The sequence below is a fragment of the Mesobacillus sp. ABV4_180 genome (assembly GCF_056158485.1).
In genome coordinates this window covers 1-57,500 of record NZ_JBSWTJ010000001.1, presented here as the reverse complement: position 1 = coordinate 57,500, position 57,500 = coordinate 1, and the positions used below count along the sequence as shown (strand labels likewise).

42 protein-coding genes, 6 rRNA genes, 1 pseudogene and 2 riboswitches (1 of these 51 running past the window's edge) are annotated in these 57,500 nt (G+C 44.5%); of the genes and pseudogenes, 39 read left to right on the top strand and 10 right to left on the bottom strand.

The annotated features are described in order from the left end of the window. The 4 genes in view from tsaE to tsaD are tightly spaced (at most 13 nt apart) and all read left to right on the top strand, a layout consistent with a single transcriptional unit that may run on beyond the window. Positions 1 to 432: the 3' portion of a tRNA (adenosine(37)-N6)-threonylcarbamoyltransferase complex ATPase subunit type 1 TsaE gene (gene tsaE, locus ACXAEA_RS00245; RefSeq protein WP_475094023.1), read on the top strand. It extends 21 nt beyond the left edge of the window; 432 of the gene's 453 nt are visible here — the last part of the coding sequence; its start codon lies off the left edge, out of view; its stop codon occupies positions 430 to 432. Next, a complete protein-coding gene (gene tsaB, locus ACXAEA_RS00240) occupies positions 433 to 1,134 on the top strand; it encodes a tRNA (adenosine(37)-N6)-threonylcarbamoyltransferase complex dimerization subunit type 1 TsaB (RefSeq protein WP_475094022.1) in 702 nt (233 codons plus the stop codon). It begins immediately after the preceding gene. 13 nt (positions 1,135 to 1,147) lie between these two features. Continuing rightward, entirely contained in the window at positions 1,148 to 1,597 is a 450-nt protein-coding gene (rimI, locus tag ACXAEA_RS00235; RefSeq protein ID WP_475094021.1) for a ribosomal protein S18-alanine N-acetyltransferase, read from the top strand. Then, positions 1,597 to 2,631, top strand: coding sequence for a tRNA (adenosine(37)-N6)-threonylcarbamoyltransferase complex transferase subunit TsaD (gene tsaD / locus ACXAEA_RS00230; protein WP_475094020.1), 1,035 nt, complete (start codon positions 1,597 to 1,599; stop codon positions 2,629 to 2,631). The genes rimI and tsaD overlap by 1 nt, the downstream gene beginning before the upstream one ends. A 1,213-nt stretch (positions 2,632 to 3,844) precedes the next feature. Here the strand turns inward: tsaD and ACXAEA_RS00225 are convergent. Continuing rightward, the gene (locus ACXAEA_RS00225; RefSeq protein ID WP_475094019.1) at positions 3,845 to 5,773 is read right to left on the bottom strand and encodes an ABC-F family ATP-binding cassette domain-containing protein; all 1,929 of its coding nucleotides are present in this window, start codon (positions 5,771 to 5,773) and stop codon (positions 3,845 to 3,847) included. Between the two features lie 154 nt (positions 5,774 to 5,927). On the opposite strand from ACXAEA_RS00225, the gene moaC reads away from it, so the two are divergent. Then, positions 5,928 to 6,422 carry a cyclic pyranopterin monophosphate synthase MoaC gene (moaC, locus tag ACXAEA_RS00220; protein WP_475094018.1) on the top strand — a complete coding sequence of 165 codons (495 nt, stop codon included), beginning with the start codon at positions 5,928 to 5,930 and terminating at the stop codon, positions 6,420 to 6,422. Positions 6,423 to 6,449: 27 nt separating this feature from the next. Beyond that, complete coding sequence (locus ACXAEA_RS00215) at positions 6,450 to 7,106, top strand: redox-sensing transcriptional repressor Rex (RefSeq protein WP_475094017.1); 657 nt, start codon at positions 6,450 to 6,452, stop codon at positions 7,104 to 7,106. A 26-nt stretch (positions 7,107 to 7,132) separates the two neighbouring features. On the opposite strand, the pseudogene ACXAEA_RS00210 reads toward ACXAEA_RS00215, so the two are convergent. Together ACXAEA_RS00210 and ACXAEA_RS00205 are read right to left on the bottom strand one after the other, a co-directional pair. Further along, positions 7,133 to 7,332 (bottom strand): annotated as a pseudogene (locus tag ACXAEA_RS00210) (YdiK family protein). A 3-nt stretch (positions 7,333 to 7,335) separates the two neighbouring features. Further along, positions 7,336 to 8,067 carry a lysostaphin resistance A-like protein gene (locus ACXAEA_RS00205; protein ID WP_475094016.1) on the bottom strand — a complete coding sequence of 244 codons (732 nt, stop codon included), beginning with the start codon at positions 8,065 to 8,067 and terminating at the stop codon, positions 7,336 to 7,338. A gap of 383 nt (positions 8,068 to 8,450) precedes the next feature. Here ACXAEA_RS00205 and groES point away from each other — a divergent pair, with 383 nt between their 5' ends. The 17 genes from groES to ACXAEA_RS00120 all read left to right on the top strand — a co-directional run bounded on the left by groES (position 8,451) and on the right by ACXAEA_RS00120 (position 25,725). Further along, positions 8,451 to 8,735, top strand: a complete 285-nt coding sequence (gene groES, locus ACXAEA_RS00200; protein ID WP_125482311.1) for a co-chaperone GroES — start codon at positions 8,451 to 8,453, stop codon at positions 8,733 to 8,735. 167 nt (positions 8,736 to 8,902) lie between these two features. Continuing rightward, positions 8,903 to 10,531: a chaperonin GroEL gene (groL, locus tag ACXAEA_RS00195; protein ID WP_475094015.1), complete on the top strand. Its 1,629-nt coding sequence runs from the start codon at positions 8,903 to 8,905 to the stop codon at positions 10,529 to 10,531. 470 nt (positions 10,532 to 11,001) lie between these two features. Further along, on the top strand, positions 11,002 to 12,564 hold the full coding sequence (locus ACXAEA_RS00190) for a spore germination protein (RefSeq protein ID WP_475094014.1): 1,563 nt from the start codon (positions 11,002 to 11,004) through the stop codon (positions 12,562 to 12,564). Between the two features lie 24 nt (positions 12,565 to 12,588). Beyond that, positions 12,589 to 13,689, top strand: coding sequence for a GerAB/ArcD/ProY family transporter (locus ACXAEA_RS00185; protein WP_475094013.1), 1,101 nt, complete (start codon positions 12,589 to 12,591; stop codon positions 13,687 to 13,689). Then, positions 13,676 to 14,830 carry a Ger(x)C family spore germination protein gene (locus ACXAEA_RS00180; RefSeq protein WP_475094012.1) on the top strand — a complete coding sequence of 385 codons (1,155 nt, stop codon included), beginning with the start codon at positions 13,676 to 13,678 and terminating at the stop codon, positions 14,828 to 14,830. The genes ACXAEA_RS00185 and ACXAEA_RS00180 overlap by 14 nt, the downstream gene beginning before the upstream one ends. A gap of 333 nt (positions 14,831 to 15,163) precedes the next feature. Continuing rightward, positions 15,164 to 15,625, top strand: a complete 462-nt coding sequence (locus ACXAEA_RS00175) for a DUF5661 family protein (RefSeq protein WP_475094011.1) — start codon at positions 15,164 to 15,166, stop codon at positions 15,623 to 15,625. 185 nt (positions 15,626 to 15,810) lie between these two features. Continuing rightward, positions 15,811 to 16,191 (top strand): hydrogenase maturation nickel metallochaperone HypA/HybF, encoded by a 381-nt coding sequence (locus tag ACXAEA_RS00170; RefSeq protein WP_475094010.1) that lies wholly within the window; start codon positions 15,811 to 15,813, stop codon positions 16,189 to 16,191. Further along, positions 16,181 to 16,840, top strand: a complete 660-nt coding sequence (gene hypB / locus ACXAEA_RS00165; RefSeq protein WP_475094009.1) for a hydrogenase nickel incorporation protein HypB — start codon at positions 16,181 to 16,183, stop codon at positions 16,838 to 16,840. The genes ACXAEA_RS00170 and hypB overlap by 11 nt, the downstream gene beginning before the upstream one ends. After that, positions 16,825 to 19,113, top strand: a complete 2,289-nt coding sequence (hypF, locus tag ACXAEA_RS00160) for a carbamoyltransferase HypF (protein WP_475094008.1) — start codon at positions 16,825 to 16,827, stop codon at positions 19,111 to 19,113. The genes hypB and hypF overlap by 16 nt, the downstream gene beginning before the upstream one ends. A 14-nt stretch (positions 19,114 to 19,127) precedes the next feature. Beyond that, complete coding sequence (locus tag ACXAEA_RS00155) at positions 19,128 to 19,361, top strand: HypC/HybG/HupF family hydrogenase formation chaperone (protein WP_475094007.1); 234 nt, start codon at positions 19,128 to 19,130, stop codon at positions 19,359 to 19,361. Next, positions 19,336 to 20,439: a hydrogenase formation protein HypD gene (gene hypD, locus ACXAEA_RS00150; protein ID WP_475094006.1), complete on the top strand. Its 1,104-nt coding sequence runs from the start codon at positions 19,336 to 19,338 to the stop codon at positions 20,437 to 20,439. Before ACXAEA_RS00155 ends, hypD begins: the two co-directional genes overlap by 26 nt. A 6-nt stretch (positions 20,440 to 20,445) precedes the next feature. Next, positions 20,446 to 21,447, top strand: a complete 1,002-nt coding sequence (hypE, locus tag ACXAEA_RS00145) for a hydrogenase expression/formation protein HypE (protein ID WP_475098027.1) — start codon at positions 20,446 to 20,448, stop codon at positions 21,445 to 21,447. A gap of 56 nt (positions 21,448 to 21,503) precedes the next feature. After that, positions 21,504 to 22,028 (top strand): cytochrome b5 domain-containing protein, encoded by a 525-nt coding sequence (locus ACXAEA_RS00140; RefSeq protein ID WP_475094005.1) that lies wholly within the window; start codon positions 21,504 to 21,506, stop codon positions 22,026 to 22,028. Then, the gene (locus ACXAEA_RS00135; RefSeq protein WP_475094004.1) at positions 22,025 to 22,930 is read left to right on the top strand and encodes a hydrogenase small subunit; all 906 of its coding nucleotides are present in this window, start codon (positions 22,025 to 22,027) and stop codon (positions 22,928 to 22,930) included. Before ACXAEA_RS00140 ends, ACXAEA_RS00135 begins: the two co-directional genes overlap by 4 nt. Then, positions 22,923 to 24,329, top strand: coding sequence for a nickel-dependent hydrogenase large subunit (locus tag ACXAEA_RS00130; RefSeq protein WP_475094003.1), 1,407 nt, complete (start codon positions 22,923 to 22,925; stop codon positions 24,327 to 24,329). The genes ACXAEA_RS00135 and ACXAEA_RS00130 overlap by 8 nt, the downstream gene beginning before the upstream one ends. Further along, on the top strand, positions 24,329 to 24,784 hold the full coding sequence (locus ACXAEA_RS00125) for a hydrogenase maturation protease (RefSeq protein WP_475094002.1): 456 nt from the start codon (positions 24,329 to 24,331) through the stop codon (positions 24,782 to 24,784). The genes ACXAEA_RS00130 and ACXAEA_RS00125 overlap by 1 nt, the downstream gene beginning before the upstream one ends. A gap of 233 nt (positions 24,785 to 25,017) precedes the next feature. After that, positions 25,018 to 25,725, top strand: coding sequence for a MerR family transcriptional regulator (locus ACXAEA_RS00120; RefSeq protein ID WP_475094001.1), 708 nt, complete (start codon positions 25,018 to 25,020; stop codon positions 25,723 to 25,725). Between the two features lie 301 nt (positions 25,726 to 26,026). Here ACXAEA_RS00120 and ACXAEA_RS00115 read toward each other — a convergent pair whose 3' ends face one another. From ACXAEA_RS00115 to ACXAEA_RS00100, 4 genes are all read right to left on the bottom strand, one after another. Then, positions 26,027 to 26,557: an ECF transporter S component gene (locus ACXAEA_RS00115; RefSeq protein WP_475094000.1), complete on the bottom strand. Its 531-nt coding sequence runs from the start codon at positions 26,555 to 26,557 to the stop codon at positions 26,027 to 26,029. 230 nt (positions 26,558 to 26,787) lie between these two features. After that, positions 26,788 to 27,357, bottom strand: coding sequence for a hypothetical protein (locus ACXAEA_RS00110; protein WP_475093999.1), 570 nt, complete (start codon positions 27,355 to 27,357; stop codon positions 26,788 to 26,790). A 102-nt stretch (positions 27,358 to 27,459) separates the two neighbouring features. Beyond that, entirely contained in the window at positions 27,460 to 27,825 is a 366-nt protein-coding gene (locus ACXAEA_RS00105) for a hypothetical protein (protein WP_475093998.1), read from the bottom strand. A gap of 40 nt (positions 27,826 to 27,865) precedes the next feature. Continuing rightward, positions 27,866 to 28,348: a hypothetical protein gene (locus ACXAEA_RS00100; RefSeq protein ID WP_475093997.1), complete on the bottom strand. Its 483-nt coding sequence runs from the start codon at positions 28,346 to 28,348 to the stop codon at positions 27,866 to 27,868. Between the two features lie 299 nt (positions 28,349 to 28,647). Here ACXAEA_RS00100 and ACXAEA_RS00095 point away from each other — a divergent pair, with 299 nt between their 5' ends. After that, a complete protein-coding gene (locus tag ACXAEA_RS00095) occupies positions 28,648 to 29,643 on the top strand; it encodes an ABC transporter substrate-binding protein (protein WP_475093996.1) in 996 nt (331 codons plus the stop codon). A gap of 101 nt (positions 29,644 to 29,744) precedes the next feature. On the opposite strand, the gene ACXAEA_RS00090 is transcribed toward ACXAEA_RS00095, so the two are convergent. From ACXAEA_RS00090 to ACXAEA_RS00080, 3 genes are read right to left on the bottom strand one after another with little or no spacing between them, the layout of a single operon-like run. Further along, positions 29,745 to 30,905, bottom strand: a complete 1,161-nt coding sequence (locus ACXAEA_RS00090; RefSeq protein WP_475093995.1) for a Ger(x)C family spore germination protein — start codon at positions 30,903 to 30,905, stop codon at positions 29,745 to 29,747. After that, positions 30,905 to 32,365 (bottom strand): spore germination protein, encoded by a 1,461-nt coding sequence (locus ACXAEA_RS00085; protein WP_475093994.1) that lies wholly within the window; start codon positions 32,363 to 32,365, stop codon positions 30,905 to 30,907. Before ACXAEA_RS00085 ends, ACXAEA_RS00090 begins: the two co-directional genes overlap by 1 nt. Continuing rightward, positions 32,331 to 33,458 (bottom strand): GerAB/ArcD/ProY family transporter, encoded by a 1,128-nt coding sequence (locus ACXAEA_RS00080; protein ID WP_475093993.1) that lies wholly within the window; start codon positions 33,456 to 33,458, stop codon positions 32,331 to 32,333. The genes ACXAEA_RS00085 and ACXAEA_RS00080 overlap by 35 nt, the downstream gene beginning before the upstream one ends. Before the next feature lie 194 nt (positions 33,459 to 33,652). Here ACXAEA_RS00080 and ACXAEA_RS00075 point away from each other — a divergent pair, with 194 nt between their 5' ends. The 15 genes from ACXAEA_RS00075 to rrf (ACXAEA_RS00005) all read left to right on the top strand — a co-directional run bounded on the left by ACXAEA_RS00075 (position 33,653) and on the right by rrf (ACXAEA_RS00005) (position 57,500). Next, the gene (locus ACXAEA_RS00075) at positions 33,653 to 35,083 is read left to right on the top strand and encodes an esterase/lipase family protein (protein WP_475093992.1); all 1,431 of its coding nucleotides are present in this window, start codon (positions 33,653 to 33,655) and stop codon (positions 35,081 to 35,083) included. Between the two features lie 202 nt (positions 35,084 to 35,285). Continuing rightward, positions 35,286 to 35,660, top strand: a complete 375-nt coding sequence (locus ACXAEA_RS00070; RefSeq protein ID WP_475093991.1) for a hypothetical protein — start codon at positions 35,286 to 35,288, stop codon at positions 35,658 to 35,660. Between the two features lie 206 nt (positions 35,661 to 35,866). Further along, complete coding sequence (locus ACXAEA_RS00065; protein ID WP_475093990.1) at positions 35,867 to 36,826, top strand: AAA family ATPase; 960 nt, start codon at positions 35,867 to 35,869, stop codon at positions 36,824 to 36,826. Position 36,827: 1 nt separating this feature from the next. Then, positions 36,828 to 38,045 (top strand): DUF58 domain-containing protein, encoded by a 1,218-nt coding sequence (locus tag ACXAEA_RS00060; protein WP_475093989.1) that lies wholly within the window; start codon positions 36,828 to 36,830, stop codon positions 38,043 to 38,045. A gap of 2 nt (positions 38,046 to 38,047) precedes the next feature. Next, positions 38,048 to 40,264 carry a DUF4129 domain-containing transglutaminase family protein gene (locus ACXAEA_RS00055; RefSeq protein WP_475093988.1) on the top strand — a complete coding sequence of 739 codons (2,217 nt, stop codon included), beginning with the start codon at positions 38,048 to 38,050 and terminating at the stop codon, positions 40,262 to 40,264. Between the two features lie 31 nt (positions 40,265 to 40,295). Continuing rightward, positions 40,296 to 40,397, top strand: a riboswitch (purine riboswitch). A gap of 162 nt (positions 40,398 to 40,559) precedes the next feature. Next, entirely contained in the window at positions 40,560 to 42,107 is a 1,548-nt protein-coding gene (gene guaA, locus ACXAEA_RS00050; protein WP_475093987.1) for a glutamine-hydrolyzing GMP synthase, read from the top strand. Between the two features lie 86 nt (positions 42,108 to 42,193). After that, positions 42,194 to 42,295, top strand: a riboswitch (purine riboswitch). 128 nt (positions 42,296 to 42,423) lie between these two features. Further along, on the top strand, positions 42,424 to 43,755 hold the full coding sequence (locus ACXAEA_RS00045) for an NCS2 family permease (RefSeq protein ID WP_475093986.1): 1,332 nt from the start codon (positions 42,424 to 42,426) through the stop codon (positions 43,753 to 43,755). Between the two features lie 138 nt (positions 43,756 to 43,893). Further along, positions 43,894 to 44,736 (top strand): glucose PTS transporter transcription antiterminator GlcT, encoded by an 843-nt coding sequence (gene glcT, locus ACXAEA_RS00040; RefSeq protein WP_475093985.1) that lies wholly within the window; start codon positions 43,894 to 43,896, stop codon positions 44,734 to 44,736. Positions 44,737 to 44,916: 180 nt separating this feature from the next. After that, positions 44,917 to 46,992: a glucose-specific PTS transporter subunit IIBC gene (gene ptsG / locus ACXAEA_RS00035; RefSeq protein WP_475093984.1), complete on the top strand. Its 2,076-nt coding sequence runs from the start codon at positions 44,917 to 44,919 to the stop codon at positions 46,990 to 46,992. A 380-nt stretch (positions 46,993 to 47,372) separates the two neighbouring features. Beyond that, a 16S ribosomal RNA gene (locus ACXAEA_RS00030) occupies positions 47,373 to 48,922 on the top strand. Between the two features lie 205 nt (positions 48,923 to 49,127). Continuing rightward, positions 49,128 to 52,062, top strand: a 23S ribosomal RNA gene (locus tag ACXAEA_RS00025). Positions 52,063 to 52,163: 101 nt separating this feature from the next. Next, positions 52,164 to 52,279, top strand: a 5S ribosomal RNA gene (gene rrf / locus ACXAEA_RS00020). A gap of 314 nt (positions 52,280 to 52,593) precedes the next feature. Next, positions 52,594 to 54,143 (top strand): 16S ribosomal RNA (locus ACXAEA_RS00015). A 205-nt stretch (positions 54,144 to 54,348) separates the two neighbouring features. Further along, positions 54,349 to 57,283 (top strand): 23S ribosomal RNA (locus tag ACXAEA_RS00010). Positions 57,284 to 57,384: 101 nt separating this feature from the next. After that, a 5S ribosomal RNA gene (gene rrf / locus ACXAEA_RS00005) occupies positions 57,385 to 57,500 on the top strand. The 16S, 23S and 5S rRNA genes sit together here, the layout of an rRNA operon.

Below are 57,500 nucleotides of genomic sequence, written 5' to 3'. Positions count from 1 at the left end.
TCTGAGCAGCCGGAGCAGACGAAGGATTTTGCCAAGAGGCTTGCTGGTCTCCTTAAAGGGGGAGACGTCATTGCGCTTGAGGGTGATTTAGGGGCAGGCAAGACTACTTTTACAAAAGGGCTTGCGGAAGGTTTAGGCATCACACGGAATGTGAACAGCCCGACATTCACAATCATCAAAGAATACCAGGGAAGGCTTCCTTTATATCATATGGATGTTTATCGTGTGGAGGATGCGTTTGAAGACCTTGGTTTTGAAGAATACTTTGAAGGTAATGGTGTAACTGTCGTTGAGTGGGCTCATTTGATCGAAGCCCAGCTGCCTGAGGAACTGTTATTGCTCCAGCTTTTCCTGGATGAGCATGGTTCAAGGAGAATCGTGGCTGAGCCGAGGGGCGAGCGGTATGAACAATTGTGTAAGGAGATTTTTTAAATGAAGGTTTTATCGATTGATACATCCAATTATGTGCTGGGAATTGGCCTTCTTGATGGTGAGACGGTCCTGGGTGAATATATTTCAAATATTAAAAAGAATCATTCTGTCCGGGTCATGCCGGCAATCCAGACATTGATGGATGAATGTGGCATCAAACCTGCAGATTTATCGAAAATTGTTGTCGCTGAAGGTCCGGGATCCTATACTGGCGTCCGCATTGGTGTGACGATTGCGAAGACATTGGCTTGGACATTGAAGATTCCATTATCAGGTGTATCCAGCCTAGAGGCAGCTGCAGCATCTGCCGGCCGTTATTTTAATGGATATGTCTCTCCTTTCTTTGATGCAAGGAGAGGGCAGATTTATACTGGCTTATATAGGTTTGAGGACCGAATTTTACAGACAGTAAAAGATGATCAGCTTGTTATGTCCGTTGACTGGATGCAAAAATTGAACGAAATGGACAGCAAGGTTTTATTCATGAGCAATGATTTGCATTTGCACGAAAAAGTGATTAAGGAAGGTCTTGGTGAGAAAGCAATTTTTGCTGCAATTACTGAGCACAACCCAAGGCCGGCTGAACTGGCATTATTGGGACGGGACAAGGAGAGTGTCGATCTCCACACATTCGTCCCTAACTATATCCGTCTGGCTGAAGCTGAGGCTAATTGGTTAAAGGCACAGGAGAATAATAAATAAGTGGGAAGAGAAGATGAATAAGACGATAACTTTCCGGAATATGACGGTTGATGACCTGGATGATGTGATGGAGGTAGAGGTTAATTCCTTTGCTACTCCTTGGAGCAGGGAAGCTTTTTTCAATGAATTGACGAAGAACCAGTTTGCCCACTATCTTGTTGTGGAAGTGGACCATAAGGTGGTTGGTTATTGTGGTGTATGGATCATCGTGGATGAAGCCCATATCACGAATATCGCGATTTTGCCGAATTTCCGGGGGCTGAAGCTTGGAGATGCCCTTATGGATAAGATTATGGAGCTTGCCCGGAGTTTAGGTGCATTGAGGGTGACACTGGAAGTAAGAGTGAGCAACGAACGGGCACAGAATCTATACCGCAAGTTTGGATTCGAAGCTGGCGCGTTAAGGAAGCAGTATTATACAGACAATATGGAAGACGCTTTAGTAATGTGGGTGAATTTATAATGACAACAAAAGACCAAATAATAATGGGAATCGAGACAAGCTGTGATGAAACGGCTGTTGCGATTGTTAAAAATGGACGGGAAATCCTTGCGAATGTTGTGGCCTCCCAGATTGAAAGCCACAAACGTTTTGGCGGGGTCGTTCCGGAGATTGCCTCAAGGCACCATGTGGAACAGATCACAGTCGTTTTGGAAGAAGCTCTTGCACAGGCAGGTATTGAAATTAAAGATTTGGACGCGATTGCAGTTACAGAAGGTCCAGGACTGGTAGGGGCATTATTGATCGGTGTAAATTCAGCAAAAGCATTGGCATTTGCCAATAACATACCTCTTGTTGGTGTCCATCATATTGCCGGCCATATTTATGCGAACCGTCTTGTAACCGAAATGAATTTCCCGCTGATTTCACTTGTCGTGTCAGGAGGCCATACTGAACTTGTTTATATGAAGGAGCATGGCCATTTCGAAGTCATTGGTGAGACACGTGATGATGCAGCAGGGGAAGCATATGACAAAGTTGCAAGGACACTGCATCTTCCATATCCGGGCGGCCCGCATATCGACAGGCTGGCTCATGAAGGGAAGGCAACGATTGATCTGCCCCGCGCATGGCTAGAGGAAGGCTCCTATGATTTCAGCTTCAGCGGTTTGAAATCGGCTGTGATCAATGTTGTGCATAATGCACAGCAGCGTGGCGAAGAAATCGTACCTGAAGAGCTAGCAGCAAGCTTCCAGGCAAGCGTTATCGATGTACTTGTAACTAAAACGCTTAAGGCAGTGAAGGAATATGGTGTAAAACAAGTTCTTCTTGCAGGCGGAGTTGCGGCAAACAAAGGTTTGAGAGAGACGTTATCAACAGTATTTGCTGATTTAGATGTGGAAATAGTCATTCCTCCGCTGTCATTATGCACAGACAACGCCGCAATGATTGCTGCTGCTGGCAGTGTGTTATATGAAAAAGGTCACCGAGCTGATTTAACGTTGAATGGAAACCCTGGTCTGGAGATAACTATCCACAACGAAAGTAGGAAGTAAAAAAATATTTGTCAGACTCTTCTGTGGATATGTTCACGGAATTGGGGCTAATCTGTGTATAATGTGGATAAAAAAAGCTTTTTTTGTGGATAATGTGGAAAACCCTATGGATAAGCTATAAATCAATATTTAATATGTGAATAAGTATGTGAACAAAAAGTCCCGATTTTGAATCGGGACTTTTTTGCTGTGCATAAGCTGGTTTACTTGTACTAGTGAATCAAGTTTTTTACATGACGGTTACATAAGGACGAAGCTTGTGCCCGTCAACCAGAAAAGATACGCATGACGGTCACATAAGAACGAAACTTGTGCCCCTCAAGCAGAAAAGATACGCATGACGGTCACATGAAGAGGAAACTTGTACCCGTCAACCAGAAAAGTATCGCATGAAGGTCACATAAGGGCGAAACTTGTGCCCGTCAACCAGAAAGGATAGGCATGACGGTCACATGAAAACAAAACTCGTGCCCGTCAACCAGAAAAGATACGCATGACGGTTACATAAGGACGAAGCTTGTGCCCGTCAACCAGAAAAGATACGCATGACGGTCACATAAGAACGAAACTTGTGCCCCTCAAGCAGAAAAGATACGCATGACGGTCACATGAAGAGGAAACTTGTACCCGTCAACCAGAAAAGTATCGCATGAAGGTCACATAAGGGCGAAACTTGTGCCCGTCAACCAGAAAGGATAGGCATGACGGTCACATGAAAACAAAACTCGTGCCCGTCAACCAGAAAAGATACGCATGACGGTTACATAAGGACGAAGCTTGTGCCCGTCAACCAGAAAAGATACGCATGACGGTTACATAAGGACGAAGCTTGTGCCCGTCAACCAGAAAAGATACGCATGACGGTCACATAAGGGCGAAACTTGTGCCCCTCAAGCAGAAAAGATACGCATGACGGTCACATGAAGAGGAAACTTGTGCCCGTCAACCAGAAAAGATACGCATGACGGTCACATAAGGGCGAAACTTGTGCCCGTCAACCAGAAAAGTATCGCATAACGGTCACATGAAAACGAAACTTGTGCCCGTCAACCAGATAAGATTCGCATGACGGTCACATAAATAGGAAACTTGTGCCCGTCAACCAGAAAAGTATCGCATAACGGTCACATGAAGACAAAACTTGTGCCCTTAATCAAAGCGAGATAATTAAAAAAACCAGGCACTTCATTCTTGCGCCCGGCTTCTTCAATTTCTATGCCAGCTCTGTCCACTCTTCCATCAGTTCATCGAGTTTCTCTTTCATGGCTTCGATTTTATTATTGATTTCAGTTGTTTTTTCGTGATTATGGAAGATATCAGGATCACAAAGCAATTCTTCGTATTCTGCAACTTCCAATTCGAGCGTTTCAATGGTTGCTTCGACTTCTTCCATCCGGCGTTTGCGCTGGCGCTCTAATTTCTTTGCTTCTTTATCCTGCTGGTAGGAGGATTTATCCTGTTTGGCTGACTCTGCTATGCTGCCAGTTGCTTTGGCTGCCTGTTCGGCGAGTGCCTTCAGTTCTTCCTGCTCCAACTTCTTCTCAAGGTAATAATCGTAATCCCCAAGATATTCGGTAGCACCTGCACGGTCGAGTTCGATGACTTTTGTGGAAATCCTGTTGATAAAATAACGGTCATGCGAAACGAAAAGGATCGTGCCCGGATAATCGATCAGGGCATTTTCAAGGACTTCCTTACTGTCGAGGTCCAGATGGTTCGTTGGTTCGTCCAGGATCAAGAAGTTGGATTTTTGCAGCATCAGCTTTGCAAGTGCCAAACGAGCCTTTTCGCCGCCGCTCAGGGTTGAGACGATTTTAAGGACATCATCACCTGAGAAGAGGAAATTCCCAAGGACAGTCCGGATTTCTTTTTCCTGTTTCAAAGGGTACTCATCCCAAAGTTCATTCAAAACCTTTTTATTGGAGCTGAGTTCGGCCTGTTCTTGATCGTAGTAGCCAATCGAGACGTTGGAACCGTACTGGATACTCCCTGCAATCCTAGGCAATTTTTCAACGATCGTCTTCAGTAATGTAGACTTTCCCACACCATTCGGACCGACAAGTGCAGTGCTATCGCCGCGTGAAAGGTTAAATGTGATATTTTCGGAAACGGCTTCGTTTCTGTAGCCTACAGCAAGTGAATCAGCCTTAAGGACGTCATTGCCGCTCTGCCGTTCGATTTGAAAGCTGAAGGAAGCGGATTTTTCATCGCCTAATGGCCTGTCCATCCTGTCGATCTTCTCAAGCTGCTTGCGGCGGCTCTGGGCACGTTTGGTCGTGGAGGCACGCGCGAGATTCCGCTGGATAAAATCCTGCAGCTTGGCAATCTCATCCTGTTGTTTCTCATACAATTTAAGGTCACGCTCATAATTTTCCGCTTTCTGATCCAAATAAGAGCTATAATTGCCCGGAAACTTCATCAGCTGATGGCGCGAAATTTCATATACCTGGTTGACGACTTTATCAAGAAAGTAGCGGTCATGGGAAACGATCAGGATCGCCCCGTCATACCCCTGCAAATATTGCTCAAGCCAGGAGAGCGTATCAATGTCCAAATGGTTTGTCGGCTCGTCCAGGATCAGGATATCCGGACGGGTCAACAGCAGCTTTGCCAGGGCGAGCCTGGTTTTCTGTCCGCCGCTTAGAGTTGAGATTTTTGTGGAATAATCAAAAGAATGGAAGTTCAGGCCGTGCAGCACGGAACGAATATCCGCTTCATATTGATAGCCGCCCTTTTCCTTGAATTGCACCTGCAGAAGATCATATTCTTTCAGGACTCGCTCGTATTCGGTATTGTTCGACAGGATGTCAGGATCCGACATTTTTTCTTCCAAGTTGCGCAGATTCTTTTCCATCCTGTGCAGGTGCTCAAAAACGGACAGCATTTCATCCCAAATGCTTTTCTCTGACTCCAGTCCGGTATTCTGGGCTAAATAGCCAATAGACGTACCTTTAGGGCGGATGATTTCTCCTCCGTCATGTGATTCGTAGCCGGCGATGATTTTCAGCAGGGTGGATTTGCCTGCGCCGTTACGGCCGACTAGTGCAACTCTGTCACGGGTCTGTATTTCAAACTTTATATTCGATAAAATAAGATCAGCAGCAAAATATTTTGATAGCTGATTAACCTGTAATAATATCATTATTTTTTCACCTCTATTGCCTTAGAAATAGTGTAACCCATTACTATAGGCACGGCAATATATGCGATTGATCATTGTATTTGTGAACATAGAAACAAAGTTCACACACAAGTTTGTGAAAATAGTGTATCATTTGGATGAGAGGAGCTTGAACATGGCAGAATTTACGCATTTTAATGATGAAGGCAGAGCGAAAATGGTCGATGTCAGCGACAAACCTGAGACGGTCCGCACGGCATTAGCCCATTCAAGCATAACCGTGAATGAGGATATATATGTAAGGATAACTGAAAATAAAATGAAAAAAGGGGATGTACTGGCAGTTGCACAGGTAGCTGGCATTATGGCGGCGAAAAAGACGTCTGAAATCATCCCGATGTGCCACCCGCTTCCATTAACAGGCATTGACCTTTCGTTCGATTGGGAGCAAAATGGAAGTGACTATATTTTAAACATCTCAGCATCTGTAAAAACGAAAGGGAATACAGGTGTAGAAATGGAAGCGTTAACAGCAGCTTCAGCATGTGCGCTGACTGTTTATGATATGTGTAAGGCCGTCGACAAAGGCATGGTGATCGGCAAGACGTATTTAGTCGAAAAAACCGGCGGGAAAAACGGCGATTTTAAGAGAGAAGAGAAGCTGAAGTAGAAATTCGGACAGGGTGGAGGATGGAGAATGACGAACGATGCTATGAAGATTCCGCAGGCAACCGCAAAACGTTTGCCGCTGTATTACCGATTCTTATTGAACTTGCATTCTTCAGGAAAGCAAAGGGTATCATCTGCAGAGTTAAGTGAAGCGGTAAAAGTAGATTCAGCGACAATCAGAAGGGATTTTTCCTACTTTGGGGCATTGGGTAAAAAGGGATACGGCTACAATGTGAATTACCTGCTGACCTTTTTCAGGAAGACATTGGATCAGGATGAACTTACGAAAGTAGCCTTGATCGGTGTCGGTAATCTGGGAACGGCGTTCTTGAATTATAATTTTTCGAAGAACAACAATACGAAAATCGAAATTGCTTTCGATGTCGATCCTGGTAAGGTAGGTACACAAATCGGCGACGTACGGGTCTTCCATATGGATGACCTGGATAAAGTAGTTGTCGAGGAAGGCATTCAGGTTGCGATCCTGACTGTTCCATCAGCTGTAGCGCAGCCGATTACGGACCGATTGGTGCAAGCGAATATTAAGGGGATCCTGAACTTCACGCCTGCCAGGCTGAATGTGCCATCTTCAATCAGAATTCACCATATAGACCTGGCTGTTGAACTGCAATCATTGATTTATTTCCTGAAACATTATCCGACAGACAGTGAAATCGCAGAATAAAAAAAAGCTCCTTCGTGATGAAGGGGCTATTTTTTCTGGATTTGCTTCAATTTGAAATGGAACAGGATCATCCGGATGCCCGAACCAAAGTCGAAAGGGCAAGCGCGACGAGGAGATAGGAGAAAAATCCCCAGCCTGACTCGTTCACATTCTGGATCGCGAAATAGGTGAATAAGGTGCCTAACAAGATGTAGACAATGCCTGAAAATAAAGGCGATTGCTTCATAACTTAAAATCCCCCAATAAAGCTTTGAATTTTCTCTGCTTCTTTTATCATTCTCTCAATGTCTTCCCGGAATACGGATTGAAGCAGGACAACCATTGTATTCATTGTAACGTGGGCGATGATCGGAACGATGATCCGCTTTGTTTTTACATAAAGAAATGCAAAGGTGAAGCCCATCGCTGAGTATAAGATCACGTGCTCCGGCTCAAAATGCGCCAGGGCGAAGATCACGGAGCTGATCAGCGCGGCAAAAAAGAAGTTCATTTTCTTATGAAGGCTGCCGAAGATGATTTTCCGGAAGACGATCTCTTCTAAAATCGGACCGATGATCGAACTGACCAGGATAACTATAGGGAAGTTCTCAATCAGTTTAATGATCTCCTGTGTATTTTCGGAACCCATTTCGATGCCGATCATATTTTCAATACTGCCGGCAATCGATTGGGCGAATAGAGCGAGAAACACACCGGCAATTGCCCAGGCAGCAGAGCTTGCCGGCGTAGCCGCGTCCCGCAAATCAGCCTGAACGGTCTTTTCTTTCCTTAAAATCAACAGCACAATTAGAAGTGTCAGCGAAAAGCTGATCACGAGCCAGTACGGAATCGAGAGGGTTTCCATTTCCTCCAGGCTCTTTCCCATTGCCGCTCCAATGAAGGCGACGATCGGAATCCCGATCAGGCTTGAAAGCTGCATGACGATATAGGCGATAATGACGTACCAATATTCCTTTTTCAATATGATAATCTCCTTCAAAAGCCTTTTCATGTTATACGGTCTAAAGCAATAAAAGTTCCACGATGCTATCTATCCATTTTACTAGTAACCATCTGCAAAGTTCAAATATCAGGGTGTCTGCTCAACTTTTTGGTTAAAAATTTCTTGATCCGGCATACTCTTTAAGGTGGCCATTTTTAGCCAGGCTGTTATTGAAAATAACGAAAAAAGTCGATTGTTGTCACAGGAATCCGAGAAAGGAAATAAGGGCAAATTTTCTAAAAAAAATTGGACTTCATGCTTGCAAAAAAAATAGAGATTCATTATTATATAAATTGTGTTAGCACTCTAATGAGGAGAGTGCTAATAAATAATCTACATATAATTTGAGGAGGTTGTTTCACTTGATCAAGCCACTAGGAGATCGCATTATTATCGAGCTTGTTGAGTCTGAAGAAAAAACTGCAAGCGGTATCGTTTTACCCGACACAGCGAAAGAAAAACCTCAAGAAGGTAAAGTAGTAGCTGTAGGCACTGGCCGCGTACTTGACAACGGAGAGCGTGTTGCTCTTGAAGTTGCAGTTGGCGACCGCATTATCTTCTCAAAATACGCAGGTACAGAAGTGAAGTACCAGGGAACTGAATACCTGATCTTGCGTGAAAACGACATTCTTGCAGTTGTAGAATAGAAAAGCGGAAGCGCCTTGGTCAGGCCCGAAAAGCGCTGGAAGGCTGGCCAGTGAAGTCGCTCTTTGACTTCATTGGACAGACCGAAGCGACTCGAGGGACTAGGCGCTGGAGCTGGACACTAATTTAAGGAATATAAAATTCAAAAATTCGAGGAGGTTTTTTTACGATGGCAAAAGAAATTAAGTTCAGTGAAGAAGCACGCCGTGCGATGCTTCGCGGGGTAGATTCTCTTGCGAATGCAGTAAAAGTAACTCTTGGACCAAAGGGACGCAACGTGGTTCTTGAGAAGAAATTCGGTTCTCCACTAATCACGAACGATGGTGTGACAATCGCAAAAGAAATCGAACTTGAAGATGCATTCGAAAACATGGGTGCTAAGCTTGTTGCTGAAGTAGCAAGCAAGACGAACGATGTTGCTGGTGACGGTACTACGACTGCAACAGTTCTTGCTCAAGCGATGATCCGCGAAGGTCTTAAGAACGTAACTGCCGGTGCTAACCCAATGGGCATCCGCAAAGGAATGGAAAAGGCTGTTGCTACAGCTGTTGAAGAATTAAAGGCTATCTCTAAGCCAATCGAAGGCAAAGCTTCTATTGCACAAGTTGCAGCTATCTCTGCTGCTGACGAAGAAGTTGGCCAATTGATTGCTGAAGCGATGGAGCGCGTTGGAAACGACGGCGTTATCACGATTGAAGAATCTAAAGGCTTCACTACAGAATTGGACGTTGTTGAAGGTATGCAGTTCGACCGCGGATATGCATCTCCATACATGGTAACTGATTCTGACAAGATGGAAGCAGTTCTTGAAAACCCATATATCCTGATCACTGACAAGAAAATCGCAAGCATCCAGGAAATCCTTCCTGTACTTGAGCAAGTTGTACAGCAAGGCAAGCCATTATTGATGATTGCTGAAGATGTTGAAGGTGAAGCACTTGCTACATTAGTAGTTAACAAGCTTCGCGGAACATTCAACGCAGTTGCTGTCAAGGCTCCTGGCTTTGGTGACCGCCGTAAAGCTATGCTTGAGGACATCGCAGCACTAACTGGCGGTGAAGTAATCACTGAAGAGTTAGGCCGTGACCTTAAGTCTGCAACAATCACTTCTTTAGGACGCGCTTCTAAAGTTGTTGTTTCAAAAGAAAACACGACTATCGTTGAAGGTGCTGGAGACAGCGCACAAATCGCTGGCCGTGTGAACCAGATCCGCGTTCAAATGGAAGAAACAACTTCTGAATTTGACCGAGAAAAATTACAAGAGCGCCTTGCTAAGCTAGCTGGCGGTGTTGCAGTCATCAAAGTTGGTGCTGCTACTGAAACGGAATTGAAAGAACGCAAGCTTCGTATTGAAGATGCTCTTAACTCAACTCGCGCTGCAGTTGAAGAAGGTATCGTATCCGGTGGTGGCGTTGCGCTTCTAAACGTATACACGAAAGTATCTGAAATCCAGGCAGAAGGCGACGAAGCTACTGGTGTGAACATCGTCCTTCGTGCTATGGAAGAACCAGTTCGCCAAATCGCTCACAACGCTGGCCTTGAAGGCTCTGTTATCGTTGAGCGCTTGAAGCGCGAAGAAGTCGGAACAGGCTTCAACGCTGCAACTGGCGCATGGGTGAACATGATCGAAGCTGGTATCGTTGACCCAACTAAAGTTACACGTTCTGCACTTCAAAATGCAGCATCCGTATCTGCTATGTTCTTGACTACAGAAGCAGTAGTTGCTGACATTCCAGAACCAGCTGGTTCAGGTATGCCTGACATGAGCGGTATGGGCGGCATGGGCGGCATGATGTAAGGCCATAGCCATACATTTGTGCTATTTTCCTCCCATTTGAGAAGAAGTCATCTTAATAATTTGTATCAATAGCAAAAACCACTTCCTATAAAAATTAGGGAGTGGTTTTTTGTGTTGTTAAAATTTGCGTACCAAGACTTTATTAACTCTATGCTCAGTTTTCATCCCACTTCTGCTCATTTCATTATTCTGTTTAGCAAGAAAAAATATACGAAAACAGAAGGATAATTACTATTCTAATAGTCGGGTAATTTTAACATAAAAAGTAAATACTACAATCAATGTATTCTAAAACGTTCTAACGATAATACTTCTGAGCATTTATAGGAGAGGCTTTTATGTTCAAGAAAATTCTTTCACTAATACCGGACTATATCATTTTCGTACAAGCATTTATTACATTTATAGTTCCTCTTGGATTTTATAAATTTTTCAAATGGGTTCACTCATTAGAGAAAGAGTGATGATAAGTGAAATGGCGGAAGCTAAACAAAAAACGGATGAAGATTGAGGGAATTGAAAAAAAAGCAGAACAAGATAAACAGCCATTTCAATCTATAAATGAAATTACCGGCAATCTTACGGAAGATTTGAATCTAATTCGCAAAGAGATCGGGCACAATTCAGATGTGAAATTTCGTGAGTTTCAAATGGGAACAACAGGTATTCGATGTGCCATTATTTTTATAGATGGGTTTGCAGATGCGGATGTAATTAATAATCATATTTTGGTTGATTTCATGTCGGCTTCACCAAAAGAAACCGGCCATCCATTAAAAAAATCCTCCTTAAAAGAATATATTAAAAACCAAGCTCTTTCTGTATGCGGCTTAAATGAAGTTCGTACTCTTAAAGATATAACCTCCGGAGTAATGTTTGGGTCAATTGCGATTTTAGTCGATGGTCTTGAAGACGTTTTCCTGGTTGGCGGTGCTAAAGCTAAAACAAGAAATGTTGATGAGCCGCTTACTGAGGCATTGGTACGTGGACCCAGGGTAGGTTTTATTGAAAATTTAAAGGATAATACTGCTCTTCTACGGCGGCATGGCAAAGATCAAAACTTATCCATAATCAGCTCTCATGTAGGAGAGCGGTCCAAAAAAGAACTAGTCATTATCTATATGAAGGATATTGTGGACCCTCATTTATTAGAAGAGGTGAAGCAACGGATTAATAAAATAAAAATTGATGATGTACATGACTCTAGTTATATTGAACAATTAATCGAAGATAATTTTTTAAGTCCATTCCCGCAAGTGCAAAGTACAGAACGACCTGATCGTGTTATGGGTGCTTTGATGGAAGGAAGGATAGCTATCCTGTTGGACGGCTCACCTTTTGCCTTAATTGTTCCTGTTACCTTCCATATGCTTTTGCAGTCACCTGAGGACTATTACGAAAGATGGATGGCTGCGACATTAATTCGTATATTACGTTATTTTTCAGCCTTTATTGCTTTATTTGTTCCTTCTTTATATATTGCTTTTATTTCCTTTCACCCTGGATTAATTCCAACCAAGCTTATTTTCTCCATTGCAGCCAGCAGAGAGGGAGTTCCTTTTCCCCCTCTAATTGAGGCACTCATAATGGAAGTAGCTATAGAAGTATTAAGAGAAGCCGGGCTTCGTTTACCAAAACCAATTGGACAATCGATAGGGATCGTAGGCGGGTTAGTGATTGGAGAAGCAGCAGTGCAAGCAGGAATAGTTAGTCCAATCATGGTTATCGTAGTTGCTGTCACGGCCATATCTTCATTCACGCTCCCGCAATATAGTGTTGGGGTTGCATTAAGAATTCTTCGCTTTGCCTCAATGCTATTTGCTAGTGTCTTTGGATTATATGGAGTTGTTCTTTTCTTCCTGTTGCTATGCAGCCATTTGGTCAGGCTTAAAAGTTTTGGCATTCCATATGTGAGCCCTGCTGTATCATTTCGACTGAATGATTGGAAGGACTTCATGATACGGGTTCCTTTATTCCTGATGAAACGCCGTCCAAGGCTGTTGGATCCAAAAGATTCAGTAAGAAAAAGTTAATGGTTTGAAAGGAGTTGACTAATTATGCCTTCCAGTCCTATAGATCGAATAACTACACATCAAGCAGTAATGTTTGTCATTAATTTTATTTTCGGTGCAGGAATTTTAACGCTGCCCAGAACCATGACAGAGAAAATCAATACTCCCGATTCTTGGATCGCAATAACTATTACTGGATTAATTATTACACTTGTAGCAGTAATGATATTAAAACTATGCCAAAGATACCCGAACGAAACTTTCTTTCAATTTAATCAAAAACTCCTTGGGAAATGGATAGGATTGCTGCTAAGTTTCACAGTTATCTGCTATTATATTGTGTTGTCCGCATATGAGGTTCGAACTATGGCTGAAACTACACGATTATTCTTACTTCAGGGAACTCCAACATGGGCTATTATGATGCCATTTTTGTGGATTGGCCTATACTTAGTGCAGGGCGGGGTAAATGCCATTGCTCGGCTATTAGAAATTATTTTTCCAATTACGGTTCTTTTTTTCCTTTTGGTCATGTCTTTAGGCATCGGGTTATTCGAGGTTGATAATTTACGTCCAGTGTTAGGGTCAGGGGTTAAGCCCGTCTTAAAGGGGCTAACAACCTCCTCTCTTTCCTTTGCAGGCTTCGAAATACTTCTCTTTATTTATATGTTTATGAAAGAAAAAAACAAGGCAACAAAAGTTCCATTACTTGGAGTTGGAATACCCTTTATCTTTTATACCATTACAGTGGTAATCGTAATAGGTTCCATATCAGTAGACGGAGTGGTGTCACAAACATGGCCGACACTCACGTTTATTCGAAGCTTTGAACTCACAGGACTTTTATTTGAACGGTTCGATTCCCTCATTCTTGTCATTTGGATTATGCAAATATTCGCTTCGTATGTCATTGCTTTATTTATTGCTACTTTAGGTTTAAATCAGATTTTTTCGACAAGTAATCACGTTATTATTTATAGTATAATACCTCTCATTTATTTCATTTCTATGATTCCTAAAAATATAAATAATGTATTTAAAATCTCAGATATTATTGGTAATTTCTCCCTTAGTTTTTTTGTTGTTATGCCGCTAGTCCTTTTGATTATCTCTAAGGTGAAGGAAAGAAATTATGAAAAAATGTAAACCTGTACTAAGAAATTCTTTTGTCTCGATGCTTTTACTTTTTCTTCTGTCAGGTTGCTGGAGCAGCCAGTCCATTGAAGATTTAAATATCGCCGTTGGCTCAGCTGTAGATAAATCAGATGATGGAAAAATACGATCAACTCTTCAATATGTAATACCACAAGCAATCGGTAATTCAAGTAGCAAATCACCACAACAAAAATCTTATATTAATGTCTCTGCGACAGGAATTTCACTAGAACCAATCGGTTGGGAAACGACCTTACGAAGAGAGGGTCCTATTTCAGGGGCACATCAAAAAGCAGTGATTATTGGGCAGGATCTTGCCCGTGAAGAGCCACTTAGAGAAATAACAGATTTGTTTTTTCGGGATATAGATATTAGAGGAAGTACTTTAATCTTTATTTCTAAAGGAGAAGCTGCACGAACTCTCGAATCAAAGGAAGCCGGCGTCATTCCTGCAATACGCTTGGTAGAAATTGCAGAACAGGAACTTTCAACAAGAGCATTGAGGCAGCTAGCTTTAATGAAGATATGGGGAAAATCGAACTCGCAGACCAGCTTTCTTTTACAGCTGATTGATTTAAAAAAGGGAGAAATTGAATTTGATGGAGCGGCCGTAATAAAAGGAAGAACAAACAAGATGATTGGGATTCTTAATAAAGAAGAGATTGAAGGCATAAATTGGATAACAGGAGAAGGTAAAAGCGGAGCGGTAAAAGCCTTCCAAAAAAAATCGGATAAACCAACATATTATCAGATTGAGTCAATGAAGAGCAAAATTAAGCCGCATGTTACCGGTGATAGAATTTCGTTTAATGTAAAAATTGAGTCAGAGGGAAGAATCGGTGAATATTGGAATCCTCACTTTAAACCTGCTTTTAAGAATAAAACAATTAAACACATAGAAAATGCGGCTGAGAAAGAAGTTATGCGTTTAGTAGGAAATACCACAAAAAAAATGCAAAAGGAATTCGGAGTAGATGTTGGAGGATTTGGCAATCAATTGCGAATTAAATATCCTAATGTTTGGGAAAAAGTGAAGGACAATTGGGATGAAAAATTTAGTGAGATTCCCATCACCTATGATGTATCGATTACGATTAAGGATTACGGAATGATTGGGTCAAAGAAAAAATAGATAACTTTTGTTCGTACAACATAAGAGCTAAAATATAAGGCAGAACGATGTAATCTGCTGCTCAAATCCTGAATAATTAGGGTTTTTAGTAGGCTGTTAAATGCAAACAATTGGATCATCTTCGATTTTTTTTTATGGAGGCTTCTCATAAGTATCTAAACTTATGGAAAGCTTCTTTTTTCATTTCTTACATAAATCCTGCTCAATTTTCCATCATTCAATTACCAGTAAAATAAGCAATCAGGTTGACTTAAGAATAATCCAAGTACAATTCCTAAAAGGATGCATAGGATGAAAATGATCATCTGAAAATATTGGAGGGGATTGAAATAAATGTTTAATGATTCCTATTTGTATCCATTTCCGCATCCTAATTATGTGAATGTACCAAGGCATAACTGTAGCCGACAGTTAACTAATTGGATCCATCCATTTGCTCCAGTTCATGTAACGAAAGCTAATGCGGAAGAAGGTGAAGGTCGCCGCAATGGAAATGCAGGCAGAAATAGAGCGACAAATTCAACCAATGCAAAAACAGCCTTCACTAAAGAGGAAGCAGCAGCAATCGCTTTGCTATTAGGTATTGATTTTAACAAAACGAAATTTGATTTAGATGAGTTTTTGATGGGTGTCAATACTGAATTAGAGCACGGAAGGAAATATTACCCGACAAATGTAACTGAGGATGATCCCATTACTACTGGGAAAATTGCATTAGCTCATCTCAACGAGTTTCCTGATTATTATTTTAGATTGAAGAAACTAGAGGAAGAAGCAAAAGTATATTGGAACTAATGATTGTCGAGTATTAATTTTTCTCACATACATCGATGATATGAAAATAGACGAAACTCCCCAACTGCAAAAGTGTGGGGATTTTTTTGTTTAAGATAGACTAAGCTTTTCAATCCACCATTCAAGCTTGGCTCACAGGTCTTTTCCATAAAGACAGGCATAAAATATGAAGAAGGATTTCGCGGATGGTGATGGGAATGCATGAGTTGTCTCTTATGTCTGAAATCATTGAATTAGTTTCTGAGGACGCTGCTGCAAGAGGCTTTAAAAAGGTGAATAGGATTGATGTAATCGTTGGTGATTTATCAAATGTATTGCCTGATGCCCTGGAGCTGGCCCTCATGTTTTTTCAAAGGCAAGAGGACTGTTTGATTGACCAAGATAGTAAGCTGCATATTATACGGGAAAAAGCAAAAGCGCGATGCCAAACATGCCAATGTGATTTTTGTCCGGACTATAGGATTGCGCTTTGTCCGGAGTGCGGAATTCCCGGCAGCTTGCTTGTAAGTGGTGAAACTTTCAGGGTTGAATCCTATGAAGGAAGTGGTGGAGACGATGAAAATTAAGCTCGAGGCAGATGTGTTAAAGGATAACAACATAGCTGCTGCCTATAACCGAGAAACATTTAAAACGAATAAAACACTTGTCATCAACATCATGAGTTCACCTGGCGCTGGAAAAACAACGCTCCTGGAAGAAACCATCAAAGCATTAAGTCATGATTTTACAGTGGCAGTGATTGAAGGAGATTTGGCTACAGACCGTGATGCAGAACGATTGCGCTCTTTAGGGATAAAAACCATCCAGATTAATACGGTGGGAGGCTGCCATCTTGACGCAAGGATGATTGCCGGAACATTGCCGGAATTTAAGCTGGAAGATATCGATATTCTCTTTATTGAGAACATAGGGAACCTGGTATGTCCGTCAGGTTATGATTTAGGACAAGATTTTAAAGTCGTTGTTTTAAGTGTCCCGGAAGGCAATGATAAAATCCCGAAGTATCCAGTGATGTTCAGGCGCACGGATTTGACGATTATCAATAAGATCGACCTCCTGCCATATGTGTCATTTAGTGTCGAGGAAGCCAAAAAAGACTTGGAATCTATTAATCCTGCCGCAAAGCTCAAAGTTTTGTCTGCAAAGAGTGGCGAAGGTCTTGAAGACTGGATCAACTGGATAAAGGAAGCGTACTTTCAATGTATAAAGCGTTAAGCATCAAGGTGACGGGAAGGGTTCAGGGAGTTGGATTCCGGCCATTTGTCTATTCGCTTGCGCAAAAATTCCGTTTAACTGGAACTGTCCAGAATAATTTCGACCATGTCATTTTAATTTTGGAAGGAAAGAATGAGTATCTAGTAAAAGCCATGGAAGAACTGAAGGGTTCTCCGCCAACTCTATCGAAGATCGATAAAATCACCGTAACCGAAATTCCCCCTGTCCATTTTGAAGAATTTGCAATCGTTCCAAGTAAGCAAATAGAGTCATCTTCCTTACCCTGGATACCAGCTGATGCGGCCATTTGCGAAGATTGCCTGGCTGAAATGAATGAACCATCCAACCGGCGATATCATTATCCATTCATAAACTGTACACAATGCGGGCCGCGCTACACGATCATAAAGGCTTTGCCCTATGATCGCCCTCATACAACGATGAGTGAATTTACAATGTGTAAGCAGTGCCAAGAAGAATATGATAACCCGTTGAACCGGCGGCACCATGCACAGCCTATATGCTGTACCGTTTGTGGTCCTGCTGTTCAACTTTATCATCACAGCAGGGAACTGGTCACACAGGACGAGGAAGCACTCCTAAAGTCAGGTGCTCTCATCAGGAGCGGCCATATTGTCGGCATCAAAGGAGTCGGAGGATATCATTTGGCATGTGATGCTCTTCAAGAGAGGGCCATCGAAGAAGTAAGGTCCAGAAAGAATCGGCCTGGCCGGCCACTGGCCATTATGGCAAGGGATCTTGATGTTGTAAAAAAGCATTGTTATCTATCCGAAGCTGAAGAGGAAATGCTGGCCAGTCCTGTCATGCCCATTGTAGTGTTACGGAAAAGAGAGGAATGCACCCTTCCAGAAGTGCTGTCATCTGGACTATCCACAGTCGGAGTCATGCTGCCCTACACCCCATTGCATCATCGATTATTTGAGGCAAGCGGGCTGGAATGCATGGTCATGACCAGCGCCAACTCTTCGGGAATGCCGATTTCATATAAAGTAGAATCCATCAAGGATGGTTTATATGATTACCTGTTAACTCATAATCGTGATATTCATCTTCCGATTGATGATTCTGTTGTGCAGTTTAGCGATGATTATATGTTTTATCATCGGCGGGCAAGAGGGTTTGTACCGGATCCTTTTCACACAGAGTCAGATGTGGAAGGCATCATTGCCTTTGGCGGGAATCAAAAAAATACGTTTTCTGTTGGGAAGCAAAAGGACATTGTAATCAGTACCTATATTGGCGATCTTGATAACGAAGAGATGACTGGTTTTTTCAAGGACCAGCTCCATCATTATCAAACATGGCTGGATGTAAAGATAAAACATATAGCGGTTGATAAACATCCTATGTACGCATCAGCAGAACTTGTAAAAGATTATGATTGTAACGTCATACCCATCCAGCATCATCACGCTCACCTTGTATCCTGTATGGAGGATAACGGAATAATGGAACCCTGTTTCGGTATCATCCTGGATGGAACTGGGTATGGAGATGACGGGAATATCTGGGGATTCGAGTTTTTATACGGTGACGCCCATTCCTTTGAACGTCTTGGCCATTTAGAATATACCCCGCTCCCAGGCGGAGAAAAAGCTGTAAAAGAAACATGGAGAAATGCCGTTGGGATGCTGCATCATTTTTGGCAAGAAGATGGAATCGAACTGGCTATGAAACTATTCCCTGACAAAGTGAATGAAATCGACATCATAAAAAGGATGATCGTTAATCAAGTTAATACACCAATGGCGGGTACATGCGGAAGAATCTTTGATGCGGTCAGTGCCATTTTAGGTATTTGCTTATCTTCTTCCTATGAAGGAGAAGCGGCAATCAAATTATCAGACCGAATGATGAACGAAAGGGAACATTCAGACGGGATTTATCCATTCCATATAAAAACTAACCTTGAGAATCGACTTCTACTTGACCTTTCCCCGATGATCTACCAGATATCCCGGGATAGACTAAACAATCGTTGTAACACCGCAATTATTCATACTTTTCATCGAACCATTGTTTCATGCTGTGTTGAGATGATCTCCAGACTAGTAAAATTAAATCCACATATGAACAGGACGGTCATGTTGTCAGGAGGCACGTTCCAAAATATTTATTTACAGAAAGAGATAAAAGCAAAGCTTCAGGAAGAAGGTTTTACCGTTAAGACACATAAAAAAGTGCCTTGTCATGATGGCGGCTTATCATTAGGTCAAATCATCATTGCTTCTCATTCTATTAAAAGTAAGTAAGGGGGTGGATGAATATGTGCCTGGGAGTACCTGCAAAGGTTATGAAGATTGAGGAGCAGACAGCTCTAGTGGATGTTATGGGATCCAGGATGTATGTCGGGATCATATTCGTTCCAGAAGTTAAGGAAGGCGATTATGTATTGCTTCATGCTGGACAGGCGATGACGGTAGTAGACGAGAAATATGCTCACGAAAGCATTGAGGAATGGAGGAATGTCTTAAATGGAAAGTATGGAAACCTTCTCTGATCCGGTATTGGCACGCCATTCACTGGCAGCAGTTATCGAATTAGCCGGCCAATTTAAAAAGGAATATGGAAGAATGCCAGTGTTAATGGAAGTGTGCGGATCACATACGATGGCATTTGCCAAATCAGGAATAAAAACCAGATTAAAAGATCATGTCAGGCTTATTGCTGGTCCCGGGTGTCCAGTGTGTGTGACAGACCAAAAATCCATTGATGCGATGATCCAATTAGCAGAAGGTTCCAACCGGATACTATGTACATTTGGCGATATGTTGCGTGTACCAGGTTCCCGGATAAGTCTAATGAAAGCAAAAACGGACGGCAAAGACATTCGAGTTGTCTATTCTCCACTCGATAGCGTGAAAATTGCAGAGGAAAATCCGGATAGAGAAGTAATATTTTTAGGAATCGGGTTTGAAACTACAATACCAATTTTAACTCTTGCCATAAGCGAAGCAGAAAGAAAAGGATTGAAGAATTATAGTGTTTGGATGACAACTAAATTGGTAGAACCAGTAATGAGAGCCCTTCTTGATTCAGGAGAGGTAAGACTGGATGGCTTTATTTTACCAGGCCATGTTTCGGTCGTATTAGGTAAGAGGAGCTTTGATTTTTTAGCTGAATATCAAATATCCGGTGTGATCACTGGGTTTGAACCTGTTCAATTACTAAGCGGCATCTATAAAATACTGCAACTTTTACTTGAGAATAAGCATGATGTATTGAATGACTATAAATATGTTGTAAAAGACGAAGGTAACCTTCATGCACAAAAATTAATCAAGCAATATCTGCAGGTCCATGATGAAGACTGGAGAGGAATGAGTACGATTCCTCAAAGCGGGCTTGTCCTGAAGGATGAATACGCACAATTTGACGCGAAGAAGAAGTATAGAGTATCTGTGGGAGAGCCAAGAAAAACAAAATGTCGCTGCGGGGAAATCATTAGAGGATTAGTCATTCCTGAAGAGTGTGTTTTGTTTAATAAAGGGTGTACGCCAGCCCACCCGATTGGGCCTTGTATGGTTTCAACGGAAGGAACTTGCGCGGCTCATTATCAATACATGAGAGGAGAATAGACATTGATACAGAAAATCGGTTTAGCTCATGGAGAGGGCGGTGAACTTACTCACCAGCTTATTCAGGATGTGTTCATTAAGTCGTTTGGCCATGGCGTGCAAACTAAATTAGATTCTGCGATTCTGCCAGGGCTTCAAAATAATATAGTCGTGACAACGGATAGTTTTGTCGTAAAGCCCATCTTCTTTCCAGGAGGCGATATAGGGAAGCTGGCCATAACGGGGACGGTAAATGATTTAGCTGTTAGTGGAGCGATCCCGCGGTTTATTACAGCAGGATTCATTCTTGAAGAAGGGTTTCCAATCCAAGATTTGAAAAAGGTTGTCCAAAGTATGGCAGAAGAGGCAGATCGAGCGGGCGTCCAGATTATTGCAGGAGATACAAAAGTAGTCGAAAAGGGAAGTGCAGATCGTATATTTATTAATACGACAGGCATTGGGGAGATGCATGAGAAGCACTATCCAAAACCGGAGGAAATGAAAAAAGGTGACTCCGTGATCATAAGTGGGACAATAGGAGATCATGGCACCGCCATTCTTGGCGCGCGCAATGAGCTGGGGTTGATGACAGATGTTACGAGTGATTGTGCGTCATTAAATCACCTTGTTAAAAAGCTAATAAATGAAGTTGGCGGCATTCGCATCATGCGAGACCCTACAAGAGGAGGGCTCGCGACCACGTTAGTTGAGATATGTGAAGACTTCCAAGTGACGATTGAGCTTGATGAAGCCTCTATTCCTGTAAGGAAAGATGTCCATGGAGCATGTGATATTTTAGGATTCGACCCTCTATATTTAGCCAATGAGGGAAAAGTAGTGATCATTGTAGAATCGAGTTTAGCAGAGAGAGCCATGAAAATCATAAAACAAAATAAATTCGGAAGAAATGCCAGTGTAATCGGGCAGGTTTCATCGGTGGAGTCAGGAAAACTGCTGGTGAGGACCCCTTTTGGTACAACGCGCAGGCTGCAGCGTCTCTCGGGGATGCTTTTGCCAAGAATATGTTAATTATTCGTGGGCTGATGCATAGGATAGGAGGAAAGCCGCCTTAAGGAGAGGAAGTCATGAACAACACGGAGTTAATCAGATTACAGCTGAATCACCTTGTCACTCAGGCACGGCAGGATTTATATACAATTTCTAGAACTAGTGATTACTACATGAAACAACAAATTTTACAACGTTTATGGGATGCGCTTTCTTCCATTCATTTTCTAAGTGAACTGCTGGCTAATCAGGCCACAAAACATTTTGCACCAGCTCAGCCTGGTTCCATGCTGCCAATGGTTAATACAAATCAACCACAAATCCCGCCGATCACTCCCCTGCCTAATCAAAACACTCAATCAATCAATCAACGGAATTTTACTATTGAAGAACTATCAACATACGATGGGAAAAATGGAAGACCTGCTTATGTTGCGGTTAATGGCATCGTCTATGATGTAACGAACAATCGGGCGTGGGCAGCAGCCACCCATTTTGGTCTGGTTGCCGGGAGAGACTATACTCAGGAGTTTGCCTCCTGCCATGCTGGACAACAATCGCTGCTGGCTATGCTGCCAGTGGTTGGGAGGTTAGTGCAATGAACCAGCCAATCCTGCCACCTGAATCATTAACAAATGAGGCAATTGCTGAAAGGCTTACAAAAACAGTCATTAAGAAGATTGATAGGGGACTAACCAAGAAAAGGAACTTAGTGTACTTAGAATTGAATGGATGCTCGGGAAATATAATTTCTTTGCTGAATGGTCAAAATCCTGATTTTGAATATACCTTAAATTCGATGGTGAATCTTCGTTACAGTAATAGTCTAATGGCAGCCGAAGGAGAACAGGCCATCGAAAAGCTGATGGAAGCATTAAATGAAGATTTTATCCTGGCTGTTGAGGGGGCAGTCGCATTAAAAAATAACGGTCTTTACAATATCATCGGCAGCTGGAATGGAAAGCCGCTTACAGGTCTGCAGGCAGCCAAAATGTTTGGAGAAAAAGCAACCAGTATTTTGGCTGTTGGAGCATGTGCTACACATGGCGGTGTTTCCGCTGCCAAGCCCAATCCATCTGAGTCAGTGGGCTTACAAACGGTTCTTCCAGAGAAGAAGATGATAAAACTGCCAGGATGCCCTGTCCATCCTGACTGGTTTTTAGGAACACTGGCTCACCTCATCCTTTATGGAGAACCAGAAACAGATAATCTGGGCCGACCGCTTATGTTTTACAGTACCCTGATTCACGATCGATGTCCGAGAAGACCTTTTTTTGACCGTGGGATTTTTGCTGAAAAATTAGGAGATAAAACATGTTTATTCAAGCTTGGATGCCGCGGTCCGGTGACAAGGGTCGATTGTCCAACAAGACAATGGAACGGCCATGTCAATTGGCCAATAGGAGATAATACTCCATGCATCGGCTGTGCGCAATTTGGTTTTCCGGATGCAATGGCTCCATTTATTAGTTATGACACGACAAGGGTGGTGAAGGATGAGTAAGCGAATTGTCATTAACCCCTTAACGCGAATCAGCGGTTTTATGGAAATTGATGTAATGGTAGAAAATAATCAAGTTGTGGACGCAAAAACGAAAGGCAATTTATTTAGAGGTTTTGAACAAATGTTAATTGGCAGAAGTCCATTTGATTCCGTTTATTTTACTCAGCGGATCTGCGGGATTTGCTCGGCAGCACATTCAATGGCATCTTCTTTAGCATTGGAGGATGCCTTGAATATTGAGCCCATGGAACAAGGGAGGTATTTAAGGGATATTATTCATTGTTGTGAGTTCCTGCAGAATCATATTCGTCATTTTTATCAATATACGGTTCCTGATTTCGTGAAAATTGATCAAAATCCTTTATTTCAAACGGATCATGATGATTATCGATTGCCAAAGGACATAAATGACCGTATTGCCAAGCATTACTTTGAGTCGCTCAGCATTAGCCGGCTTGCTCATCAGATGCTGGCGGTCCTTGGAGGAAAAGCCCCTCATAACCATGGAGTATTCATCGGAGGGATTACTACTCAGGCGACAGCAGAAAAGGTTGTTCATCTGGATTCTATTTTACAGAAGATAACAGTGTTCATTGACGAAAAAATGATTCCGGATGTATATGATATTGCTCGATATTATCAAGAATACTTTCAATTAGGTGGTGGATACGGGAACTTACTCTCGTATGGATCTTTTAACCATTATAAAGATCTTGGGACATTGTATGTTGATCCGCTTGTCTTGACGAAGAATAGAATCGAGGTGTTTGACGAAGGCAAAATCCAAGAGAAAATCGATTACTCTTACTATACATCAATGGAAAATACCTATTCACCGGGAGAAGTCGTCCCACAGCCGGATATGGATAAAAAAGATGCCTATTCCTGGGTAAAAGCGCCAAGATACAATGGGCTCCCTTTTGAAGTTGGACCGCTGGCAAGATTGATATTGAGTGGATCGTATGATATAAGAATCTCAGCAATGGATCGAACAATCGCCAGGGCCCTGGAGGCGAAAAAAATAGCGGAAATAATGAAAGTATTGCTCCAACAGATCATCCCAGGAGTAGATGTGCAGAAAAAATACGAACTTCCGGGATCGGCATCTGGAAGGGGATTGGTCGATACGACAAGAGGAGCCCTGGGACACTGGCTGAAAATAGAAGATAAGAAAATCTCATTCTATCAAATCATTACTCCGTCCACATGGGATTTTTCGACAAGGGATGAAAACGGTTATAGAGGAACTGCCGAAGAAGCGTTGATCGGCATGCCAATCCAAAATCCGGAGAAGCCTGCCGAGATAGGAAGAATCCTTCGTTCATTTGATCCTTGTATGTCGTGTGCGACTCATGTCTACACTCCAGGAAAGCAAGTAAAGACAATAAAGGTGTTTTGATGGAAAAGATAATTGTTTTAGGTATTGGCAATCGACTGATGATGGATGATGGAATTGGTATTTATTTAATTGAGCATTTATCAAATCTGAATCGTGCTCCTGATGTTTCGTTTTTGGTTGGTGAGTCAGATATTGATTATTGCATGACTCAAATCATGGACGCTGCATTTGTCATAATTGTCGATGCAGTAGTTTCAGGAGATGCTCCGGGAGAGGTGACGATTTATCCAATTTCCGAGTTGCATGAACACCGTGAATTGGATATCTCCCCGCATAACTTTCATCTGTTTAATCTTTTGTATCTGCAAAAAGAATCGATCAAAGGATTTCTTATTGGAGTGGAACCATATGAGATAAAGTTTCATATTGGGTTGAGTAATACCTTAAATGAGAAATGGAACAAGATCTTGCAGGACGTAGCACACACTATTGAGAGATTGATAGGGGAGAATTGAGTGTATTGGGAAGTCGTTGGTTGTATATCGCTTGAGTAAAGCCCAGCTTCAACCTCCGTTGAAGCTGGGCTTTATACTTTTTGAATTGCTCTCTTTTTATCTATGGCAGAGAAGAAAATTCTCTCTAAACGATATGGTTATACCGATATACCTCCTGTAAAATATGAATTTGTGCGATATGGCTCTTGCGATTTTTTTAAAAACCCTTCATATTAAAGGACAGGAGGTGCGATATGCGAAACGATATTCAACCTAATGAACGGGCTTTCTCTACCAAGGAAGTGGCTGAAGAAGTGGGGATTGCAACCCCAACAGTTAGAAAGTACGGACAAATATTAGAGCGCAATGGATACGAGTTTATGAAGGATGGCGATCGGCGAATCTTTGTTGAATCCGATATTAAAGCTCTTATAGCGCTGCGCGATACGGACAAGCCACTGGACGATACAGCCAAGGACCTGGTGGATCAGCAAAAAGAAAGATTAAAAGGAACCATTGAAACAGATGTAGCGACCACCGATACAAATGAAAATTTGCCGCAAGACCCTAATCAGTTAAAAGAGGTATTAATGTTTTTAGCAAATGAACTTGCAGCGACACGGGAAATGAATCTACAGCTGACAAACGATATGTCACAGCTTAAAACAAAAGTATCCCAGCTCCAGCAGGACCACCATATCATAAGTTCAAGTATTGGGAATTCTGCTCAAAGAACGAATGCTAAAATAGAAAAATTGACTGAACAGCAAAGCGTCCATTATGAATCGTTATTGGAACAAGAGAAACATAGAAGTGAACTCTTGCAAAAAGAATTACAGAAAATGCGGGACGAACAGAAAGATGAGTGGAGTTCACAAAATGATTTTAATAAACGTTTAGAAGAAGAGTTGCAGAAAAGGAACGCAGGATGGGGATGGCTTCTCTCTTTATTCAAGAAATAATGTCCGTAGCGCGGGGCGATATGGGGTAATCCCAATATAGCGTTCCGCAATACATATTGGCCTTGGGGCAATACGGCAAGATGCAGCATCCTTGTTTTAAACTTCCAGACATTATTTTTTGAAATTCAACATTTCCCGAGAAATATCATCAAGATATGATTCTATCGACAAAATTCTTCTAATCATAGATAGCCACTTATTGTAACAAAAAATAATATTTTGCGGATTTACATAACATGAAAAAAGCCCCAATGAAGCAGAATTTGCTTCATTGAAGCTTTTTGAATTTTAGCTGCAAAACTTAAAATAAGATTCTTCTCTTTATGCGTGCTACAAGTGGTACAACAATGATTCCAGCTATGACAACCTGCATGACGTTTCCAGGGATGGAACCAAAGGGCTGGATCCAGTTTCCGTAAAGGATGACTTCTGCAAAATAATAGCCTACGATCTTTATAATAAGGGCTGCGACAACGGCTAGTGAGTATACAACCACTCTTTTGCCAGGTGCTTTTTCCGCTATGAGCCCTGCTACATAACCCATTGCACCGACGATGACGAAGGTAAATGGCGCCCAGACGGCCCAGCCAGAGATGAGATCAAACAAGCCCATTCCAAATGCACCGGCAATCGCTCCTGTTTTTCTGCCGAAAACGAAAGCAGCTATGAATAGAGGAACGTTTCCCAGATGGATCAGGCCTCCGTTGCCCATTATTGGAAGCTTCAAATTGATGAACATGGTAGCTACTACGGTCAATGCGATGAAAAGGGCATTGATGACTAAAATTCTTGTTTTAGTCGTTTCGCTTGATGATGAGAATGTTGCATTCATATGGTGACCTCTTTCTTTTTTGATACTATCATACTCCTTATTGGTAACTTAATAAATACATAATAATATACACAGGTTCAGATTTCTGGAAATAACCCTGGTGTAGTATCGAAAAATAAAAAAGCACCCAGAGGATGCTCTTGTATGTTAATGGAGTTGGGAATGCAAAACAGAACGATGAGGAATGGTTGAAGAATGGCCTATTATGTTCATTAATTGGATCATCAGGATTAATCGATAGATTTACTGTCATCCTGGGAAACCGCACTATCAACAGGATTATCGGATGCGCTGCTTTTATTCTGTGAAAGCGCGCTGTCAGTCGCCTGGCCGATGGCACTGCTGTAATTTTGGGCAAGTGCAGTATCAGTAGGGGCATTCGAAGAGCTGCTGCTGCCCTGGGCAATGCTGCTGTTTGTAGGATCATCTGCCGCGTTACTGTGATCCTGGGCGACGGCACTATTGACTGGATCATCGACTGCGTTACTATGTTTAACCGCCACAGCGGAATGGTCTACATGGCCGATGGAGATTTGTTCAGGGTTTTGGTGCTGGCTTAAATTAAGGTGGAGGTTTAACTGGAGCGGATAGTTCTGTAATATGTTCTGAAGCTTGCTGTTAAAATCAGGGCCGGAATGTACTTCAATCAGCTCGGAAAGTTTTCTGTTGATTTCCTTTTTCAGCTTAGGCTCCAGATATTCAGCAATCATTTTTTTGAATTCTTTCCTGATCTTCTTGGTCAAGTCTTCAGATAACTCATCCATGATTTCTTGCTTCATTTGTTTAGCCCATTTATCCATATAACTCACCTCTTTTTCTATAATGTTTCAGGGAGTAAAAGTGACACAATCAATCCCCACTGCACACGGCTGTGGGGGATTGATTGTCTAAATAAAAGAGTATTAGATTTCTCTTGCTTTGCTATCATCAAGAGCAACAGCACTGTTGTTAGGATTATCAGATGCATTGCTGTCATCTTGTGCAAGGGCACTAGTATCAGTATCATCAGCTGCATTACTCTTAGCTTGAGCTACAGAGCTGTTATTAGGATTATCGGAAGCGTTGCTGCGACCCTGCGCAACTGCGCTCGCATCTGGATTATCGGAAGCGTTGCTCCATCCCTGTGCAACAGCACTGGTATCAGGATTATCAGATGCATTGCTTCCTTTCAGGGCAATCGCACCATTGTCGATGTAGCCAATCGCGAATTGTTTTGGGTATTGAATTTGATCCGGGCAATCATGGTCTTTTTTATCCTTTTTGTACACTTAATCTCACTCCTTTTCGAAAATGGTATTAACAGGGTAATTAGAGAATTTGACGTGCTTTGCTGTCATCGAGTGCAACAGCGCTGTTGTTTGGATTGTCAGAAGCATTGCTGTCATCCTGGGCCAAAGCACTGTCTGTTGTGTCATTTGCAGAACTGCTGCTTCCTTGAGATACAGAGCTGTTATCAGGATTATCAGAAGCATTGCTGCCGCCCTGAGCTACTGCGCTGTCTGTAGGATTGTCAGAAGCATTACTGTAATGTTGTGCAACGGCACTAGTATCAGGATTGTCGGATGCATTACTGTTATCGATGGCAATCGCGCCATTGTTGATGTAGCCAATCGCAATCTGCTCTGGTTCCTGCGCCTGCATAAAACACTTGTCATCCTTTTTCTTCATATCGTACTTGTCATCTTCTTTCTTCTTATCGCATTTGTCTTCCTTTTTGCGCTTTTTGTGGTCTTTTTCGCAGTAGTGCGGATCCCACGGCTTCATTGGGTACTTCTTGTACTCTTTATACATTTGTTTCACTCCTTTATTAATAGATTCCTTAGCATTATATTTCCATATTTTTTTTTCGTATGGACAAACTACCTAATTTATTTTCTAAAAAGGAAAATGTACGTTTGTAGCAAGGAATTCACCTATAAGACTAGTAATGTACTTAAAAAAAGTTTACTATTGTCCTCATTTGTTGGACGTGTTAATATCAGAATATTAAAAATAATATAAAAAACGCTTACAAAAGGAGGGCTTTATAAAGTTTTTTCATTCATCAATGGCTGGCATAATCAGTTTTTTAATTTTGGGGAGGATGAAGGATGAAAAAGAGTTTGGCGGTTTTATTGAGCGGTGCGATGCTGATGCTTGCGGCATGCGGCGGCGGAAGTGATCAGGCGAGCGGAGACAAGAAAGAGAAGATGGTCAAGATCGGAATTACTCAGATTGTAGAGCATCCGTCTCTGGACGCTGCGAGGGAGGGTTTTATTGCTGCGCTGAAGGATGCAGGTTATGAGGAAGGGAAAAATCTTAAGCTTGATTACCAGAATGCCCAGGGAGACATGAACAACAACGCGTCGATTGCGCAGAAGCTGGTTTCGGACAAGAATGATCTCATATTAGCGATTGCGACACCGAGTGCACAGGCAGCTGTCCAGGCGACAAAAGATATTCCAATCCTGTTCACCGCGATTACCGATCCTGTCGGCGCGGAGCTTGTACAAAGCATGGAAAAGCCAGGCGGAAATGCGACTGGAACATCTGATACCCATCCAGATGCCATCAAGAATACGATCGCGGCAATCAAAAAATTCATTCCTGATGCGAAAAAGGTCGGCATTATCTATAACAATGGGGAGCCGAACTCTGTCGTGAATGTGAAAAATGCAAGGGAAGCGCTGGAGGAAGCAGGACTTGAAGCAGTGGAGACAACCATTTCAACGAGCTCTGAAGTAAAACAGGCGGCTGAATCGATGGTCGGCCGTGTCGATGTCCTGTATATTCCAAAGGATAATACAGTTGTTGCTGCGCTTGAATCTGTCATCACGGTAGCGAATGACAAGGATATCCCAACCTTCGTGGGTGAAGGGGATTCAGTAAAACGCGGAACCTTTGCTTCCTATGGATTTGATTATCATGATCTTGGCTACACAACTGGAAAAATGGCTGTGGAAATTCTAAAGGGCAAAAAGCCAAGCGAAATTCCTGTCGGCTTCCCTGAAAACCTGGAGCTAATCATTAACAAGAAAGCAGCTGAAGAGGAAGGTATTAAGTTGACGGAAGATATGCTGAAAGACGCCAACATTGTTGGTGAATAGTCTTAAGCAGAGTCAAGGGTGAGTTTTTGAGAGAAGTCAAAAAGGCCATTCAGCTGTTTTAACAGTTGGATGGCCTGTGCTATATGTTTCTGATGCTTATTTCATTTGAATCCATTGCTTTTCGGATTATATTTATAACTATTAAAGTGTAAAATCTGTACATTAACCTTTACGTCTTTGAGTGAATCTTGATCCAAATAAAACTCCTTTTTCGCTGCTAAATCCCTGTATTCATAAGGATGTTCCCTGAACCACGTTTCTCCGACATTGAGAAGATCAGTTCTATTTGTTATTCCGTCCATGACTAGTGCCTTTACTTTTGTTTTTATGTCCTCTTCGATTTTTTTCTTTAATTCATGTTCTGGGATATCCTTTATTCTTTCCACCAAATTAGCACTTACTGCGAGTTCAATCGAAACTTTTGGTGTCTTGGATTTTTCGTCATATTTTATCTTCATTTTTGGAGAGGCTAATTTGACTACTGCCGCTGTCTCTCCTTCATAAACAACCTTTTGGTTTAAAAGGACTTTCTTTTCTAACAGCCAGTTAACATAGACGGAATCCCTGAAAGGAAGTGTTTTAACAAATTTCTTTTGCTGAAAAAGTGCAAATCCATCAAAGTATAAAACCGGATAGCTCTTATCAGCCTTCCAGCTCTCAGGGTCTATTTTTACGGAAGGAAGCCTGGCAACGCCCATTGGTTCATAATATCCTCTTAAAAAAGACATCAATGTAACAGGTTTTAGTTCATCCTGAAATAATTCAGTGTCTCCTTTTTTAAAAAGGACAGTGTACACTGCGGGATAGTTAAAAAGCGCTTTGACATTAAAAACCTTCTCAATATCTTCTGCTGTCGTCATGACCCTTAAGGTTGGGCGAAGGGATCGATTTCTTGCTATTTCCGTGATCACTTCGTCGAAACGGTTCTCAACCAGATTTTGACTTAGGACAAGTGTGATGACATGGCCGAAAAATAAGGGAGGCTCTGCTTTACTGTAGAGTTTGCTAACAGCTAAATTTAGAGTTTCACCAGTCTCGGATGCAATGAAAATAGGGACCGGTTCTGCAGGTCTGCCACCTTCTTGTTTAGCCACATTGGCAAAATTCAAGCCCTGGACATAAGCGGTATACTCATGTGTCTCCTTGTTATAATCCATGCCAATCGCAACGATATAGGTCAGGTCCTGGATATTTTTTATATTGTTGCAGCCAGTAAGCAGCAGGCAAGAAATTAATAAAAAAGAAAAGAACTTTTTATTCATTAAGATTGTTCACCCCTTGTCCGATCCTCTGGACTGGTAGTGTCCGTTCTTGTTTTGTAGTACTGGACTGGTCCCTTTAAAAAGGACTTTATTAGCTCCCGCAAGCTGACAGGAGCAAGAGATCCAAGGTATGGAGCACCAAAAGAAGAAATAGTCGAAAAGTAAAGTACTGATAAAATAAATCCTATAATAACACCAAAGAGTCCTAAAAAGGTGCTCAAGATGATAATAGTGAATCTTAAAATCGTAATAGCAGAGCTCAAAGATTGATTAACCAAAGTAAAAGATGCGATATAAGTGATTGCTGCAACAACCAGCATGGTTGGTGATGTCAGGCCTGCCCGTATGGCAGCATCACCTACAATAAGGCCGCCTAATACGGCTACTGTTTGCCCAATTGCCCTGGGCAGCCGTACGCCAGCTTCATTGAACAGCTCGAACAAAAACAGGATGATAAACATTTCGATCGGTGCCGATAAGGGCAGCCCGAAACGGGATACAGAAATGGTTGCTACCAGTAAGTATGGAATCTGCTCAATATTGAATGAAGAAAATGCAATCCAAATCCCTGGAAGGAAGGTGGAAATCAATAACCCTACCATCCTGATCAATCTTTCCATTGAAACATATGCGTAGCTTATGTAGGAGTCCTCAGGTGATTTTGTCTGCAATAACAGGCTCATGGGCGCTAGACTCACAGTTGGATTGCCTTCAACAAGCAGAGCAAAACGTCCCTGGTTCATTGCCTGAACAATAAAATCAGGTCTTCCTGTGAAGTCCATAGTTGGAAAAAATGAATAGGGTCGGTCCCTGATACAGGATTCAAGTTCATAGATACTGGTCAAAACATCCAGTTCAACTTTATTCAGTCTTTTGTGAACTTCCTCAAGTACGTTCTTGTCAATTACGTCGTCAAGATACATGAGTGCCACTTTCGTTTTGCTTCTTTCGCCAAAAGTATATTTCTCCAGGCATAATGACGGTGTGTTGAGCCTTCTTCTGATCAAAGAAATATTTGTATTCAAATCTTCGACGAATCCATCCTTCGGGCCCCTAATGGATGTTTCAAGTGCTGATTCTTCTGGCTGACGTTTAGGAAAGCTGCCAGCACTAATGCTTAAAAGGGCATTATTGAAAAGAAAAATGGCAAATCCTTCGAAAAGTAAATGTGCTAATTCTTCAATAGGTCTGGATGTTACATCTTCTGCCTGAAATAAAGAATGGAGCTTGTCCTTCGCTGAAGAAGTTTCAGAATGGACTGCCAGTTTAGGCAGGATATACTGATCTAAATAATGCGTATCGATTAAGCTTTCAAAATAAAAAAATTCAAATGTTTCATTTCCGGTGATGTGCTTTTTGGCTATGAAATCCGCGCTTTTTTTTAAGTAATCTTTCAGCTTTTCACTGGTTTCCCTTAATTTTTCGTTAGGTAGCGGATTCGATCTTTTTGTTCTTTCCATGTTGTTCATCTCTCTTCTTCAAAACGAATAAAAACAGGGCAGACAGCAGGATTTGAATCATGAAAAATATCATGCTTGCCGGTAAAAAAAACAAATAAAGATACTTATAGAAATCATAGGTTTCAACATTGAAGAGCATGCTGCCAAATAGCAAAATGTATAAGACTGCGACAAGCTTTGGCCTCAATCTGTAATGTTTAACTTTTTGAGTTAGCAGGATGCCGATTAGATACATAAACAAACCGATCCGGATCAATGCCCCGCTAAGCCATTGATATAAGGCGAAAAAATCTAAATGGGAAATATATTCACCGATACTCAATACCCGCCACTGTTCATAGGCGGGATATTGGAAGTTAGTTGCTTCCGTTGGTCCGAATTCCATGATTGCTGCTGTAAGCGGGCCCAATATTAAGCCAGTCAGTATAGTCAATAAAATGAACAATTGCCTGAATTTTATCCGTTCCTGTGTAAATGGCTGCAGCAAAATGACAATGTAAACTTCGAGCAGCCCGGAGAGACTGTAGAAAATGCCTTTAATGAGTGGATCGTAGCCATCGGCTAACAATGGAAGCAACAAACTGGGATCTTTTAAGTCTGTGTTTGTAATCGAGATGAAAATTCCAAATATCATTACCAGGGGCAGCAGGAACCCGCTTGAGATTGCCATATATTTGACCCCGGCCAGCGTGACGATAAAACATGAGGCGATTAAAATGCAATTGATCATGAAGACGGAGGAATCTGCCAGATAATAGGCATTTAACCAAAGCACCAAGTCCCTGAAGGTAATATAGGAACTGGCAAATAAAAAAATAATGGTTGGGAGAGAAACAATGATAGAAAAAGCCCTTCCAAACCTCTGCTTAATCATCGTGAAAAAACCTTCTTCATGACTGTTTTTCACAATATAATAGATCAGCCAAAGAAAGAAAAGCGAGAGTGGATAAGCCAAAATGACGCTTAACCAGCTGTCTCTTCCGGCTGCAGTAAGCAGGTTTGGAATCAGGATGACATGATTAAGCAGTCCGGTTGATAGAATCAGCAGCATGAATAACTGCCTTGGTATTAATACTTTTATTAAACTTCTCATCGAATCACCAAATCTATTTTAGATTGAAGTTAGTATCACCATAAAATGAGAAAATATTTTCTTAGCAGATAAATGCACAGGATTTTCCCAATCTGAAAAAAACACTTCACCCTTCTATTCATACAAGCAGCCTAATACTGTTTAATGATGTGCAAAAAAGGAGGGGTAAGGGTTTGAAGAGGAGTAAGAGGATTATGTCATTATTATTGGTTTTACTGCTGATGGTTCCGGTGGCGGCAAGAGCGGGTGATTTAGGTGGAGGTTCCAACGGGGTACCGGGAACCTGGTATGTTGGGAATAATCCATCATGGGTGGACCCGGCAAAGTCGCCAATCGTTTTCGTCCATGGCTATAACAGTTCGGCTTCAGTATGGTGGGACGGCAATGATATGTATGAAACCGCACTTGCAAATGGCTACCAGACAGCTTTCATTGATTTGTATCCGGAGAAGGATATGTGGGCCAACGGAGCAATGCTGGCTGGGAAGCTGCAGCAAATCTATGAGTATTTCGGCAATAAGAAGCTTGTCGTAGTCGGGCACAGCAAGGGCGGTGTTGATACACAAACTGCGCTCGTACACTATGGTGCGCACCAGTATGTCTCAAATGTAATCAGTCTCTCATCACCTCATCACGGAACACAGCTTTCCGACCTTGCCCACAGCAGCTCGGCGTGGTGGCTGGCCGTGCTCCTTGGCAGCAATAACGACGCTACCCGCTCCCTTCAGACTGGGAATATGAGCTATTTCCGAAGTATCACGGATTCACATTCGAACGTAGTGAAGAATCGTTACTATACACTTGGCGGGACGAAATGGGGTTCATTCGGCAGCGCCTTGTATTGGGGCGGCCTTTATTTGAGCAGTTATGGCTCGAATGATGGTGTCGTCACGGTTGCCAGTTCCAGGGTGCCAGGAGGAACAATCGTCCGGGAAGGAGCATGGAATCATACAATGATCCGCGAGGGCTCCTACACATTTTCAGTATTCAAGCCATATACGATGGCAGCGGAGCCAAGTGCAGCTGTTGCTGCCTCAAGTATTGAAAACGTGACAGAACCTGATACGAACCAGATTGTCAGAGGCGGAAAAGCGGAAAAAGCGGTTAAGGACAGTTTCGTGGTTGAAGAGGGAGCGGAAGGCTTCAAGCTTGCCTTCCTGAGCGAAAAACCGTTGCCTTCCCTTAAGCTTAAGGGACCGGACGGCAAAGAGTACGAGGCGGTAAAAAGCGAACAGGATACAGGTGAATTTTTCAAAGGAGCCTGGGTCTACCAGTTTGAAGTAGACCAGCCAAAGGCCGGCAAGTGGAAGGTCACTGGACCAGCGGCATCCTATCTGTTTGTGGTCAATGTAGAAAGTCCGCTTAGTGTCGAATTGAAAAAGAACAAGAGCTTGCAGGCTGCGTATAAAACAAAATGGATTAAATTTGACCTAGATGCGAATAAGAAGCTGAAAGAAGCAGGAAAAGGCACGAAAGCAGGCAAGGTCATCGACGGAGATTTGACACAACCCGGAGTATATAATCTGACAACAGAAGTCACAGGCTTCGATGCCAAAGGCAATCCATTCGAACGGACGATCATCGAATCAATCTATGTGGATGCAAACGGGAAGATTCATAGGTAAGGAAGGTGGCGGCTGGTTGATTACAACCGTCTTCTTAAATAATGGCTATATTAAAGGACAGACAGCTGCTCTAGACAGTTCTGCCTACTATTCAATTGTGATCATAAGTCTTATTTACTAACTTTTACATAATCAGTTGAGGTGCTGGATTACTGTCCGATATAGAAGGTAAGCAGAGTATGAACATCAGGAGGAGAAGGCAATGCATGTCCTGGATTTGATTGCTAGAATCAACAACAGCGTCGAGAAGCTCGACTTTGCAGCTGCGAGGATGTATATGGAGGAAAACATTGAGATCCTGAATGAGCACCGGAATTATTTGAAGAGGAATGCCAGGGAATTGCTTGAGTTTTTGACGAAACGGATGGAGGCAGGTCAGCAGCCGCTGACGAGACAGGAAATGGCTGTCATCAATACGGTGAACAGCTATGCTTCAAACTTCGATTTAAGAGGCTTGAAGGTTGTGATCAAAGACCATTCGCGATTATTTTTGCGAAATGATATAGAGGCATACTTGAATACAGATGCAAGAATCATCCTCGAAGGCATGGGTGCCATTCCGAAAGAGGCAAGCTGATTATATAAAAGTGTTGAGACGGTTCCTGAATAGGGCCGTTTTTTTATTGAAATGTAACCTCTTAAACACTCCTTCCGTCTACTCCAGTGCGGAAATAATTTCATACAGAATATTACAGGATTTTTACAGAAAATAGCGAATATAAACATAATGGTATGGAAATTTCAATTGGTTTTCGTAGATAAATAGAAACATTTAAGGGGGAAATGGCTGTGCGGGATCAAATGAATCCAACGGTTGAAAGAATACTTGAAAATATTGATAAGGTAATGACGGGAAAAAGGAATGTGGCAGAGCTGAGCTTGATTGCGCTGCTTGCCGGAGGACATGTGCTTCTTGAGGACGTGCCGGGTGTGGGGAAGACGATGATGGTCCGTGCACTTGCGAAGTCTGTCAGCGCAAAGTTCAGGAGAATTCAGTTCACTCCGGACTTATTGCCTTCAGACGTGACAGGTGTATCGATTTACAATCCAAAGGAAATGGAGTTTGAGTTCAGGCCAGGGCCGATCATGGGCAATATCATTCTTGCCGATGAAATTAACCGGACATCGCCAAAGACTCAATCTGCCCTTCTGGAAGGGATGGAAGAGCAGAGCGTTACGGTTGATGGGGTCACGCATGTCCTTGAAAAGCCATTTTTCGTTATGGCGACGCAAAACCCGATTGATTATGAAGGAACTTATCCACTGCCTGAAGCCCAGCTCGACCGCTTCTTGTTAAAAATGAAAATGGGATACCCTGCCCTTGATGAAGAAATGGAAGTTTTGAATCGTGCTCAGCGCAACCTGCCGATTGAAGACTTGAGGCCTGTTGTTTCGCTTGAGGAACTTCGCGACTTGCAGCAAAGCATTAAAGATGTGTTTGTGGATGAGACGATTAAGCGTTACATAGTAGAGCTGTCAAGCCGTTCGCGCGGCCATGCGAGTGTTTACCTTGGAGTTAGCCCTCGTGGATCGATCGCCTTGATGAAGGCTGCTCAGGCGTATGCGTTCATTTACGGCAGGGATTACGTCATTCCGGATGATGTCCAGTACCTTGCTCCAGCGGTATTCGCACACAGGATTATTTTGAAATCAGAGGCCAGGTTTGAAGGGATCACAGCCGAGGATGTCGTGAACAGGGTGTTGGCGAGAGTGCCTGTGCCGGTGCAAAGGCTAGTGAAGTAATATGAAAAAATTTTTCCAAAAGTTCAAGGAAGTTTGGAAGCTCATCGTTTTACTATTTTTAATCCTGGTCACGTTTTCGTATGCGATGTTCCAGGGAGGCTTTGTCAGCTGGTTCCTGTTTTACAGCTTCGTGCCTTTTGCGCTCTATGCGCTAGGTCTGGCCCTTTATTCCATAAAGGAAATCAAGGCGGAGAGGGTGTATACGAAACAGGAGTACAACGCTGGCGAGAAGTTCAAAGCGAGCGTAGTACTCGAAAGGGATTTTCCATTCCCTTTATTTTACGCGATCGCTGAAGAGCAGGCAGGGCCAACTATTGCCGGGAACAGTGATTTGCAAAAAGCGAAAACGATGCTGTTTCCTGGCTTCAGCCGTGTATTCAGCTTCGATTATTCAATTGAAAACCTGCCCCGCGGAGAGCATATCCTATCCGGCATCAAGCTGAAAACAGGAGATCCGCTCGGGTTGATTGAAAAAGAGAAGATTTTGCCGGCAGAAAATAGGGTTCTTGTTTATCCGGCCTATCAGGAGATGGTCTACCGTCCGGTTGCCCATCATTTTGACCAGGGGATGACGGCTTCGAAGGAGCGTGTCCAACGTGATACTTCGATGGCAATCGGTGTCCGGGAGTACCAGCCGGGGGACCGCTTTTCGTGGATCAACTGGAAGGCGACCGCGAGACGCAATGATATTATGACGAAGGAATTCGAACAAAGGCAATCGCATGATGTGACGATCCTGATGGATTGTGCATCTGAGTCAAGATTCGAAGTGATCGTATCTTTTACAGCTTCGGTCATCCGGGCAATCCTGCGAAAAGGAGCACAGGTCGGTCTGCTGACATCAAGCTCCGACCGGACAGCTTTCCCTGCCCGCGGCGGTGAAATCCAGCAGCAGCAGCTTCTATACCACCTTGCTAAAATCCAGGATGACAGTCCCGTCACCTTCGACAAGGTGCTCGAGGCGGAAACCTTTTTGGCACAGCAGAACAATTCAATCATGCTAATCACTTCCCAATTGACGAAAGCGCTCATTGAAAAAGCAGCTTTCTACAATCAAAAGAATGGGGCAATCAGCATCTTCCTGATTAAAAATGGGCAGGAATCTCCTACAAAAGCGGAAATCAATTTAAGATCCTCGGCTTTTGCCAGGGGAATCAGGCTCGTCATGGTTCATGATGGCCAGTTCCCGGAAGCCTTCTCGGAGGTGAATAGAGGATGACGATGGATAAACCAAAAAAGGATGTCAGTTTCTTTTTATTGTATCTGTTCAGCTTTTTACTGCTCTGGGAGTGGCTGCGGCCGCTGAAGGAACTGACTGATACGGGGCATTTGAGTGTTTTCCTAGCATTCGTATTTGTTTCGCTGATGATGTCATTTTTCAGCATGCCAATCATACCTGCCGCTTTGATTAAAATAACCATGATCCTGTATTCTGTCCACTTCATGTATTACGAAGGAACCTTTTTCAGTTCTTCATGGTTCGGCGAATTAGTCAATGAAATCATGGCGAATGCTGGATTCCTGATAAATGCTGAATGGGCAGAGCTTTCGAATGTGTTCAGGACATTGCTGTTCTTTACGCTGCTTTGGCTGATGGCGTACCTGATCCAATATTGGCTGATCAGCCGCAAGCAAATTTTTGTATTCTTTTTCATGACACTTGTCTATATTACGGTTCTGGATACATTCACCCCGTATGAAGCGGATGTAGCAATCGTCCGGACGGTCATTGCCGGGTTTGCGGTAATGGGAATGCTCGCTTACTACCGGATTGCCGACAAGGAAGTGATGAAGAAGAATCTCGACAGTGCGAAAAAATGGATGGTACCGCTTATGGCAATGATCATCTTAAGTGTGGGTGTAGGCTATGCAGCACCTAAGGCTGATCCGATTTGGCCAGATCCTGTTCCGTTCCTGACTTCTTATAATGAAGAGTCAGGCGGAGGCGGGGGAGTAAAAAAGGTAGGCTACGGTACGGATGATTCAACTCTGGGAGGACCATTTATCGGAGACGATCGGGTTGTTTTTGCCGCTGAAGCAGATGGACGGCATTATTGGCGGATTGAAACAAAGGATGTTTATACAGGGAAGGGCTGGGTGTTAAACCCTGGTGCTGACTTGCCAGTTGAATTTTTGCCGAAGCAGACCATTCCTTTACAGCCGTTCGAAGCAGGTGTGAAAACAGAACAGCGTACCAGCAGGGTGATCCCGCAAATAGGATATCCTCACATTGTTTATCCATTAGGGGTGAAACAGGTAGAAGCATCTGATGCCAATGCCACTATTCAATTCAGCCTTAACCCAACATCAGAAAAAATCATGTCGTTGAGGGATGGTCAGGCGGGATCGTTTGGGCCGTATTCACTTACCTTTGATTATCCGGTATACAATGTAGATAAGCTGAAAGCGGTCAGTCCGGAAGATGTAGCGGGGATGAATCAAGATTCCAGGTTCGCTTCAACTTACACCCAAATCCCTGAATCACTGCCGGACAGAGTAGTGAAACTCGCTGAGGATATTACCAAGGACAAGAAAACCTGGCTTGAAAAAGCACAGGCGATTGAAAAATACTTCCGTTCAAATGAATTTGTCTATGATCAATCAAATGTGGCAGTTCCGGAAGAAGGCCAGGATTATGTCGACCAATTCCTGTTTGAAACACAGCGTGGCTATTGCGATAATTTTTCCACGTCAATGGTTGTCATGATGAGATCGATCGGTATTCCCGCCCGCTGGGTAAAAGGCTATACAGAAGGTGAGTACATCGATACACTTGAAAATGGCCGCAGGCTTTATGAGGTGACAAATAACAATGCCCACTCCTGGGTAGAAGGCTATTTCCCTGGTGTCGGCTGGGTACCATTTGAACCAACACAGGGTTTTTCAAATAATGTCCAGTTTGAAATTGATCCTAAAGACGATAGTCAAAGCCAAACGGAACAAGATGCAAAAGAGGATACAACCCCAGAAGCTCCTAAGAAGCCGGAAACACCTGAAGAACAGTCGGATGTGGAAAAACCAAAGGTTTCTTTTTCAGACGGCTTGAAGAAAGCGGGGGCATTCCTGCAAGAAAATCTAAAGAAAATCATCATGACCTTGGTGGTTTTAGCTGTGTTTTCTGCGATCTTGTACAGATTAAGAGGAAAATGGCTGCCGATTCTTTATATCATGCTTTACAAGTACAAAAAACAAAACAAGTACCTGGAAAAAGCGTATATGGCTTTATTGAAGCAGTTAAAGCGTTACGGCCTGAAAAGGGAGAATGGCCAGACTTTGCGTGACTACGCCTATTATGTAGACTCATTCTTTTCCACGAACGAGATGCGGAGACTCACAGCCAAATATGAAGAGTATCTGTATCGCGGGGACATGAATGAAGATATGTGGCAGGAAGCGAAAAAGCACTGGGAATCCATGATCCGAAAAGCTAGTGCTTGACCAATAAAATATTATACTGATACAATGGCTGAAACTATATAGAATAATCCTTCATATATCCTCGATAATAAGGTTCGAAAGTATCTACCAAATCACCGGAAATGATTTGACTATGAAGGCAGGTTCTTTCGTTCGTCCAGAGCTGGAATTCTGCTTTCTTTTTTGAAGGGAGAATTCTGGCTTTTTTTAATGCAGTGAAAACGTGGAAATTAGCCATAATAAGATACATACGAAAAAAGGTTTAATTGAAACCGACCAGGCATTTCCGCTTTTATATTTTAATTGAGGTGACTTTATGAAAACCGAGCTTCAAGACCAGGAAATGATTATTGTTTTAGACTTTGGCAGCCAGTATAACCAGCTGATCACAAGAAGGATCAGGGAATTTGGCGTGTACAGTGAACTTCATCCGCATACGATCACAGCTGCGGAAATCAAGGAAATGAACCCTAAAGGAATCATTTTCTCGGGCGGCCCGAACAGTGTTTATGATGAAGGGGCGTTCCGCTGTGATGAAGAAATTTTCGAACTGGGTTTGCCGATCCTTGGAATTTGTTATGGAATGCAGCTGATGACGATGCATTTCGGCGGGAAGGTCGAGAAGGCGAAGCACCGTGAGTACGGAAAAGCTTTGCTGACGCTGCATAATCAAAATGCTTTATTTGGAGGAACACCAGGAGAACAGGTTGTCTGGATGAGCCATGGGGATCTGGTTACGATGTCTCCCCCAGGATTCACGGTGGAAGGAATCAATCCATCCTGCCCGATTGCAGCGATGAGTGATGAAAGTCGCAAACTATACGCGGTCCAATTCCACCCGGAAGTACGCCATTCCATCTATGGGAATGACCTTCTGAAAAACTTTGTCTTTAAAGTGTGTGAGTGTAAAGGCGATTGGTCGATGGAAAACTTCATCGAAATCGAGATGGAGAAAATCCGCCAGCTGGTTGGAGACAAAAAAGTCCTTTGTGCGCTTAGCGGCGGTGTTGATTCTTCTGTAGTTGCTGTCTTGATCCATAAAGCAATCGGTGACCAGCTGACATGTATCTTCGTCGACCACGGCTTGCTGCGAAAAGACGAAGCTGAAGGTGTCATGAAAACATTCGCCGACGGTTTCAACATGAATGTCATCAAGGTTGATGCCAAGGATCGCTTCCTAAGCAAGCTTGAGGGTATTTCCGATCCAGAGCAGAAGCGCAAAATCATCGGCAATGAATTCATTTATGTATTCGATGATGAAGCGGAAAAGCTTGAGGGTATTGAATTTCTCGCACAGGGAACATTGTATACGGATATTATCGAAAGCGGAACGGCGACAGCGCAGACAATCAAGTCCCACCACAACGTCGGCGGATTGCCTGAGGATATGCAGTTCAAATTGATCGAGCCATTGAATACATTATTTAAGGATGAAGTCCGTGCTCTTGGAACAGAGCTTGGCATACCTGATGAAGTCGTCTGGCGCCAGCCATTCCCTGGCCCTGGACTCGGCATCCGTGTCCTCGGTGCAATTTCTGAAGAAAAATTGGAGATTGTTCGGGAATCAGATGCCATCCTCCGGGACGAAATCAAGAAAGCCGGACTGGACCGTGACATCTGGCAGTATTTCACCGTCCTGCCTGATATCCGCAGTGTCGGGGTCATGGGTGATGCGAGAACATACGATTACACAATCGGAATCCGCGCAGTAACGTCCATAGATGGAATGACATCTGACTGGGCTAGGATTCCATGGGACGTTCTTGAAATCATCTCCACTAGGCTTGTGAATGAAGTAAACCATGTGAACCGGGTAGTCTATGACATCACGAGCAAGCCGCCTGCAACCATTGAATGGGAGTAAAATACGAACGATTTAAAAACGAACATGAATAATGTTCGTTTTTTTATTGACGAGGGGCAAAAGTCCTGTTAGAATAAAACTGAACTTAATAATTTGTCATAATTCGTCGTATAATCTTGGGGATATGGCCCAAAAGTTTCTACCGAGCTACCGTAAATGGCTTGACTACGAGGTATATAAATCACTGGCTCGCAATCTATCATTTTAATTGCTGCCAGGGTCTTATTTTATTGCCTGTTAGTCAACGCCCCGGTATCCCGAGGCGTTTTCTTTTTGGCCGTATTTCCCCGAATTCTATTCAGGGGGAAAAGAACATATGAAGAAATATTTTGAGTTTGAAAAGCTTGGCACGAATTATCGTCGTGAATTCATCGGCGGGATGACCACGTTCCTTGCGATGGCATACATCCTTGTCGTTAACCCGCTCACACTTACATTGGCAGATGTTAAAGACCTGCCAGATGCCATGAGAATGGATTACGGCGCTGTATTCGTAGCAACGGCACTTGCAGCTGCAATTGGCTCCATTATCATGGGCTTGCTCGGCAAGTATCCAATAGCCCTTGCCCCGGGAATGGGCTTGAATGCGTTCTTTGCTTACAGTGTTGTTTTAAGCCACGGTGCACCATGGCAGCATGCATTGGCTGCAGTCTTCATTTCCAGCGTATTCTTCCTGCTGCTCACCATTTCCGGCTGGCGTGAAAAATTGATCAATGCCATTCCGGTTGAACTCAAGCACGCCGTCGGAGCGGGTATTGGTTTGTTCATCACATTCATCGGCCTGAAAAATGCAGGAATCATCGTTGACAACCCGGCAACACTTGTCGGACTTGGCGATTTGACAAACGGCAATACATTGCTTGCTCTATTCGGCCTTTTGGTTACAGTTATCATGCTGACAAGAGGCATTCACGGTGCAGTATTCTTCGGAATCATATTAACTGTCATTGTCGGTATGGTTTTCAATCTAATTGATACACCAAAACAAGTAGTCGGAGCAGTTCCAAGCGTTGCCCCAACATTCGGAGCAGTGTTCACCGCATTCGGCGATCCATCTTTTTATACAGCGACAATGCTCGGAATCATTTTGACATTCCTGTTCGTTGACTTCTTTGATAACGCGGGTACACTCGTTGCGGTTGCCAACCAGGCTGGCCTGATGAAAGACAACAAGCTGCCTCGTGCGGGCCGTGCTCTGTTTGCAGATTCAATCGCATCCCTTGTTGGTTCCATCTTTGGTACATCGACAACAACATCGTATATTGAATCTTCTGCAGGCGTCGCTTCAGGAGCCCGAAGCGGATTCGCTTCTCTTGTCACAGCTGGATTCTTCCTGCTAGCTCTGTTCTTCTTCCCGGTGTTGTCAGTCGTGACATCAGCGGTAACAGCTCCGGCATTGATCATTGTCGGTGTCCTGATGGTTTCTTCTCTTGGTAAAATTGAGTGGGGCCGCTTTGAAATCGCAGTTCCTTCATTCCTGACAATGATTTCAATGCCGCTGTCGTCCAGCATTGCAACAGGTATCGCAGCCGGGTTCATTTTTTACCCGATTACGATGATGGTAAAAGGACGCACAAAAGAAGTTCATCCGATCATGTATCTGTTCTTCGTGATTTTTGTTCTTTACTTTGTGTTTTTAACTGAATAGACGATTAGGTCCAGCGGCTACCGCTGGATCTTTTTTTTGCCAAAAATTGAAGAGTGGCTGTTAAATGCTTCGGATTGACTTCTAAATCTCCCTTATATACGATATTCCCATAGAAACAAGTTGAAACGGGGATTCAGCATGGACAAAATCGAAGTAAAAAAAGGTTTGAATAATAATGTCATGATTGCTGACCATCCAACATTCGGGGAAGTCATCCTGATCGGAAAAGGCATCGGCTTCAACCGGAAAAAGGGAGACCTGATCGAAGAGGGGCAGGCAGAGAAAATGTTCGTCCTTAAGGATGAAAAAGAACAGGCAAACTATATCAAGCTTTTGCCTTTTGTCGAAAATGACCTGCACGAATCAATCATTTCTTCTATTGAGTTAATCAAAAAACGGACAGGCAGCCAGCTGAACGAACATATTCATGTCGCCTTGACGGATCACTTAATGTTTGCGGTAAACAGGATCGCAAAAGGAATGGAATTCAAGAATCCGTTTTTGGTTGAAACAAAGACGCTGTATCCAACTGAATTCGAAATCGCAAAAGAAGTTGTCCGGCTCATTAAAGAGAAGTCAGGGATTGAGCTTCCGGATGGGGAAATCGGCTTTGTCGCTCTCCATATTCACAGCGCCGTAATGAATCGCAATCTATCCGAAGTCAACATTCACTCGCAGCTTGTGACAAAATTGGTACAGATGATCGAAGAAAATTTGGATATAGTAATTGATAAAGAAGGTATCGATTATACAAGACTCGTGCGCCATATACGTTTCACGATTGAAAGAGTCAATAATGGCGAGAAGGTTGATGAACCAGAAAAATTTGCAGCCCTCTTGAAAGAAGAATATCCTTTATGCTACAATCTTTCGTGGAAACTCATTAAAGTGATGCAGCAGACTTTGAAAAAACAAGTATGCGATGCTGAAGCCGTGTACCTTACAATGCATTTGCAAAGGCTTCAGAAAAAAGTTAAATAGGTTATGATTTTTTACGTGTTACTGATTCGATCAGGCATGAGTAAAGAATGTAATTGAAATGGAGTTTTATGGGTAATATATCCGTATGCTTCTTTCACTACATCTTTTCTCATGCCTTTTTTATTTGTTTTTTTAATGTTTGTAACCGCTTTAAGAGAAAAAAATTCAGGAGGTATTCCTATGTTTAAGAAAGCTTTTGGTGTTCTTCAAAAAGTAGGTAAAGCGCTTATGCTTCCAGTTGCACTGCTTCCAGCAGCAGGCATCCTGCTTGCTCTTGGTGCTGCGCTTCGTAACCCTGCTTTGCTGGAGCTTGCTCCATTTTTAGATAACAGCGGCGTCGATATGGTTGCTGCAGTCATGCAAAAAGCCGGGGACATTGTCTTCGGGAACCTGCCGCTCCTATTCGCGGTTGGTGTAGCTGTTGGTTTGGCTGGCGGTGAAGGGGTTGCCGGTCTGGCAGCGATTATCGGTTACCTAATCATGAACGTGACAATGGGTACTGTATTACAAATCACTCCAGAAGATGTTAACGGACTGAATTACGCAAGTATTCTTGGTGTCCCTACCCTTCAGACAGGAGTATTTGGAGGTATCATCGTCGGGATCATTGCCGCTGCTCTTTACAATAAATTCTATGAAATCGAATTGCCATCTTACTTGGGATTCTTTGCAGGTAAGCGTTTTGTTCCAATCATTACTGCAGGTACAGCCATCTTGCTTGGTTTAGCGATGCTTGTCATTTGGCCTCCAATCCAAAATGGCTTGAATGCATTCTCACAAAACATGGTACACGCAAACTTGACTCTATCAGCATTTATCTTTGGTGTAGTTGAACGTTCATTAATTCCATTCGGATTGCACCACATTTTCTATTCACCATTCTGGTATGAATTCGGCCAGTATACAACTCAGGCTGGAGAAGTTGTCCGCGGCGACCAGCGTATCTTCATGGCTGAAATCGCAGATAATGTGCAAAACCTAACTGCAGGTACATTCATGACTGGTAAATTCCCGTTCATGATGTTCGGTCTCCCGGCTGCAGCTTTGGCTATTTATCACGAAGCTCGGCCTGAAAGAAAAGTGGTTGTCGGCGGTTTGATGGTATCTGCTGCCTTGACTTCATTCTTAACAGGTATTACAGAACCACTTGAATTCTCATTCTTATTCGTAGCACCAGTTCTTTTTGGAGTACACGCAATCTTTGCCGGTCTGTCTTTCATGACCATGCATCTTTTAGATGTGAAAATCGGTATGACATTCTCAGGCGGTCTTATTGATTACATTCTGTTTGGTCTGATTAACCCGCAGACAAATGCATGGTTAGTTATTCCTGTTGGTTTAGTATTTGCGGTTATCTACTATTTCGGATTCCGTTTCGCAATCCGTAAATTCAACCTTATGACTCCAGGCCGTGAAGCAGTTGAAGATGATCAAGAAGAGGGTGCGGCGAAAGGTAAAGCTGGAGACCTTCCATACCAGGTACTTGAGGCGATGGGCGGTCAGGAAAATATCGCTCACCTTGATGCATGTATCACTCGTCTTCGTGTATCTGTAAATGACATTAAGAATGTCGATAAAGACCGTTTGAAAAAGCTTGGTGCAGCTGGCGTTCTGGAAGTCGGCAACAACATCCAGGCAATCTTCGGACCTCGTTCTGAAACGATCAAGGGGCAGATGAAAGATATCATGAGCGGCAAGAAGCCTCGTCCGGTTGAAACGAACCAGGCAACAGAAGTTGAACAGCAAATCGAAGAGGTAAACCCGGAAGCATTACAGACGCATCATGATGCTGATGTTAGTGCTGATGTGATTGTTTCTCCTATTAAAGGTGAAATCAAGCCGATCACTGAGGTTCCTGACCAGGTATTCTCAGGCAAGATGATGGGTGATGGTTTTGCGATCGTTCCATCTGAAGGGGCTGTTGTCTCTCCTGTTGACGGAAAAATCGTGAACCTTTTCCCGACAAAGCACGCAATCGGCATCCTTTCTGACACTGGACGTGAAATCCTGATCCATGTTGGTATTGATACGGTTAATTTGAAGGGACAAGGCTTTGAAACACTTGTTTCTGAAAATGATACTGTGACAAAAGGCCAGCCGCTATTGAAGGTTGATCTTGAGTATATCAAGGAACATGCCACTTCGATCGTAACACCGATCGTCTTCACAAACCTCGCAGCTGGCGAGAGTATTGTCATCAACAAAGAGGGCAATGTAGATGTGAAGGAAGAAAATATCATTACGATATCTAAGTAATAAAGAAGCAGCCAGTCCCGGTATGAAGGGGCTGGCTGTTTTGTTATATGTAGATTAATAAAAGTAAACTTCAAATGTCCTGCGAAAACTTTCCCAATTATTTCAAGGTTTAAACGTGTTGACTCTGGGCAGTTGTGATGATAGTATATAGAAACAGTCGCGAACAAGTTAACAACATTTCGATGTTAAAAAAAATAATTGAAAAAAGTTGTTGACATTCATTACTGTAACGTGATAAATTATTAAAGTCGCTTCTGAGCGGCGCGCAAGAATTGCTCTTTGAAAACTAAACAAACAAGCGTCAACAAACAATAATATTCTTGCTTCTATTATAGAAGACAAGAGCCAACGTTTTATTTTATGAGCTAACTCATAACTCTTTCTTGGAGAGTTTGATCCTGGCTCAGGACGAACGCTGGCGGCGTGCCTAATACATGCAAGTCGAGCGGATCTTCATTAGCTTGCTTTTGAAGATCAGCGGCGGACGGGTGAGTAACACGTGGGCAACCTGCCTGTAAGACTGGGATAACTTCGGGAAACCGGAGCTAATACCGGATAATCCTTTCCCCCACATGAGGGAAAGCTGAAAGACGGTTTCGGCTGTCGCTTACAGATGGGCCCGCGGCGCATTAGCTAGTTGGTGAGGTAACGGCTCACCAAGGCAACGATGCGTAGCCGACCTGAGAGGGTGATCGGCCACACTGGGACTGAGACACGGCCCAGACTCCTACGGGAGGCAGCAGTAGGGAATCTTCCGCAATGGACGAAAGTCTGACGGAGCAACGCCGCGTGAGCGATGAAGGCCTTCGGGTCGTAAAGCTCTGTTGTCAGGGAAGAACAAGTATCGGAGTAACTGCCGGTACCTTGACGGTACCTGACCAGAAAGCCACGGCTAACTACGTGCCAGCAGCCGCGGTAATACGTAGGTGGCAAGCGTTGTCCGGAATTATTGGGCGTAAAGCGCGCGCAGGCGGTCCTTTAAGTCTGATGTGAAAGCCCACGGCTCAACCGTGGAGGGTCATTGGAAACTGGGGGACTTGAGTGCAGAAGAGGAGAGCGGAATTCCACGTGTAGCGGTGAAATGCGTAGAGATGTGGAGGAACACCAGTGGCGAAGGCGGCTCTCTGGTCTGTAACTGACGCTGAGGCGCGAAAGCGTGGGGAGCGAACAGGATTAGATACCCTGGTAGTCCACGCCGTAAACGATGAGTGCTAAGTGTTAGAGGGTTTCCGCCCTTTAGTGCTGCAGCAAACGCATTAAGCACTCCGCCTGGGGAGTACGGCCGCAAGGCTGAAACTCAAAGGAATTGACGGGGGCCCGCACAAGCGGTGGAGCATGTGGTTTAATTCGAAGCAACGCGAAGAACCTTACCAGGTCTTGACATCCTCTGACAACCCTAGAGATAGGGCGTTCCCCTTCGGGGGACAGAGTGACAGGTGGTGCATGGTTGTCGTCAGCTCGTGTCGTGAGATGTTGGGTTAAGTCCCGCAACGAGCGCAACCCTTGATCTTAGTTGCCAGCATTCAGTTGGGCACTCTAAGGTGACTGCCGGTGACAAACCGGAGGAAGGTGGGGATGACGTCAAATCATCATGCCCCTTATGACCTGGGCTACACACGTGCTACAATGGATGGAACAAAGGGTCGCGAAGCCGCGAGGTCGAGCCAATCCCATAAAACCATTCTCAGTTCGGATTGCAGGCTGCAACTCGCCTGCATGAAGCCGGAATCGCTAGTAATCGCGGATCAGCATGCCGCGGTGAATACGTTCCCGGGCCTTGTACACACCGCCCGTCACACCACGAGAGTTTGTAACACCCGAAGTCGGTGGGGTAACCTTTTGGAGCCAGCCGCCTAAGGTGGGACAGATGATTGGGGTGAAGTCGTAACAAGGTAGCCGTATCGGAAGGTGCGGCTGGATCACCTCCTTTCTAAGGATATTGCCTAAGGGCAATCGGAATGCGAACCTACGGTTCGTACTGTTGACCAGCTTGTTTGTTTAGTTTTGAGGGAGCAAGTGCCTCAAGACTTTTTTGTTCCTTGAAAACTAGATAATCGTAAGTAAGAAGAACCAAGAAAAACCGAGTGATCGCCATTTTAGTTTTCTCTCTATTCAATTAGAGAAATGACCTTTTAGGTTAAGTTAGAAAGGGCGCACGGTGGATGCCTTGGCACTAGGAGCCGATGAAGGACGGGACTAACACCGATATGCTTCGGGGAGCTGTAAGTAAGCTTTGATCCGGAGATTTCCGAATGGGGAAACCCACTGTTCGTAATGGAACAGTATCTTTACCTGAATACATAGGGTATTGAAGGCAGACCCGGGGAACTGAAACATCTAAGTACCCGGAGGAAGAGAAAGCAAACGCGATTCCCTGAGTAGCGGCGAGCGAAACGGGACATAGCCCAAACCAAGAGGCTTGCCTCTTGGGGTTGTAGGACACTCTACATGGAGTTACAAAGGAACGGGGTAGATGAAGTGGTCTGGAAAGGCCCGTCAGAGAAGGTAAAAACCCTGTAGTTGAAACTTCGTTCCCTCCTGAGTGGATCCTGAGTACGGCGGGACACGAGAAATCCCGTCGGAAGCTGGGAGGACCATCTCCCAAGGCTAAATACTCCCTAGTGACCGATAGTGAACCAGTACCGTGAGGGAAAGGTGAAAAGCACCCCGGAAGGGGAGTGAAAGAGATCCTGAAACCGTGTGCCTACAAGTAGTCAGAGCCCGTTTATGGGTGATGGCGTGCCTTTTGTAGAATGAACCGGCGAGTTACGATTACATGCAAGGTTAAGTTGAAGAGACGGAGCCGCAGCGAAAGCGAGTCTGAATAGGGCGAATGAGTATGTGGTCGTAGACCCGAAACCAGGTGATCTACCCATGTCCAGGGTGAAGGTTGGGTAACACCAACTGGAGGCCCGAACCCACGCACGTTGAAAAGTGCGGGGATGAGGTGTGGGTAGCGGAGAAATTCCAATCGAACTTGGAGATAGCTGGTTCTCTCCGAAATAGCTTTAGGGCTAGCCTCACGTTGTAAGAGTCTTGGAGGTAGAGCACTGTTTGGACTAGGGGCCCTCATCGGGTTACCGAATTCAGACAAACTCCGAATGCCAAAGACTTATCCGTGGGAGTCAGACTGCGAGTGATAAGATCCGTAGTCAAAAGGGAAACAGCCCAGACCACCAGCTAAGGTCCCAAAGTATACGTTAAGTGGAAAAGGATGTGGAGTTGCTTAGACAACCAGGATGTTGGCTTAGAAGCAGCCATCATTTAAAGAGTGCGTAATAGCTCACTGGTCGAGTGACTCTGCGCCGAAAATGTACCGGGGCTAAACGTATCACCGAAGCTGTGGATTGACATCTTAGATGTCAGTGGTAGGAGAGCGTTCTAAGGGCGTTGAAGCTAGACCGTAAGGACTGGTGGAGCGCTTAGAAGTGAGAATGCCGGTATGAGTAGCGAAAGATGGGTGAGAATCCCATCCACCGAATGCCTAAGGTTTCCTGAGGAAGGCTCGTCCTCTCAGGGTTAGTCGGGACCTAAGCCGAGGCCGAAAGGCGTAGGCGATGGACAACAGGTTGATATTCCTGTACCACCTCTTTATCGTTTGAGCGACGGGGGGACGCAGGAGGATAGGGTAAGCGCGCTGTTGGATATGCGCGTCTAAGCAGTTAGGCTGCAAGTGAGGCAAATCCCGCTTGCGTGAAGGCTGAGCTGTGACAGCGAGGGAAATTTAGTACCGAAGTTCCTGATTCCACACTGCCAAGAAAAGCCTCTAGCGAGATAAATGGTGCCCGTACCGCAAACCGACACAGGTAGGCGAGGAGAGAATCCTAAGGTGAGCGAGAGAACTCTCGTTAAGGAACTCGGCAAAATGACCCCGTAACTTCGGGAGAAGGGGTGCTCATTTGGGTGAATAGCCCGGATGAGCCGCAGTGAATAGGCCCAGGCGACTGTTTAGCAAAAACACAGGTCTCTGCGAAGCCGCAAGGCGAAGTATAGGGGCTGACGCCTGCCCGGTGCTGGAAGGTTAAGAGGAGGGGTTAGCTCACGCGAAGCTCTGAATCGAAGCCCCAGTAAACGGCGGCCGTAACTATAACGGTCCTAAGGTAGCGAAATTCCTTGTCGGGTAAGTTCCGACCCGCACGAAAGGCGTAACGATCTGGGCACTGTCTCAACGAGAGACTCGGTGAAATTATAGTACCTGTGAAGATGCAGGTTACCCGCGACAGGACGGAAAGACCCCGTGGAGCTTTACTGTAGCCTGATATTGAATTTTGGTACAGCTTGTACAGGATAGGTAGGAGCCTGAGAAACCGGAGCGCCAGCTTCGGTGGAGGCGTCGGTGGGATACTACCCTGGCTGTATTGAAATTCTAACCCGCGCCCCTGATCGGGGCGGGAGACAGTGTCAGGTGGGCAGTTTGACTGGGGCGGTCGCCTCCTAAAGAGTAACGGAGGCGCCCAAAGGTTCCCTCAGAATGGTTGGAAATCATTCGCAGAGTGTAAAGGCACAAGGGAGCTTGACTGCGAGACCTACAAGTCGAGCAGGGACGAAAGTCGGGCTTAGTGATCCGGTGGTTCCGCATGGAAGGGCCATCGCTCAACGGATAAAAGCTACCCCGGGGATAACAGGCTTATCTCCCCCAAGAGTCCACATCGACGGGGAGGTTTGGCACCTCGATGTCGGCTCATCGCATCCTGGGGCTGTAGTCGGTCCCAAGGGTTGGGCTGTTCGCCCATTAAAGCGGTACGCGAGCTGGGTTCAGAACGTCGTGAGACAGTTCGGTCCCTATCCGTCGTGGGCGCAGGAAATTTGAGAGGAGCTGTCCTTAGTACGAGAGGACCGGGATGGACGCACCGCTGGTGTACCAGTTGTCTTGCCAAAGGCATCGCTGGGTAGCTATGTGCGGACGGGATAAGTGCTGAAAGCATCTAAGCATGAAGCCCCCCTCAAGATGAGATTTCCCATAGCGCAAGCTAGTAAGAACCCTGAAAGATGATCAGGTTGATAGGTCAGAGGTGGAAGCGCGGTGACGTGTGGAGCTGACTGATACTAATCGTTCGAGGACTTAACCAAATAGATCATTCGTTCTTCTTGAATTCTTCTTACAACATTATCTAGTTTTGAGGGAGCAAAGCTTTTTGCGAAGCAAAATTGCAAAACCTCAAACCAAATAGTCTGGTGGCGATGGCGAGAAGGTCACACCCGTTCCCATACCGAACACGGAAGTTAAGCTTCTCAGCGCCGATGGTAGTTGGGGGTTTCCCCCTGTGAGAGTAGGACGCCGCCGGGCGAAAAGACAGAGAATCACTTCCCTGTCTTTTTTAATCCCATTATCATACTTTTCCAGTTATTGCTGGTTGTTGGATAACACCTGAGGTGTTATATTAGTAACTCAGCTCCACTTGATCGATTGTTTAAAAGACTTTCAAAAAAGTGTTGACGAGCTGGTTGGAAGATGATAAGATTTAAAAGTTGTCACTGAAACGGCAACAAACATTGCTCTTTGAAAACTAAACAAACAAGCGTCAACAAACAATAATATTCTTGCTTCTATTATAGAAGACAAGAGCCAACGTTTTATTTTATGAGCTAACTCATAACTCTTTCTTGGAGAGTTTGATCCTGGCTCAGGACGAACGCTGGCGGCGTGCCTAATACATGCAAGTCGAGCGGATCTTCATTAGCTTGCTTTTGAAGATCAGCGGCGGACGGGTGAGTAACACGTGGGCAACCTGCCTGTAAGACTGGGATAACTTCGGGAAACCGGAGCTAATACCGGATAATCCTTTCCCCCACATGAGGGAAAGCTGAAAGACGGTTTCGGCTGTCGCTTACAGATGGGCCCGCGGCGCATTAGCTAGTTGGTGAGGTAACGGCTCACCAAGGCAACGATGCGTAGCCGACCTGAGAGGGTGATCGGCCACACTGGGACTGAGACACGGCCCAGACTCCTACGGGAGGCAGCAGTAGGGAATCTTCCGCAATGGACGAAAGTCTGACGGAGCAACGCCGCGTGAGCGATGAAGGCCTTCGGGTCGTAAAGCTCTGTTGTCAGGGAAGAACAAGTATCGGAGTAACTGCCGGTACCTTGACGGTACCTGACCAGAAAGCCACGGCTAACTACGTGCCAGCAGCCGCGGTAATACGTAGGTGGCAAGCGTTGTCCGGAATTATTGGGCGTAAAGCGCGCGCAGGCGGTCCTTTAAGTCTGATGTGAAAGCCCACGGCTCAACCGTGGAGGGTCATTGGAAACTGGGGGACTTGAGTGCAGAAGAGGAGAGCGGAATTCCACGTGTAGCGGTGAAATGCGTAGAGATGTGGAGGAACACCAGTGGCGAAGGCGGCTCTCTGGTCTGTAACTGACGCTGAGGCGCGAAAGCGTGGGGAGCGAACAGGATTAGATACCCTGGTAGTCCACGCCGTAAACGATGAGTGCTAAGTGTTAGAGGGTTTCCGCCCTTTAGTGCTGCAGCAAACGCATTAAGCACTCCGCCTGGGGAGTACGGCCGCAAGGCTGAAACTCAAAGGAATTGACGGGGGCCCGCACAAGCGGTGGAGCATGTGGTTTAATTCGAAGCAACGCGAAGAACCTTACCAGGTCTTGACATCCTCTGACAACCCTAGAGATAGGGCGTTCCCCTTCGGGGGACAGAGTGACAGGTGGTGCATGGTTGTCGTCAGCTCGTGTCGTGAGATGTTGGGTTAAGTCCCGCAACGAGCGCAACCCTTGATCTTAGTTGCCAGCATTCAGTTGGGCACTCTAAGGTGACTGCCGGTGACAAACCGGAGGAAGGTGGGGATGACGTCAAATCATCATGCCCCTTATGACCTGGGCTACACACGTGCTACAATGGATGGAACAAAGGGTCGCGAAGCCGCGAGGTCGAGCCAATCCCATAAAACCATTCTCAGTTCGGATTGCAGGCTGCAACTCGCCTGCATGAAGCCGGAATCGCTAGTAATCGCGGATCAGCATGCCGCGGTGAATACGTTCCCGGGCCTTGTACACACCGCCCGTCACACCACGAGAGTTTGTAACACCCGAAGTCGGTGGGGTAACCTTTTGGAGCCAGCCGCCTAAGGTGGGACAGATGATTGGGGTGAAGTCGTAACAAGGTAGCCGTATCGGAAGGTGCGGCTGGATCACCTCCTTTCTAAGGATATTGCCTAAGGGCAATCGGAATGCGAACCTACGGTTCGTACTGTTGACCAGCTTGTTTGTTTAGTTTTGAGGGAGCAAGTGCCTCAAGACTTTTTTGTTCCTTGAAAACTAGATAATCGTAAGTAAGAAGAACCAAGAAAAACCGAGTGATCGCCATTTTAGTTTTCTCTCTATTCAATTAGAGAAATGACCTTTTAGGTTAAGTTAGAAAGGGCGCACGGTGGATGCCTTGGCACTAGGAGCCGATGAAGGACGGGACTAACACCGATATGCTTCGGGGAGCTGTAAGTAAGCTTTGATCCGGAGATTTCCGAATGGGGAAACCCACTGTTCGTAATGGAACAGTATCTTTACCTGAATACATAGGGTATTGAAGGCAGACCCGGGGAACTGAAACATCTAAGTACCCGGAGGAAGAGAAAGCAAACGCGATTCCCTGAGTAGCGGCGAGCGAAACGGGACATAGCCCAAACCAAGAGGCTTGCCTCTTGGGGTTGTAGGACACTCTACATGGAGTTACAAAGGAACGGGGTAGATGAAGTGGTCTGGAAAGGCCCGTCAGAGAAGGTAAAAACCCTGTAGTTGAAACTTCGTTCCCTCCTGAGTGGATCCTGAGTACGGCGGGACACGAGAAATCCCGTCGGAAGCTGGGAGGACCATCTCCCAAGGCTAAATACTCCCTAGTGACCGATAGTGAACCAGTACCGTGAGGGAAAGGTGAAAAGCACCCCGGAAGGGGAGTGAAAGAGATCCTGAAACCGTGTGCCTACAAGTAGTCAGAGCCCGTTTATGGGTGATGGCGTGCCTTTTGTAGAATGAACCGGCGAGTTACGATTACATGCAAGGTTAAGTTGAAGAGACGGAGCCGCAGCGAAAGCGAGTCTGAATAGGGCGAATGAGTATGTGGTCGTAGACCCGAAACCAGGTGATCTACCCATGTCCAGGGTGAAGGTTGGGTAACACCAACTGGAGGCCCGAACCCACGCACGTTGAAAAGTGCGGGGATGAGGTGTGGGTAGCGGAGAAATTCCAATCGAACTTGGAGATAGCTGGTTCTCTCCGAAATAGCTTTAGGGCTAGCCTCACGTTGTAAGAGTCTTGGAGGTAGAGCACTGTTTGGACTAGGGGCCCTCATCGGGTTACCGAATTCAGACAAACTCCGAATGCCAAAGACTTATCCGTGGGAGTCAGACTGCGAGTGATAAGATCCGTAGTCAAAAGGGAAACAGCCCAGACCACCAGCTAAGGTCCCAAAGTATACGTTAAGTGGAAAAGGATGTGGAGTTGCTTAGACAACCAGGATGTTGGCTTAGAAGCAGCCACCATTTAAAGAGTGCGTAATAGCTCACTGGTCGAGTGACTCTGCGCCGAAAATGTACCGGGGCTAAACGTATCACCGAAGCTGTGGATTGACATCTTAGATGTCAGTGGTAGGAGAGCGTTCTAAGGGCGTTGAAGCTAGACCGTAAGGACTGGTGGAGCGCTTAGAAGTGAGAATGCCGGTATGAGTAGCGAAAGATGGGTGAGAATCCCATCCACCGAATGCCTAAGGTTTCCTGAGGAAGGCTCGTCCTCTCAGGGTTAGTCGGGACCTAAGCCGAGGCCGAAAGGCGTAGGCGATGGACAACAGGTTGATATTCCTGTACCACCTCTTTATCGTTTGAGCGACGGGGGGACGCAGGAGGATAGGGTAAGCGCGCTGTTGGATATGCGCGTCTAAGCAGTTAGGCTGCAAGTGAGGCAAATCCCGCTTGCGTGAAGGCTGAGCTGTGACAGCGAGGGAAATTTAGTACCGAAGTTCCTGATTCCACACTGCCAAGAAAAGCCTCTAGCGAGATAAATGGTGCCCGTACCGCAAACCGACACAGGTAGGCGAGGAGAGAATCCTAAGGTGAGCGAGAGAACTCTCGTTAAGGAACTCGGCAAAATGACCCCGTAACTTCGGGAGAAGGGGTGCTCATTTGGGTGAATAGCCCGGATGAGCCGCAGTGAATAGGCCCAGGCGACTGTTTAGCAAAAACACAGGTCTCTGCGAAGCCGCAAGGCGAAGTATAGGGGCTGACGCCTGCCCGGTGCTGGAAGGTTAAGAGGAGGGGTTAGCTCACGCGAAGCTCTGAATCGAAGCCCCAGTAAACGGCGGCCGTAACTATAACGGTCCTAAGGTAGCGAAATTCCTTGTCGGGTAAGTTCCGACCCGCACGAAAGGCGTAACGATCTGGGCACTGTCTCAACGAGAGACTCGGTGAAATTATAGTACCTGTGAAGATGCAGGTTACCCGCGACAGGACGGAAAGACCCCGTGGAGCTTTACTGTAGCCTGATATTGAATTTTGGTACAGCTTGTACAGGATAGGTAGGAGCCTGAGAAACCGGAGCGCCAGCTTCGGTGGAGGCGTCGGTGGGATACTACCCTGGCTGTATTGAAATTCTAACCCGCGCCCCTGATCGGGGCGGGAGACAGTGTCAGGTGGGCAGTTTGACTGGGGCGGTCGCCTCCTAAAGAGTAACGGAGGCGCCCAAAGGTTCCCTCAGAATGGTTGGAAATCATTCGCAGAGTGTAAAGGCACAAGGGAGCTTGACTGCGAGACCTACAAGTCGAGCAGGGACGAAAGTCGGGCTTAGTGATCCGGTGGTTCCGCATGGAAGGGCCATCGCTCAACGGATAAAAGCTACCCCGGGGATAACAGGCTTATCTCCCCCAAGAGTCCACATCGACGGGGAGGTTTGGCACCTCGATGTCGGCTCATCGCATCCTGGGGCTGTAGTCGGTCCCAAGGGTTGGGCTGTTCGCCCATTAAAGCGGTACGCGAGCTGGGTTCAGAACGTCGTGAGACAGTTCGGTCCCTATCCGTCGTGGGCGCAGGAAATTTGAGAGGAGCTGTCCTTAGTACGAGAGGACCGGGATGGACGCACCGCTGGTGTACCAGTTGTCTTGCCAAAGGCATCGCTGGGTAGCTATGTGCGGACGGGATAAGTGCTGAAAGCATCTAAGCATGAAGCCCCCCTCAAGATGAGATTTCCCATAGCGCAAGCTAGTAAGAACCCTGAAAGATGATCAGGTTGATAGGTCAGAGGTGGAAGCGCGGTGACGTGTGGAGCTGACTGATACTAATCGTTCGAGGACTTAACCAAATAGATCATTCGTTCTTCTTGAATTCTTCTTACAACATTATCTAGTTTTGAGGGAGCAAAGCTTTTTGCGAAGCAAAATTGCAAAACCTCAAACCAAATAGTCTGGTGGCGATGGCGAGAAGGTCACACCCGTTCCCATACCGAACACGGAAGTTAAGCTTCTCAGCGCCGATGGTAGTTGGGGGTTTCCCCCTGTGAGAGTAGGACGCCGCCGGGC

Coding starts and splice junctions, on each gene's coding strand:
- tsaB (WP_475094022.1), top strand. CDS start 433: ATGAAGGTTTTATCGATTGATACATCCAATTATGTGCTGGGAATTGGC.
- rimI (WP_475094021.1), top strand. CDS start 1,148: ATGAATAAGACGATAACTTTCCGGAATATGACGGTTGATGACCTGGAT.
- tsaD (WP_475094020.1), top strand. CDS start 1,597: ATGACAACAAAAGACCAAATAATAATGGGAATCGAGACAAGCTGTGAT.
- ACXAEA_RS00225 (WP_475094019.1), bottom strand. CDS start 5,773: ATGATATTATTACAGGTTAATCAGCTATCAAAATATTTTGCTGCTGAT.
- moaC (WP_475094018.1), top strand. CDS start 5,928: ATGGCAGAATTTACGCATTTTAATGATGAAGGCAGAGCGAAAATGGTC.
- ACXAEA_RS00215 (WP_475094017.1), top strand. CDS start 6,450: ATGACGAACGATGCTATGAAGATTCCGCAGGCAACCGCAAAACGTTTG.
- groL (WP_475094015.1), top strand. CDS start 8,903: ATGGCAAAAGAAATTAAGTTCAGTGAAGAAGCACGCCGTGCGATGCTT.
- ACXAEA_RS00185 (WP_475094013.1), top strand. CDS start 12,589: ATGCCTTCCAGTCCTATAGATCGAATAACTACACATCAAGCAGTAATG.
- ACXAEA_RS00180 (WP_475094012.1), top strand. CDS start 13,676: ATGAAAAAATGTAAACCTGTACTAAGAAATTCTTTTGTCTCGATGCTT.
- ACXAEA_RS00175 (WP_475094011.1), top strand. CDS start 15,164: ATGTTTAATGATTCCTATTTGTATCCATTTCCGCATCCTAATTATGTG.
- ACXAEA_RS00170 (WP_475094010.1), top strand. CDS start 15,811: ATGGTGATGGGAATGCATGAGTTGTCTCTTATGTCTGAAATCATTGAA.
- hypB (WP_475094009.1), top strand. CDS start 16,181: ATGAAAATTAAGCTCGAGGCAGATGTGTTAAAGGATAACAACATAGCT.
- hypF (WP_475094008.1), top strand. CDS start 16,825: ATGTATAAAGCGTTAAGCATCAAGGTGACGGGAAGGGTTCAGGGAGTT.
- ACXAEA_RS00155 (WP_475094007.1), top strand. CDS start 19,128: ATGTGCCTGGGAGTACCTGCAAAGGTTATGAAGATTGAGGAGCAGACA.
- hypD (WP_475094006.1), top strand. CDS start 19,336: ATGGAAAGTATGGAAACCTTCTCTGATCCGGTATTGGCACGCCATTCA.
- ACXAEA_RS00140 (WP_475094005.1), top strand. CDS start 21,504: ATGAACAACACGGAGTTAATCAGATTACAGCTGAATCACCTTGTCACT.
- ACXAEA_RS00135 (WP_475094004.1), top strand. CDS start 22,025: ATGAACCAGCCAATCCTGCCACCTGAATCATTAACAAATGAGGCAATT.
- ACXAEA_RS00130 (WP_475094003.1), top strand. CDS start 22,923: ATGAGTAAGCGAATTGTCATTAACCCCTTAACGCGAATCAGCGGTTTT.
- ACXAEA_RS00125 (WP_475094002.1), top strand. CDS start 24,329: ATGGAAAAGATAATTGTTTTAGGTATTGGCAATCGACTGATGATGGAT.
- ACXAEA_RS00120 (WP_475094001.1), top strand. CDS start 25,018: ATGCGAAACGATATTCAACCTAATGAACGGGCTTTCTCTACCAAGGAA.
- ACXAEA_RS00115 (WP_475094000.1), bottom strand. CDS start 26,557: ATGAATGCAACATTCTCATCATCAAGCGAAACGACTAAAACAAGAATT.
- ACXAEA_RS00110 (WP_475093999.1), bottom strand. CDS start 27,357: ATGGATAAATGGGCTAAACAAATGAAGCAAGAAATCATGGATGAGTTA.
- ACXAEA_RS00100 (WP_475093997.1), bottom strand. CDS start 28,348: ATGTATAAAGAGTACAAGAAGTACCCAATGAAGCCGTGGGATCCGCAC.
- ACXAEA_RS00095 (WP_475093996.1), top strand. CDS start 28,648: ATGAAAAAGAGTTTGGCGGTTTTATTGAGCGGTGCGATGCTGATGCTT.
- ACXAEA_RS00090 (WP_475093995.1), bottom strand. CDS start 30,905: ATGAATAAAAAGTTCTTTTCTTTTTTATTAATTTCTTGCCTGCTGCTT.
- ACXAEA_RS00085 (WP_475093994.1), bottom strand. CDS start 32,365: ATGGAAAGAACAAAAAGATCGAATCCGCTACCTAACGAAAAATTAAGG.
- ACXAEA_RS00080 (WP_475093993.1), bottom strand. CDS start 33,458: ATGAGAAGTTTAATAAAAGTATTAATACCAAGGCAGTTATTCATGCTG.
- ACXAEA_RS00075 (WP_475093992.1), top strand. CDS start 33,653: ATGTCATTATTATTGGTTTTACTGCTGATGGTTCCGGTGGCGGCAAGA.
- ACXAEA_RS00070 (WP_475093991.1), top strand. CDS start 35,286: ATGCATGTCCTGGATTTGATTGCTAGAATCAACAACAGCGTCGAGAAG.
- ACXAEA_RS00065 (WP_475093990.1), top strand. CDS start 35,867: ATGGCTGTGCGGGATCAAATGAATCCAACGGTTGAAAGAATACTTGAA.
- ACXAEA_RS00060 (WP_475093989.1), top strand. CDS start 36,828: ATGAAAAAATTTTTCCAAAAGTTCAAGGAAGTTTGGAAGCTCATCGTT.
- ACXAEA_RS00055 (WP_475093988.1), top strand. CDS start 38,048: ATGGATAAACCAAAAAAGGATGTCAGTTTCTTTTTATTGTATCTGTTC.
- guaA (WP_475093987.1), top strand. CDS start 40,560: ATGAAAACCGAGCTTCAAGACCAGGAAATGATTATTGTTTTAGACTTT.
- ACXAEA_RS00045 (WP_475093986.1), top strand. CDS start 42,424: ATGAAGAAATATTTTGAGTTTGAAAAGCTTGGCACGAATTATCGTCGT.
- glcT (WP_475093985.1), top strand. CDS start 43,894: ATGGACAAAATCGAAGTAAAAAAAGGTTTGAATAATAATGTCATGATT.
- ptsG (WP_475093984.1), top strand. CDS start 44,917: ATGTTTAAGAAAGCTTTTGGTGTTCTTCAAAAAGTAGGTAAAGCGCTT.